Genomic DNA, 54,822 nt, shown 5'->3' with positions numbered 1-54,822 from the left:
GGTGGTGACGCTGGAGAGCGCCGACGCCAAGATTGCCGTTGCGCTGGCAGAGGCGGGCCTCGCCCAGGCGCAGGCGCAGCTCGCCGATTTGCAAGTTGGCAAGCGGCCGGAAGAAATCGCGGTGCTCAAGGCGGAAGTCGACATGGCGCGCGCCCAAGCCACCGACGCCAAGCGCAGATACGACCGCGCCAGCGATCTGTTCAAGCGCGGCACCGGCACGCAGGCCGATTTCGACACGGCGTCCGCCACACTGGAGACGGCCAATGCACAGGTCGGCCAGGCCGAGGCCAATCTCGCCGTCGGCGGCCTGCCGGCACGGCCGGAGACCATCAAGGCCGCCGACAACCAGGTCAAGCAGGCGCAGGCGACGCTGGAGCAGGCGCAATGGCGGCTGTCGAAGCGCGTGCTGGCGGCGCCCTCGCCCGGCCGCGTCAATGATGTCATCCGCAGTGCAGGCGACACTGCCGGCCCGACCGCGCCGGTCATTTCGATACTGCCGGACGGTGCGGTCAAGCTCAGCGTCTACATCCCGGAAAGTGCCTTCTCGTCGGTCAAGGTCGGCACGCTGCTTGGTGTCCATTGCGACGGCTGCGGCCCGCAGGTGAAGGCCCGCGTCAGCTACGTGTCGCCGGACCCGGAATTCACGCCGCCGGTGATTTATTCGCTCGAGAACCGGCAGAAGCTGGTCTACCTGGTCGAGGCGCGACCGGAGGGCGATGCCAGCGCCTTGCAGCCGGGGCAGATCGTCGATGTCGATCTCGCGGATGCAGGAAAATGAACGCCATCGACGTCCATGGCCTGGTCAAGCGTTTTGGCGACAAGACCGTCGTCGACCATGTGACGATGACGGTGGCCGAAGGCGAGATCGTCGGTTTCCTCGGCCCGAACGGCTCCGGCAAGACGACGACCATCCGTATCATGTGCGGCCTGCTGACGCCGGATGAAGGCGAAGGCACGGTGCTCGGCTTCAACATCCGCACCGACAGCCTGCGCATCAAACGCGAAGTCGGCTACATGACGCAGAAATTCTCTTTCTACGAGGATCTGACGATCGGTGAGAATCTCGAATTCGTGGCGCGGCTCTACCAGCTGAAGCCGGTTGCCGAGCATGTCGCCAGGACGCTGGAAGATCTCGGCCTGACCTCGCGAAAAGACCAACTGGCCGGCACGCTGTCCGGCGGCTGGAAGCAGCGGCTGGCGCTGGCTGCCTGCATCATGCACAAGCCGAAATTATTGTTGCTCGACGAGCCGACGGCGGGCGTCGACCCGAAAGCCCGGCGCGAATTCTGGGACGAGATCCATCGCCTCGCCAGTGGCGGGCTGACCGTGCTGGTCTCCACCCACTATATGGACGAGGCCGAGCGCTGCCACCGCATCAGCTACATCTCCTATGGCAAGATGCTGGCCACCGGCACGGTCGACGAGGTGGTGAAGAATGCCGGGCTGACGACCTTCGTCGTGCAAGGCCCGCATCTCGATCAAGTTGCTGCCGCACTCAGTGGCCGCCCCGGCGTCGACCAGGTGGCGCCGTTCGGCGCGACGCTGCATGTCGTCGGCTCCGACAGGAAGAAACTGCAGGCAGCACTCGCCGATGTCGAGAAGCAGCACAAGGGCGTGACGGTGATACCGGGCGAGACCAGCCTGGAAGACGTGTTCATCCAGTTCATGTCCGGCTCCAAGGACAACATGGCATGAACAGCGTGTTTTCCTTCGCCCGGCTGAGCGCGCTGCTGATCAAGGAGTTCATCCAGATGCGGCGCGACCGCATCACCTTCGCCATGATGCTGGGTGTGCCGCTGATGCAGCTGGTGCTGTTCGGCTACGCCATCAACAACGATCCGAAGAGCCTGCCGGCGGCGCTGGTGGCGACGAGCAGCGACCCCTACACGCGGGCCATGGTGTCGGCGCTGCAGACCACCGGCTACTACCGCTTCGACTATGTCGCGCAAAGTGCCGCGCAAGCCGAGTTCCTGATGTCGCGCGGCGACGTCGCCTTCGTCGTCACCATCCCGGCCGATTTCGCCCGCCGTGTCGAGCGCGGCGACAGCCCGCAGATCCTGATCGAGGCGGACGCCACCGATCCGGCGGTGGCCAGCGGCGCCATCTCGACGCTCGGCACCGTCGCCAACCAGGCGCTGCTCAGGGCACGCGGCACGCAGGAGACGGCAGCCGAGGCGGCCAGGGGCCAGCTCGAAGTGGTGGTGCACCGGCGCTATAATCCCGAAGGCATCTCGCAATACAACATCGTGCCCGGCCTGCTCGGCGTCATCCTGCAGATGACGATGGTGATGATGACCTCGATCGCGCTGACGCGCGAGACCGAGCGCGGCACGATGGAGAACCTTCTGGCGATGCCGTCCAGCCCGCTCGAGATCATGATGGGCAAGGTGCTGCCCTATCTGGCGGTCGGCGCGGTGCAGGTGGTGGTGGTGCTGGCGGCGGCCAAGCTGTTGTTTGCCATTCCCTTCACCGGCTCGATGTCGCTGCTGCTCACCGCCGTGCTGATCTTCGTGCTGGCGCTGGTGCTGCTCGGCTACACGATTTCGACCATCGCCCGCACGCAGATGCAGGCGCTGCAGCTGACCTTCTTCTTCTTCCTGCCGTCGATCATGTTGTCCGGCTTCATGTTCCCCTATCGCGGCATGCCGGGCTGGGCGCAACTGTTCGGCGAGATCCTGCCGCTGACGCATTTTTTGCGCATCATCCGCGCGGTCATGCTGAAGGGCGCCGAACTGCCGGCGGTGGCGACGGAGATCGGCTGGCTGCTGGTGTTCGTGGCACTGTTTGCGGGCGTGGCGCTGGTGCGGTTCAGGCGGACGCTGGACTAGGTCCAGGAAAAGCACCGGACGCGTGTCGGAGCTGTGCTCGGCACGGGAATTGGATAGAGTGATGACTTCTAATGCATCGTCAGGCGGGCCGCTTCCATGAGAGTCGTCGATACGGCGGAGGTCATCTTTCTGGTCGACAACGCGACCGACAGTCTCTCGTCGAATCCTGGTTTCGTCGAGACCGAGTTCGCCCGCCTGCGTCGCCGCGGGATGCCATGGTTGACCGGGAAATGCCTGTGCTGCGCCGCGCACGGGCTTTCCTGCTTGATTACCGCCCGCACCGCGTCCGCCAGCCGCACGCTCCTGTTCGACACCGGGCCTGAGGAATGGGTGTTCGAGCGCAACGTGGTCAGGCTCGGCGTCGATCTCGGGGAAGTCGGCGCGGTGATGCTGTCGCATGGTCACTGGGATCATGCGGGTGCAATGCCACGCGCCCTCCAGATGATCGCGATGGGCAATGGCGGGCAGCCCGTCCCGACCTACATGCATCCCGATATGTTCGCCTTGCGGGCGACCAAATCCGCCGATGGGCAGTTTCGCCCGATGGAACTGGTGCCGAGCGTGGAAGTCCTGTCCGGAAATGGCGCCGATGTCGTCGTTACCCGGGACGAGCAACTGCTTTTTGACGAGACATTCTATATCAGCGGCGAAATCCCTCGCGTGACCCGATTCGAACGCGGGTTTCCCGGCCAGTATCGCCAGACCGCTGCAGGCAGCTGGGAACTGGACGAGATTATGCCGGACGAGCGCTATGTGGCGATCCACGTGGCCGGCAAGGGGCAAGTCGTCTTCACCGCCTGCTCGCACGCCGGCCTGATCAACGTTCTGACGCACGCCCGGGCACGGTTTCCGGATATTCCGCTCTATGGAGTGTTTGGCGGCTTCCACCTCTCCGGGATCACCGAGCCGATCATCCAGGAGACGGTCGAGGCGCTGGCGCAGTTTGACCTGCAATTGATATCACCCGGGCACTGCACGGGCTGGCGCGCCGTGAGCGCACTTGCGGCCGCCTATGGCGAGAGGGTCGCTCCATCCGCGGTCGGCAAGACGTTCGCGCTTTGACCGCTCCCGTGGGGCAGAGTGGCCTAACGCCCTCTCATCCTTGCTGGAGTGGAAAGACCCCGAACTGGCGCGCCGTCTAGAGCAATTTCAGGAAAAGTGTGAAGCGGTTTTCTGTCCGAAATTGCGTCAAATCAAAGAGATAGAGCATCTCGCCGTTTCCGTGAAACGGTGAAATGCTCTAGGCGGCCGCCATGATCTCGGCATAGGTGCCGAAATCGACATTGCCGCCCGACAGCACCACGGCAACGCATTTGCCGGCGAGATCGATCTCGCCCGATGACAGCGCCGCCAGCGCGACGCAGCCGCCGGGCTCGACCACCAGCTTGAGATAGGCCATGGCATCGCGCATTGCCTGGGCTGTCGCCTTGTCGGAGACGGCAATCGCGCCGGCCAGATTCCTGCGGTTGATCGCGAAGGTGATTTCGCCCGGTTCGGCGGTGAGGATTGCGTCGCAGATCGAGCTGTGGCCAGGGTCGTTCGAGACCCTTTCGCCCTTGATGAGCGAGCGGCGGGTGTCGTCGAAATGCTCGGGCTCCACCGCCCAGACGGCGGTATGCGGCGAAGCATCCTTGACCGCGACCGAAATGCCGCTGCTCAGGCCGCCGCCGCCGCAAGGGACAAGGACCGCGTCGAGGCTGACGCCGAGCGCCTTGGCTTGAGCCATCAGCTCAAGGCCGATCGTGCCCTGGCCGGCGATGATGGCCGGATCGTCGAAGGGCGGCACCAGCACCATGCCTTTGTCCATGTAAGGCCGCACCACGGTCATGCGGTCATCGCGAAAGCGGTCGAACGGAACCACTTCGGCGCCCATCTTGCGGACATTGCCGATCTTCATCGCCGGTGCGTCGGCGGGCATGGCGATAACCGCCTTGACGCCGAACATGGCGGCGGAAGCGGCGACGCCTTGCGCGTGGTTGCCCGAGGAGAAAGCGACGACGCCGCGGCTGCGCTCCGCCTCGCTCAGTGACGACAATTTGTTGTAGGCGCCGCGGAACTTGAACGAACCGGTGCGCTGCAAAGTCTCGGGCTTGAACAGGATGCGGGCGCCAAGGCGCTTGTTCAGTTCAGCCGATTCGATCAGCGGCGTTTCGACGATCAGGCCGGAGAGTTTTGCTGCGGCGCTACGAATGTCGGCAATGCCGGGAGGGGTGGTCATGGTGAAGTCCTGCGGAAAGACTTGTTGCCTTTCATGATGCCCGCAAAAGGCCGCTGCGCACCATGGAAAAGATGTGACCGTTACAAAATCGGTTGGCGGGGAATGAACGGATGCACCGTCTGCAGCGCCACGCCCGTCACACCCCCCTCTGCCCTGCCGGGCATCTCCCCCTCAAGGGGGAGATTGGCAGCTTCGAGGTGTCGCTCATCTCTGCAAGGTTGGAGATTTGGCGACGCCCGCGGAGCGCCTGATCTCCCCCCTCGAGGGGGAGATGGCCGGCAGGCCAGAGGGGGGCGCTGTCCCGCCGACACTTCGCAAGTTCACCCTAGCAACGCCCTCTGCCTCTTGCTGCCACCCATCTTGCGCCAGTTGTTGAACCGATGCGTGGCGGCGGCGAAGGAGATCTTCATCTGCTGGGCGACGGAATAGCGCGACTTGCCCTCGTCGAACATGCGGTAGCAGCACTCGACGCCCTCCTCTGTCAGCTTGCCGTCCGGCGCCTTGTTGTGCGGATTGGCGGGGTCGAATTTTTCGACCTGCTGTTCGACCAGACCCTTCAGGCGCTGCAAGTCGGCCTCTATGCTGGCGATGAGATCGAGAACGGGTTTCGGGTCAAATGCATGGGCGTGCGGTTTTGCCGTCATCTGCGAATTCCTCTGTCTTGGCTTAGGTTCAGTTATATAGGTGAACCTTCATCAATAATGAAGGGCGCCTGGCGGATTTCCGGTTCAAATAATTTTGACTGCCGGGCGACACGCGCGGTTGACCCCGAGAACACCAAACCCTAGTTTAGAACAATTCTAAACTAGGGTGAATTTGTCATGCTTTCGCGTGTTTTCGGCTTTGGCCGCCGCTCCTTCGAATCGCTCTCGGAACAAGAGATCCTGGCGCTGGCCATTTCGTCCGAAGAGGATGACGGGCGCATCTACCGCGCCTATGCGGACGGGCTGACGGAAAGCTTTCCGCAATCGGCCAAGGTGTTCGAGGCAATGGCGGAGGAAGAGGACGGCCATCGCGACGCGCTGATCGAGCTTTTCCGCAAGCGTTTCGGCGAGCGCATTCCGCTGATTCGCCGCGACCATGTGAAGGGCTATTACGAGCGCAAGCCCGACTGGCTGGTCCGGCCGCTCGGCATCGAGCATGTGCGCAACCAGGCCGAGGCGATGGAGCGGCAGGCCTATCTGTTCTATGTCGAAGCCGCGAAACGCACCACCGATGCCTCGACGCGAAAGCTGCTCGGCGATCTGGCGATAGCCGAGCAAGGCCATGAGACGCTGGCACAGCGGCTCGAGCAAAAGCACGTGCCGGGCGAAGTAAAGGACGAAGAGGCCGCGGCCGAGCAACGCCAGTTCATCCTGACCTATGTGCAGCCGGGATTGGCCGGGCTGATGGATGGTTCGGTGTCAACGCTGGCACCGATCTTCGCCGCTGCCTTCGCCACGCATGACACCTGGCAGACCTTTCTGGTCGGCCTCGCTGCCTCGATCGGCGCCGGCATTTCGATGGGTTTCACCGAAGTCGCATCCGATGACGGCAAGTTGTCGGGCCGCGGCTCGCCGATAAAACGCGGCATCACCACCGGCGTCATGACGTCGGCGGGTGGCCTTGGCCACGCGTTGCCCTATCTCATCCCGAGCTTCTGGACGGCGACCGGGGTGGCCGCGGTGGTGGTGTTCTTCGAACTCTGGGCCATCGCCTTCGTCCAGAACCGCTACATGCAGACCCCGTTCCTGCGCGCCGCCTTCCAGGTGGTGCTGGGCGGGGCGCTGGTGTTTGCGGCGGGCGTGCTGATCGGGAATGCTTAGCCGTTGACCACCCGGCTATCCGCCGGCGCCTCTTCCCTTTCGCTCAAACCATAATCGCGCACGACGTGCGCGATGCGCAGACGATAGCCGGCAAAGATACCGCCACGCCCGGCCTGCTGCGCCTGCCGGTGCTCCTCGGTGTTGCGCCAGGCTTTGACTGCTTCCTCGTCGCGCCAGAACGACAGCGACAGGACCCGGTTCGGGTCGGCCAGGCTCTGGAAGCGCTCGATCGAGAGAAAGCCGTCGATGCCGTCGAGCAGCGGACGCAGCTGCGCGGCGATGCCGAGATAGGCATCGCGCTTGCCTGCCGCCGGCTCGACCTCGAAGATGACCGCGATCATGTTTTCACCAAGGGCGCGTGTGGGCCTGAAGCCAGCTTCAGGAAGATGCGGTCTTCTTTCAAGATGAATTTTTCCCGCCTGGCGAATTCATAGTTGGCCTTGCCGGCCGGATCGGCGGCGAGCCGGGCGCGGTAGGCCTCGTAGGCGGCCAGGCTGTCGATGTTGTACATGGCATAGGCCGTGGTGGCTGACCCCTCATGCGGCGCGTAGTAGCCGATCAAATCGGCACCGCAGCGCGGAATGGCCTGGCCCCAGTTGCGGGCATATTCCTCGAACGCCGCTCTGCCGAACGGGTCGATCTCGTAGCGGATGAAACAGGTGATGGTCATTTTTGTCTCCTTGACGGTTGGATATTTCTTGCGCGGACAGTTTGAGCCGGGTCGAAACGTTCTGCGGATCGATGTGCTAGGCAATTCCCTGTCGGGTCATGCCTGCCAGAAGGATTTTGCGCATTCGCGGCGCACGTCTTCAGCTGTCAGGCCGAGGTCGCGCAACAGATGATCGTCGATCTCGGCGAGGTCGAGACGCTGCCGATGGCGGTCGTACCAGCGGCCCAGAAAACGCAAGCGTAGCCGGCGCAAGGCGAAGAATGGGAACGGCAGGCGGGCGACAGGTGTGGAGGTCGAAGCGGCTGTTGTGGTCATCGTCGTCTCCTTGATCTGATCGGAGAATAGTGGTTATCTGACAAGAATGCTTCGATGAGGAACTAACTATGCGTGAAGGACCCGACATAGCCCGCATCGCCAGCCTGGTCGGCGATCCGGCGCGGGCAAACATGTTGAATGCGCTGATGGGCGGGACCGCGCTAACGGCGAGCGAACTGGCGATGGAGGCCGGTGTGTCACTGCCGACCGCCAGCTCGCATCTGGGCAAACTGCTGGAGGGCGGGCTGCTGACGGTGGCGAGCCAGGGGCGCCATCGCTATTACGGCCTTGCAGGTCCGCAAGTGGCGGGCATGATCGAGGCCATCACCGGCGTTGCCGCCTCAGTCGGGCCGCAGCGTGTGCGGCCAGGACCGCGCGACGCGGCGATGCGCGTGGCGCGGGTCTGCTACGATCACCTTGCCGGCGAACAAGCGGTGGCGATGCTGGACCGACTCGTCGACAAAAACATCCTGCTGCGCGAGGACAAGGAGATCCGGCTCGGGCCGGCGGCCGCTTCGCATTTCGCCGCCATCGGCATCGACGTCTACACCAAGCCGCGGCGGCCGGTGTGCCGCGCCTGCCTCGACTGGAGCGTGCGGCGCTCGCATCTGGCCGGCACGCTGGGCGCCGCCATCCTCGACAAGATCATCTCGGAAAAATGGGCGCGACGCGAGAAGGACAGCCGCGCCGTGGTGTTTTCGCCGGTGGGCAAGCAGGCGTTCGAGAGGGTGTTTTTGGGTTGAGGGTTTGCCGGCGCGAGTGGGAAGGATCGCTGCGTCAGCCCCGCTTCAGCACCTTTCCAAGCTTGAAGAAATCCGCCCACGGATCAGCCTCCTCCAACCGCTTCAGAGTCGTGGCATCGCCGATCGAGAAGGCGTTCGGCGCCAGCCCGGCCTCGATCTCCGCCCAGGTCACCGGCATCGATACGGTGGCGCCCTTCTTGGCGCGCGAGGAATAGGGGGCGACGGTTGTCGAACCCCGGCCGTTGCGCAGATAGTCGACGAAGATCTTTCCGGTGCGCGCCTTCTTCGACAGCGTCGCGGTATAGCGATCCGGGGCCGCCTGTTCCAGGGCGCGGGCGAAATCATGGGAGAAGGTTTTTGCCTCCTCCCAATCCGCCGACGGTATTAACGGCACGACGACATGGTAGCCCTTGCCACCCGATGTCTTGACCAGGTTGGGCAAGGACAAATCATCGAGCCTCGCGCGGATGTCGAGTGCGGCTTCACGCACCGCCTTGGCGTCGACGCCTTCGTCCGGGTCGAGATCGAAAACGATCTGGTCGGGCTTTTCCAGCTCGTCGACGGTGCAGCCCCAGATGTGGATCTCGACGACACCGTTCTGGACCAGAGCGGCAAGGCCGTCGAAGTCGCGGATGAACAAGATCTCCTCGCCATCCGCCGGGTCTTTCATCCTGGCGATCTTCTCATGCATGCCGGCCGATGCGTGTTTCTGGAAGAAGCGCGGGCCGCCAATGCCGCCCGGCGCCCGCACCAGGCTGAGCGGCCGGTTGACGACGAATTGCTGCATGCGCGGCCAGACCAGCGCGTAGTGGTCGAGCAGAGCCTGCTTGGAGATTTTTTCCTCCGGCCACAGCAGCTTGTCTGGGTGGGAGAGCTCTACGGCGGTTTTCGCGGTGACAGACCCGCTTGAGGCGTTCTGTTTTTCCTGCACGACTTCCTCCGCCGCTGCGCAATCCCCGGAACGAGGCTCGACCTACTATAGGGTTCGATGTCCGACTGCGGAACTCTACCCCGCCGCAGCCAGTTTCCCGGTTCCTGACTTTCCGGCGGCGCGCACGGAAATTTCGTGGCGCCGGCGAATATTGAAACAGAAGCGCGCGCAAGCGACATTCAGGCGAAACATATGTGATGCAAAAGTCACATTGGGCGAAATGCCGACGAACTGCACCGAAAGACCCCGAATCAGCCGCATTCCGGCCACGAACCAGGGCCTTTTCGACCAGAGATTAACATCGTGTTCACCGACTATTCACGCCTCGACGCTATGATGCCCGTAATTCGGAAGGGACATCCGAAATCGGGACAGGGACCAAAGAAATGAACTTCTGGCATCACGTCGCCGGCTATGCCGCCGCCATCCGCGAATTCGTCGCGCCGAGCTATCGGCCGGAGCGCTATTACATGCGCGGCCCGGGCCCGGCCTGTGCACGTCGCGGCAACTCGCTTGGCGTCAGCGCGCACTGATCATGACGTTCGAGACCCGTCACAACAGCCGGATCTGCAGACCGGGCGCAAACCACCGCGCAACCGCCTATCGTGTCGAGCGCCCTGCGCTCGCCGACAGACGACGTGCGACAACGCCAAGGCTTTAAAGCCGCCGCCGGCAGGCCTAGTGTCCTGGGACACCAGCCGCCGGGTTGCACGTGACCATCGACCATCCCTCAGAAGCCTTCGATGCCAGCCAGCCGTTGATCGTTTTCGACGGCGTCTGCGTTTTGTGCTCGGGCTTCGTGCGCATGGTGGTGAGGCTCGACCGCAAAAACCGCTTCCGCTTCGCCACGGCGCAGTCGCCACTCGGCGAGGCGCTGTTTCAAAAACACGGGCTGCGCACCGACAGCTACGAGACCAATCTCGTCCTCGTCGAAGGGAAAGCCTTCATGCGGCTCGAGAGTTTGGTTGCCGTGATGGCCGAACTGGGCTGGCCGTGGCGGGCGGCAAGGATTTTACTCCTGCTGCCGCGCCCGCTTCGCAACTGGCTTTACGATCGCATCGCTGGGAATCGCTATGCGCTGTTCGGCAAGAAGGACAGTTGCGACATCCCGTCGGCCGAGCTGAGGGGACGGTTGATTGGCTAGGATGCGAAGCCTGGGTGAGCCGCGATGAAAATTCTTGTCGTCGGCGGCTATGGCATCTTTGGCGGCCGCATCATCGAATTGCTGGAAAACGAGCCGCGCCTGATCCTGATGGTCGCCGGCCGCTCGCTCGCCAAGGCCGACGCCTTTTGCAAGAGCCGAGGCCATGCCGTCGCCCAACTCGCTCCCACCCAGTTCGATCGCAATGGCGACCTCGATGCGCAACTGGCGTCGCTGCGGCCCGACATCGTCGTCGATGCCAGCGGGCCGTTCCAGGCCTATGGCGAGGAGCGCTACCGGCTGATCGAGGCCTGCATCGGTAACGGCGTGAACTATCTCGACCTCGCCGACGGTTCGGATTTCGTCGCCGGCGTTTCCGCCTTCGACGTGGCGGCGAAAATGGCCGGCCGGTTCGTGCTGTCCGGCGTGTCCAGTTTTCCGGTGCTGACGGCAGCGGTGGTGCGCCGCCTGTCGTCAAAGATGACGCGCGTCGACAGCATTCGCGGCGGCATCGCGCCATCGCCCTATGCCGGCGTCGGCGAAAACGTCATCCGCGCCATTGCGGGCTATGCCGGGCAGCCGGTCCAACTCACGCGCGACGGCAGGCCTGCCCAAGGCCATCCGCTGACCGAACAGATGCGCATCACCATCGCGCCGCCGGGCCGTGTGCCGCTCAACAACACGCTGTTCTCGCTGGTCGATGTGCCCGACCTGCGGGCGCTGGCTGAACTGTGGCCTGGGGCAAAGACCATCTGGATGGGCGCCGGACCGGTTCCCGAGCTGCTGCACCGCGCCTTGATCGCGCTGGCATGGCTGGTGCGCATCGGACTGGTCCGCTCGCTGTCGCCGCTTGCCCCGCTGATGCATTTTGCGACGAACCGACTGCGCTGGGGTGAGCATCGCGGCGGCATGTTCGTCGCGGTGGAAGGGACGGACCGGTCGGGTGCCTCGGTCAAACGCTCATGGCATCTTTTGGCCGAAGGCGATGACGGGCCGCTGATCCCGGCGATGGCGGCCGAGGCGCTGGTCCGCAAGGCGCTGGACGGACACAGGCCGGCGCCAGGCGCGCGGGCGGCCGTGCGCGACCTGGAACTCGAAGACTATGAAACGCTGTTTGCAGCCAAAACGATTTACACCGGCTTCAGGGACGATACTGCCGATCGGGACAAGCCGCTTTATGCCGCCTTGCTCGGCGACGCCTGGCAAAATCTGCCCCCGGAGATCCGCGCCATGCACGACCACGCCACGGCGGCGCAAGGTCGCGCCAGCGTCGAGCGTGGGTATACCATCCTTAGCCGGCTAGCGGCCTGGCTGGTCGGCTTTCCCCAGGCGAGCGTCGACATTCCGGTCCGTGTCGATTTCGAAACCGACGAGGGCGGCGAGATCTGGACGCGGACCTTCGGTGAGCACCGTTTTTCGAGCCGACAATTCGAGGGACGGGGCCGATCGGAGCGGCTGCTGTGCGAACGCTTCGGCCCGCTGAGCTTCGCCATGGCGCTGGTGGCCGGGGACGGGCGGCTGTCGCTGGCTTTGCGCCGCTGGAGCCTTTTCGGCCTGCCGCTGCCGATGTTTCTGTGCCCGCGCTCGACATCGTATGAGGCCGTGGAAGACGGCCGATTTCGTTTCCACGTCGAGATTTCACACCCGCTCACCGGCATGATCGTGCGCTACCGCGGCTGGCTGGAGCCTACCGGCTCGCAAGGCTCCAGCCAGCCCCAGGAGGCTGTAGCGCTGGGCAATTAGCGCCAATGGCGAGCTTGTGTGTTGCGCAACGCGCCGCCAGGGACGAAGATTTTTCCAGCGCCTGTCGAAATCGGGCGAGGCCGCGCGACATACGTTCGGCCCGCACCGATGCGGCCCTGTAACCACGGGAGATGACCATGCAGTATCTGCTTCTTATCTATTCCAACGAAGCCGCAATGGCAGCCGCACCCAAGGAGGCGGCCGTCCAGATGAGCGCCGCCTATGGCGCCTATACCGAAGCGATGAAGAAGGCCGGCGTGTTCCTGGCCGGGGAGCGGTTGAAACCGAAGAAGATCGCAACCACCGTGCGGGTGGCCGGCGGCAAGACCAATGTGATTGACGGCCCCTATGCCGACACCAAGGAGCAGCTCGGCGGCTACTATTTGATCGAGGCGGCTGACATGGACGCGGCGATCTCGTGGGCGGCGCGCTGCCCGGGTGCCGGCACCGGCACGATGGAAGTGCGGCCGATCTGGCCGATGGCAGAATACATGCCAGCATACACTGCGTGACAGCCGGCAGACCAGACACTGCACGGGCGGCCGCGGAAGCTGCTGCCCGGCAGAGCTACGGCAAGCTGGTTGCCTATCTTGCCGCGCGCACGCGCGACGTGGCCGGCGCCGAAGACGCGCTGGCCGATGCCTTTGCCGCGGCGCTTGAGCGCTGGCCGCAAACCGGCGTGCCCGAAAAGCCTGAAGCCTGGCTGCTGGTGGTGGCGCGGCGGCGCAGCGTCGACGCCGTCAGACGTCGGCTGACCAGCGAGGCGAGCCGCGACCATCTCAAGCTGATCGCCGAGGAAATGGAGGCGCGCATGACCGACGAAGACCTGCCTGATGAGCGGCTGCGGCTGATGTTTGCCTGCGCCCATCCAGCGATCGAGGCCGGCGTGCGGGCGCCGCTGATCCTGCAGACCGTTCTGGGCTTCGACGCGGCAACGATCGCTTCCGCCTTCCTGGTATCGCCGGCGACGATGAGCCAGCGCCTGGTGCGGGCCAAGTCACGCATCCGCGAAGCCGGCATTCCGTTTCGCGTGCCGGAGCGGGCCGAGCTCGGCGAGCGGCTGGACACGGTGCTGGAGGCGATCTACGCCGCCTTTGCCGAAGGCTGGTCCGACCCGGCCGGCACCGAGACCCAGCGGCGCAATCTCGCCACCGAAGGCATATGGCTCGGCCGGCTGGTCGCCTCGCTGATGCCCGACGAACCGGAGGCACTGGGGCTGCTGGCGCTGATGCTGTTTGCCGAAGCGCGGCGCGCGGCGCGGCGCAACGCCGAGGGAGACTATGTGCCGCTCGCCGAGCAGGATCTTGCGCTGTGGGACGACGCCTTGATCGACGAAGCGGAGGCTTTGCTCAGGCACGCCGCCTGCAAAGGCGTCATCGGCCGCTACCAGCTCGAGGCGGCCGTGCAATCCGCTCACACGACACGGCGGCTGACCGGCCGGACCGACTGGGTGGCGATCCGGGAGCTCTATGATGCCTTGTCGGTGATTGCCGGCTCGCCCGTGGTGGCGATCAACCGCGCGGTGGCAATTGCCGAGGCCGAGGGTGCTGCGGCGGGATTGGCGGCGCTTTACGTGCTGGGCGATGATAAGCGGCTTGACGACTACCAGCCCTATTGGGCGGCCCGCGCCGGTCTGCTGGCCAGGCTCGGCAACATACCGCAGGCCAGCGAGGCCTATGACCGGGCGATCGGCCTCGAACGCGACCCGGCGGTGCGCCGGTTCCTGCAGACAAAGCGCGCGGCGCTGAAGAATTGAGGCGGCAAGTAGCGCCTCGCTGCCGGCAATTTGTTCAGGCCGAGTGCGGCCGCCGCAACGAGCCGCCGCCGCCTGGACGCGTATGAACGCCATTTTGCCTGGGTCTGGTCTTGCAACTGGTGCCAGTTTGCGCAAACCTCGGCCTCAACAGAACGGTCATCCGGTGGACGCCTGATTGCCTGAACCTGGGGGGCGAAGTGTTCGGCGAGCCCATTACCGTTCTCATGGTCAATGAGTATCCTGACTACATTGATGCACAAGTATGGGCTGCTGGGCTGAAAGCCCGCGTGCCACAGCTGGAGTTCAGGCTTTGGCCAGACGCCGGGAACAAAAGTGACATAGATATTGTGCTGATCGACAAGGGCGCCAGTCCTGGCTTTTTTGACGCCATGACGGGGCTAAGCGCCGTCGTCTATTTGGGGGCCGGGGTCGAGGGTATTGATCTTCAGAGCTTCCCCAAGGGTGTTCCGCTCATCAGGCTCGCAACGCGTGAGCAGGCTTCGGAAGTGGTGCAGTACATCGTCCTTCGCGTTCTCTGCCAGCAACGGCATGTTGCAGACTACATGCGTCTGCAAGCCGGCAAGTTTTGGAATCCGCTCGCGCCGCGGAAGATCTCCGAGACAAGAATTGTTGTGCTGGGTGCAGGCCGGATCGGTGGCTGGGCCGCAAAGCTGTTTGCGGACCTGGGCTACGACACGGCAGTCTGGTCTCGCCATCAAAAGACGCTTCCTGGCATACATAGTTACTTTGGTGGTGCCCAGCTTGCGGACGCGCTCACAAGTCGGGACTACGTTATCTGTTCACTTCCCCTGACTGGTGACACTCGTGGGATACTCAACTCCAGTGCCTTTGGAAAAATGAAGCGAGGTGCCTACCTTGTGAATGTCGGCAGGGGCGCGCATGTCAACGAAGCCGACCTGATCCGCGCTCTCGACGAAGGTCAGCTTTCTGGTGCTTGTCTTGACGTGTTTGAGCGTGAACCCCTGGAGGCTTCATCGCCGTTGTGGACTCATCCCAGGGTGACCATCACCCCTCATGTCGCGAGCTTCTGGGTGGATTCTGGAATCGACCAGGCCGCCGATCTGTGCGGTCAAGTCGCAAGAGGAGAGCCTCTGTCCAACAAGATCGACCTCGAACGGGGTTATTGAATCGAAGCCGTGGCTTCGTCGCTCCGCTCAATCCTGCAACGCTGGCGATTGGCGAAAGCCCGGATGACAGCCGATCTCCCCACTTGTGGGGGAGATGCCCGGCAGGGCAGGAGGGGGGGCGCGAAGGATCGCGACGAACCCAGCCCTGCCTCTCCCGCTGTCGAAAACCTACGACCCCAGCCCCTCAAACAAAATCGTCGACAGATAGCGTTCGGCGAAGGACGGGATGACCACCACCAGGTTCTTGCCCTTGTTCTCCGGCCGCGAGCCGACCACGATCGCCGCCTGCAGGGCGGCGCCCGACGAGATGCCGACCGGCACGCCTTCGAGGCGGGCGACGAGGCGGGCATTGGCGACCGAATCCTCGTTCGAGACCCTGACGATCTCGTCATAGATCGTGGTGTCGAGGATCTTTGGCGCGAAGCCGGCGCCGATGCCCTGGATCTTGTGCGGGCCGGGCTGGCCGCCCGACAGCACCGGCGACGCTTCCGGCTCGACGGCGACGACATGGACCGACGGCTTGCGCTTCTTCAGCACCTGGCCGACGCCGGTGATGGTGCCGCCGGTGCCGATACCGGCGACGAAGATGTCGACTTCGCCATGGGTGTCGTTCCAGATTTCCTCGGCCGTCGTGGTGCGATGGATCTCCGGATTGGCGGGATTTTCGAATTGCTGCGGAATGACGGCGTCGGGCAGCGTCGCGGCCAATTCGTCGGCCTTGGCGATGGCGCCCTTCATCCCTTTCGGGCCTTCGGTCAGCACCAGCTCGGCGCCGAGCAGCGCCAGCATCTTGCGGCGCTCGACCGACATGGTCTCGGGCATGGTCAGGATCAGTTTGTAGCCCTTGGCTGCGGCGGCAAACGCGAGCGCGATGCCGGTGTTGCCGGAGGTTGGCTCGACCAGCGTGGTCTTGCCGGGCGTGATCCTGCCGGATGCCTCGAGCGCTTCGATCATCGCCACGCCGATGCGGTCCTTGACCGAGGCGATGGGGTTGAAGAATTCGAGCTTGGCCAGAAGATTGGCGACGACGCCCTTTTCCCTGGCGAACTTGTCGAGCCGCACCAGCGGTGTGTCGCCAATCGTCTCGGTGATCGAATTGTAGATGCGGCCGCGGCCGGGCACGCGCGCTGAGGTGACGGGCTTGTTCATTGGTTTCGCTCCCAGGATTTCAGGCAAATGGACTTCAGGCGTCAGGGTATGGCCGGCAAGATAAGCTGTCGACCAGAAATATCCGAGTGGGGTGCATGCTGAAGATGCCGTTGCACCGGAAAGGCATTTCGCGAAAGGCCATACAACAGGAATGGTTTGGCTGAAACCAGAGCATGATGAGATCAGGACTGATCGCACACCAAGGTGTGTTGAGATTCAGGTCAGGCCGAGCCGAAAATGGTGGCTACCGAGAACCGGAGCGGAGCGTACTTTTCGTACGTGAGCACCGGAAGCGCAGGAAGCTGCCATTTGCAGGCCGGCATCACCTGAATATCAATACACCCTATTGGCGGGCGGCAATCGCTGCCGCTGCCCCAACCATGAAGCCGGCGGCGGTGCGGTTCAGCGCTTTCAGCGCGCGCGGCGACTTCAGGAACCAGCGCGCCTTGGCGGCCAGCGCGAGATAGGGCACCAGCACCACCAGCAACACGACGACGGTGAGCGCGACCAGAATGCCGTAGTCGACGAGCGTGATGGTCTTCAGGTCGACGATGGTCGGCGTGATGGCGAGGTAGAAGATCATCGTCTTCGGATTGCCGAGCGTGACGGTGAGGCCGGCGATGAAGCTGGACAGCAGTCCGCCCTTGCCCTTTTTCGCCTCGACCGTTTCGGGCGTGATGCCGCTGGTCCAGAAGCGCCAGCCGAGGAAGGCGAGATAGGCGACGCCGAGCCATTTGATGGCCAGGAAGACCATGCCAAAAGTCTGGGCGACGAAGGCGAGGCCGAGCACCACGGCGGTCAGATAGGTGAGGTCGCCGAGCATCAGCCCGAACGACATGGCCAGCGACGAGCGGAAGCCGGAGCCGAGCGCCCGCGCCACCAGTGCTGTGACGCCGGGGCCGGGAATGGCGGCGGCGATGCCGAGAGCGGCACTGTAGGCGAGGAAGCCGGTAAGGGTCATGCCTCAGCTTTAGCGCAAAGCCGGGTGAGGGTGAATTCCCTCAACGTGGGATTCGATTGCACCAGTGGGTCAGGACCCGCCATAGGTGATGCGCCATATGGTGCCGCTGCCGTCTTCGGTGACGATCAGCGCGCCGTCCTTGGCCACCGCCAGGCCGACCGGGCGGCCCCAGACCTCGTCATCGGAGATGACGAAGCCGGTGATGAAATCCTCATATTCGCCCGTTGGCTTGCCGTCCTTGAACCGCAACCTGACCACCTTGTAGCCGGTGCGGATGCCGCGATTCCACGAGCCGTGCAAGGCGACGAAGGCGTCGCCCTGATAGTCGGCCGGAAAATTCCCGCTGGTATAGAAGGCGATGTTGAGCGGCGCCGAATGCGCCTGGATCAGCACATCGGGGATGGTCGCCTTGCCGGCCAGGTCGGGGCGCTCGCCCTTGTGGCGCGGATCCTCATTGTTGCCGATGTAATACCAGGGCCAGCCGTAGAAGGCGCCGTCCTTCACCGTCGTTGCATATTCGAACGGCACGTTGTCGCCGAGCGCGTCGCGCTCGTTGACGACGCACCACAGCGCGCCATTGGCCGGCTGCACGGTCATGCCCGAACAATTGCGCAGGCCGGTGGCGACGATGCGGCCATTCTTGCCGTCGGGGTCGAAGGCCAGCACATCGGCGCGGCCGTCCTCGGCGCCCCAGGCAGCACCCAGCGGCATTGACTTCGCCCAGGCGTCCAGGCCGCCCTTCGGCCGCTTGCCCATACCCTCGGCGACATTCGAACCGGAACCGACCGAGAGATAGAGCGTCTTGCCATCCGGCGAGAAGGCAATGTCGCGGGTCCAGTGGTGGCTCGAAGGAATGTTGGCGACGACGGTTTCCGGCTGGCCGGAAGCCTTGAGGTCGCCGTCGCGATAGGCAAAGCGAACGACGCTGTTGCTGTTGGCGACATAGATCCATTGCGGATTGTCTCCCTGGGGATAGAAGGCGATACCATAGGGCTGGGTGAGGCCGTTGGCGAAGATCGCTTCCTCGGCGGGTTTGGCGCTGCCATGCGTAAGACGGTAGACGCGAATCTGGCTGGCCCTGCTGTCGGCGACGAACAGATCGCCATTGGGCGCGACGCGCACGACGCGCGGGCTGGCGATGCCCGAGGCGATCATCTCGGCCGAAAAGCCCGGCGCCATGATCGGATTGGCGTCTTCCGGCCGGTCCGCCAGGCCGGCGCCGTTGGATGCGGATTCGGTAGAGAAGGGCGCCTGCAGATCCTCAGGCCGGATCAAGCGCCGCACGCCCGGCCTGTCGTCCCTCCAGTCGCCAAAGGCGGCTTCGCCTTTCAGCAGCGGCTGATCCGCCTCGGCAAATGCCGCCATGGCGAAAAACAAGGCGGCGGAAATGGCCGTCAGACCGGCAAATCGGATCATATTGACCTCAAGGTGGCGTCGAAACGGTTGAACGAACCGGCCCGACAATCGTTCCGCCTCAACGTTTAGCGCGCGGTATCGGCAGCTCAGGTCCCGGCGGCGTAGAAATCATCATCGAGGCGCTTTTCCAGCTGAACCAGATCGGCCGGCAGCGGCAGGCCCATCGCCCGCATTTCCCTCAGCTTCTCGCGCAGCTGTTCCTGCACTTCATGCTGATCCTCCGGCTGGTTGACCATCTCTTCGAGCAACAGGCTGATCTGCGCCTTGATCTCTTCGAAAGCCATTCTTTTTCTCCTTGCGCAGCCTGTTCTTCGATTTGGCACGAGGTGTGTCGAGATTCAGGTCAGGCCGAGCCGAAAACGGTGGCTTCCGAGAACCGGAGCGGAGCGTACTTTTCGTACGTGAGCACCGGAAGCGCAGGAACCCGCCGTTTGCAGGTCGGCATCACAGGAATACCAACACACCTAGCGCAGCATGCGGGAAATAAGCTGCGCCGTATAGTCGACCATCGGCACGATGCGGGCGTAATTCAGCCGGGTCGGACCGATGACGCCGAGAGCGCCGATGACGCGGGCGTCCTTGTCGCGATAGGGCGCGACGACCAGCGACGAGCCCGACAGCGAAAACAGCTTGTTTTCCGAGCCGATGAAGATGCGCACGCCGGAGCCCTCCTCGGCCAGGTCGAGCAGCTGGATCAGCCCGTCCTGCGTCTCCATGTCCTCGAACAGATGCCTGAGCAGCTCGATATCGGCGTGGGCGGTGACGTTTTCGAGCAGATTGGCGCGGCCGCGCACGATGAGACGCGCCGGCAGGCCGCTGTCGGCGCCGGCCCACACAGCCAGGCCCTTTTCGACCAGGTCCTGCGACAGCGTGTCGAGTGCTGCCTTGGTCTCTTCCTTGATGCGGGCGATCTCGACCCGCGCCTCGGCCAGCGTGCGGCCGCGGATGTGGGCGTTGAGGAAGTTGGAGGCTTCATGCAATTGCGAGACGGTGACGCCGGCTGGCAGGTCGATGACACGGTTTTCGACATCGCCGTTCTGCGACACCAGCACAGCCAACGCCTTGGTCGGCTCCAGCTGGATAAATTCGATGTGCTTGAGCGCCACCTCGTTCTTGGCGGTCAGCACCAGGCCAGCGCCGCGCGACATGCCGGACAGCATCTGGCTGGCTTCGGTCAGCATGTGTTCCAGCGTCGCGCCCGAGCCGGAGGCGCGCACCTGCGCCTCGATGATGCGGCGCTCCTCGTCGGAGAGATCGCCCAGTTCCATGAAGGCATCGACGAAAAACCGCAGCCCGGCTTGGGTTGGCAAGCGGCCGGCGGAAATGTGCGGGGCGTAGATCAGGCCGAGATGCTCGAGGTCGCTCATCACATTGCGGATGGTCGCCGGCGACAGCGACGATGGCAGGATGCGCGACAGGCTGCGCGATCCCACAGGTTCGCCGTCCTTCAGGTAGGAATCGACGATGCGCCGAAAGATATCGCGCGAACGCATGTCGAGCGACTGCAGCGCGGGCGACAGCAAACTGGGTTCGGCGACTGCCTTGGTCATTCGAGCCAAAAACCTCCGGCTAAAGGATATAGACTTCACCAGCACCCGCGCAACCCGGTGTCTGTGTCCGGCCATTTTCCTTTGCGCCATGGGCCCCATGCGGTTACAAGCCGGCCACGATTCCGAAAAACATAGGAAAACAGCCTGAATGCGCCCTTCCAAACGCCAATTCGACGAAATGCGCGCCATCTCCTTCGAGCGCGGCGTCTCCAAGCACGCCGAAGGCTCGTGCCTGGTGAAATTCGGCGACACGCATGTGCTGTGCACGGCGAGCCTCGAGGAAAAGGTGCCGGGCTGGATGCGCAATTCCGGCAAGGGCTGGGTGACGGCGGAATATGGCATGCTGCCGCGCTCGACCGGTGAGCGCATGCGCCGCGAGGCCTCCGCCGGCAAGCAAGGCGGCCGCACGCTGGAAATCCAGCGGCTGATCGGCCGCTCGCTGCGCGCCGTTGTCGACCTGCAGGCGCTGGGCGAGCAGCAGATCACCGTCGACTGCGATGTCATCCAGGCCGATGGCGGCACCCGTACCGCTTCGATCACCGGCGGTTGGGTGGCGCTCTACGACTGCCTGCGCTGGATGGAAGCAAGGCAGATGGCCAGCGTCGCCAAGGTGCTGAAAGACCATGTCGCGGCGATCTCCTGCGGCATCCATGACGGCCAGCCGGTCATCGATCTCGACTATGTCGAGGATTCCTCGGCCGGCACCGACGCCAATTTCGTCATGACCGGCAAGGGCGGCATCGTCGAGATCCAGGGCACCGCCGAGGGCGAGCCTTTCTCCGAGGACCAGTTTGCGGCACTGATGGGCCTGGCCAAGAAAGGCATTCAGCGGCTGGTCAGCCTGCAGCAGATGGCGGTCGCATAGGCTTTCCATGAAACCTTCCGCCATCCTCGAATCGGCCCTCTACGTCACCGATCTGGCTGCCGCGGAAGCATTTTACGCCGACGTGCTCGGGCTTGAACCGCTCGGCAAGGTCGACGGCAGGCACATCTTCTTCCGCTGCGGTTCCGGTGTGCTGCTCATCTTCAACGCCGAGGCGACCAAAATCCCGCCGGCGCCCGATGCACGGCTGAAGGTGCCGCCGCACGGCACGGTTGGCGATGGCCATCTCTGCTTTGCGGCGAGTGCCGACGAGATGGTGCGCTGGAGGGCGCATCTCGGGGCGAAAAAGATCGCCATAGAAAGCGAGTTCGAATGGCCGCAAGGCGGCCGCTCGATCTATATTCGCGACCCCTCGGGCAATTCGATCGAATTCGCCGAGCCAAGAATCTGGGGCCTTTGATGCATTCTCTCGATGGCAAGAAGATCGTCGTTGCCAGCCATAATGAAGGCAAATTGCGCGAATTCGCCGATCTGATGGGGCCGTTCGGTTTTGAGGCGAAGTCGGCCAAGGCATATGGCCTGCCGGAGCCGGACGAGACCGGCACCACGTTTGAGGAAAACGCCTACATCAAGGCGCTGGCCGCGGCCAAGGCGACCGGCCTGCCGGCGCTGTCGGACGATTCCGGCCTGTGCGTCGATGCGCTCGACGGGGCGCCCGGCGTCTACACCGCCAATTGGGCCGAGACGCCGGACGGTTCGCGCGATTTCGGCATGGCCATGCAGCGCACCGAAGTGGCGCTGCAGGAAGTCGGCGCTGCTCTGCCGCAACAGCGCAAGGGCCGCTTCGTCGCCGTCATTTGCCTGGCCTTTCCCGACGGTGATGCCGAATATTATCGCGGTGAGGCCGAAGGCACACTGGTGTGGCCGCCGCGCGGCGAGCTCGGCTTCGGCTACGACCCGGTGTTTTTGCCCAATGGTTTCGACAAGACTTTTGGCGAGATGAGTGCCGAGGAAAAACACGGCTGGAAGCCCGGCCAGGCGACCGCATTGTCGCACCGCGCCCGCGCCTTCCAGAAATTCGCCCAAGCGCGACTCGGTTCGGAATGATTGGGCCCGGCATGACTATGCCCCTCGACCGCAGCCCCGGCTTCGGCGTCTACATCCATTGGCCGTTCTGCGCGGCCAAGTGCCCGTATTGCGACTTCAACAGCCATGTCCGCCACCAGCCGGTCGACCAGGAGCGTTTTGCCCGCGCCTTCGAGACCGAGCTGGCGACCATGCGCGAACGCACTGGACCGCGCGACGTCACCAGCATCTTTCTCGGCGGCGGCACGCCGTCGCTGATGAAGCCGGAGACGGTGGCGGCGGTGCTGGACGCGGTGGCCAAGAACTGGACGGTGCCCGCCGGCATCGAGGTGACGCTGGAAGCCAATCCGTCCTCGGTCGAGGCCGAGCGCTTTCGCGGCTATCGCGCGGCCGGCGTCAACCGGGTGTCGCTCGGCGTGCAGGCGCTGAACGACAAGGATTTGCGTTTTCTCGGCCGCCTGCACAATGTCGACGAAGCGTTGCATGCGATCGGGCTCGCGCGGCAAATATTCCCAAGGCTGTCCTTCGACCTGATCTATGCCCGGCCCGGCCAGACGCCGGAGGCGTGGCAGACCGAGCTCGAACAGGCGATCGGCCATGCCGCCGACCATCTGTCGCTCTACCAGTTGACCATCGAGGAAGGCACGCCGTTCCATGCGCTGCATGCGGCGAAGAAGTTTGCCATTCCAGACAATGACCACGCCGCCGACCTCTATGCGCTGACGCAGGAGGTCACCGCGGCGCACGGGCTGCCGGCTTACGAGATCTCCAATCACGCCAGGCCGGGCGCGGAAAGCCGGCACAATTTGACCTACTGGCGCTATGGCGAATATGTCGGCGTCGGTCCCGGCGCGCATGGCCGCTTCATCGAAAACGGCCGCCGCACAGTCACGATCGCCGAGAGAATGCCGGAGACCTGGGCCAATCTGGTCGAGGCCAAGGGGCATGGCGTCACCGGCGGCGAGATCCTGACGCGCGCCGAAGAGGCCGACGAGTTCCTGCTGATGGGCTTGAGGCTCGCCGAAGGCATCGACCTCTCCCGCTACGAAGCGTTTTCCGGCCGCAGCCTGTCGAGCGCGCGGCTGACGGTGCTGCAGGAAGAAGGGCTGGTGGCACCGATCGGCAACGCCCGGTTGCGCGCCACGGCAGCCGGCATGATCGTGCTTGATGCCGTCGTAGCGGATTTGGCGAGATAACCCCTTTGAAGAACGTCCTCTTCGTCTGCAGCCAGAACCGCTTGCGCAGCCCGACTGCCGAGCAGGTGTTTTCCAAGCGCCAGGATATCGAGGTGGCGTCGGCCGGGACCAACCACGATGCCGACAACCCGCTGACGCATGAGCTGGTGGCGTGGGCCGACATCATCTTCGTCATGGAAAAGACGCACCGCACCAAACTGCAGAAGAGATTCAAAACCAGCCTGAGCAAGGCTCGGGTGATCTGCCTCGATATCCCCGACGACTACGAATTCATGGACCTGGAGCTGATTGAGCTTCTGAAGGCGCGGGTATCGCGGTATCTCGGCTGACTATGTCGTCCGGTGCGCAACACCTACGCGTTCGTCATCCTCGGGCGAGGATCCATGCCGCGACGTTTGCTCAGGAATGAGGCGGCAGGATTCTGAACCGTTGCAACGCTTTGAAGTCACGGAATGGATCCTCGGGTCTGCGCCGCGTCGCTGCGCTCCTTGCTCCGCCCGTGGATGACGAAGGGAGGACTGTCGCTGTCTATCGAGAAAGTTGCGGCAATCAGGCGTCGTGCTTGAATTGGCGCTTGGCGCGGCCCTTCTCGGCATGCGTCTGTCCGGTTCGGGCCGGCTTGGCATCGGCCTTGTCGCGGCGGACGCTGTGCTGGTCGTTCATCGGATGCGGCGGCACGCCATCCCGTGCGCTTTTCGTTTCAAGACGGGTGATGAAAATATCGAAGCGATTGGGCATCGTCCGGTCAGTGCTCCGTCGTGCTGTCTGGTTTGTTGTCGGAAAGCCGGACGTTCGTCGGCAAGGCGATCGCGACCCGCTCTCTGGTGAGGCTGTTCTCGGTCTTGGCAAACAAGCGTTTGTCCCTGGGCGCGGCAACACGGTTGCGGCCGGCATAGTAGGGCTCGAAAACGTCCTGGATCTTCAGGCTGTCCATCCTGTCCTCCTCCTCAGAGACTCAGGCATAAATTCGCCGGGCTTGGTTTCGTTCCCCACTGTGGCAAAGGCATGGCGGCCACATTACATCGCCGTCACGTTTTGCAACCGGACCGGCGCCGTGCCAAACAGGGTAAACGCATTCGAAATGTTGGAGCGTCCCTTGCGCATCCGATGGACGCGCGGCGCTCTAACGGAGACGTATCGGTGACCGGCGACAAACGCAGCTATGTGATCGGGCAGACCGAGATTTCAGTGCGGCCGCTGGAGCCGGCGCTCTATCTGGTGGCAACGCCGATCGGCAATCTCTCCGACATCACGCTGCGGGCGCTGGAAACGCTGGCCGCCGCCGACATGGTCGCTTGCGAGGACACGCGGGTTTCTCGCGTGTTGCTCGACCGCTACGGCATCCGCCGGCGCACCACGGCCTATCACGAGCACAATGCCGGTGAGGCCGGACCGAAACTGATCGCGGCCTTGCAGGCCGGGCAGAGCGTGGCGCTGATCTCGGATGCCGGCACGCCGCTGATCTCCGATCCGGGCTACCGGTTGGTCGGCGAGGCCATCGACCACGGCATTCGCGTCGTGCCGATCCCCGGCCCGTCGGCACCGCTGGCGGCGTTGACGGCATCCGGCCTGCCGTCGGACGCCTTCCTGTTCGCCGGGTTTTTGCCGGTCAAAACCGGGCAACGGTTGACCAAGCTGGAGACATTCAGGGCGGTGCCGGCGACGCTGATCTTTTTCGAATCGCCGCGGCGGCTGGCCGAGACGCTTGTCGCCATGGTGGAAGTGCTGGGCGGAGAGCGGAAAGCTGCGATCGGCAGGGAATTGACCAAGACCTTTGAGGAGATGCGGACCGGGACGTTGCAGGTGCTGGCCGACCACTACGCGGCGGCCGATACGCCGAAGGGCGAAATCGTCATCTGCGTCGGTCCCGCCGAGGCCAAGGCCGACCAACCGGCCGATATCGACCGGCTGCTGCTGTCGCTCGCCGCCGAGATGCCGGCCTCCAAGGCAGCGGCGGAGGCGGCCAAGATGACCGGGGGCCAGAAACAGGCGCTCTACCGGCGGCTGCTCGAACTCAAGGACGGCGGCGGAGAAAGCAGCGGTGGCTGAGCGCCCCGCCGCCAGCCGCCAAAAAGCCTATCGGCGCGGCCATCGCGGCGAATGGCTGGCGGCGGCAGCGCTGATGCTGAAAGGCTACCGTATCCTGGCCCGCCGCTACCGCACGAAACTCGGCGAGATCGACCTGATCGCGCGGCGCGGCAATCTGGTGCTGTTCGTCGAGGTGAAGGCACGGCGCACGCTGATCGAGGCGATGGAGGCCATCGCTCATGAATCGGAGCGCCGCATCGAAGGCGCCGCCGATCTGTGGCTGATGCGGCAGCGCGACTACGGCAAACTGTCGATGCGGTTTGACATGGTGGCGGTGCTGCCCTGGCGCTGGCCGGTGCATGTCGAGAATGTGTTTTATGGGCGGGATTAGCAGAGGTCAGCGCCCTTCCTTCGTCATCCTAGGGCGAAGCAGTCGCGAAGCGACGTCGCGGAGACCCTAGGATCCATGCCGCGACCTACCGGCGCTTCTGCGGTGCAGAATCTGGAGGACTAAGCAGGGTGCCTGGCGGGCTATTCGCGATCGCTGTACTCTCCGATCGACGTCATGGATCCTCGGGTCTGCGCTGCGTCGCTACGCTCCTTGCTCCGCCCGTGGATGACGAAGTCGCGGAGGTTGCGGACCACTCACCCCCAAACGAACAACGCCGCCAGCCCGACAATACCCACCACCAGCCGCCACCAGCCGAACAGTGAGTAGCCGTTGCGCGAGACGTAATCGAGCAGGAAGCGGACGACGATCAGGGCGGTGATGAAGGCGGCGACGAAGCCGATGGCGATGATCGGCAGGTCGGCGCTCGACAGCACGTTGCGGTTCTTGAACAGGTCGAAGGCGAAGGCTCCGACCATGGTCGGGATGGCGAGGAAGAAAGAAAATTCCGCCGCTGCCCGCTTGTCGACGCCCAGAAGTAGCGCGCCGACGATGGTCGAGCCGGAACGCGACGTGCCGGGGATCAGCGACAGGCACTGGAACAGGCCGATCTGCAGATAGAGCCGGGTCGGGAAGCGCTCGACGTCGCGGTAGACCGGCTTGAGGTTCATGCGATCGACCAGGAGCAGGATGACGCCGCCGATGATCAGCATGATGCAGATCAGCCTTGGCGATTCGAACAGCACCGTCTTGATGAAATCATGCGCCAAAGCGCCGATGATGGCGGCCGGCAGGAAGGCGATGAGGATGCCGATGACGAAATGCCGCGTCAGCCGATCATGCGGCAGGTCGAGCAGCATCTGCCACAGGCGGCGGAAATAGACGCTGAGGATGGCCAGGATGGCGCCGAGCTGGATCAGGATCTCGAAAGCCTTGCCGGTCGAGTGGAAGCCGAGAAAATGGCCGGCGAGCAGGATATGGCCGGTGGAAGAGACCGGAATGAACTCGGTCAGCCCCTCCAGCAGGCCGAGCAACAGGGCTTCGACGATGGTCTGGCTTTCCATGGCAACCTCGGCATTGGGTGAGCGCTTGAGAAAACGGCTTGCGAAAGGGCTTGCTTGTCACGGCGCGGAAGTCCCCCTATAGGTCGCAACACCCTGACGGCCCGGAATCCGGGCGGCCAAGACTTACCGGCGCCGCCGGCGATTCGCCAGTGCGCCTTATTATCGCGGGACCATGCTGACGCTTTTCCACCACCCCATGTTCGCCACCTGCCGGTTCGTGCGCCTCGCCTTTGGCGAGTATGGCGAGGAACTGGCACTGATCGAGGAAAAGCCGTGGACGCGGCGCAAGGAGTTTCTGGCGCTGAATCCGGCCGGAACCTTGCCGATCCTGCTGGCCGAAGGCGACGTGCCGATCGTCGGCGCCATGGTGATTGCCGAATATCTCGACGAAACGCGCGGGGTGCTGAAGCGCGACAAGCGGCTGTTCGCCGAAGACCCGATGGAGCGCGCCGAAATCCGCCGTCTCACCGACTGGTATCTCACCAAAGCCGAAGGCGAAGTGACAAGGCATCTGGTGCGCGAACGCGTGCTGAAGCCGGTCATGCCGGAAACGGCGGGCGGCGGCTCACCCGATTCGGCAGCGATCCGCGCGGCGCGCGCCAACATCCGCCAACACATGAAATACACCAATTGGCTGGCCGGCACCCGCCACTGGCTGGCCGGCTCAAGGGTCACCTATGCCGACCTCGCGGCCGCGGCAACGCTGTCGGTGCTGGATTATCTCGGCGAGATCGACTGGCGCGAACACACTGCCGCGCGCGAATGGTACACGCGGGTCAAATCGCGGCCGTCGTTCCGGCCGCTTTTGTCCGACCGGGTGCGCGGCCTGTCACCGGTGTCGCATTATGCGGACCTCGACTTCTAAGAGCGAAACCCTGCGGGCGCTGATCGACCGTGAAGCGCGGCGCGCCGGTTTCGATGCGGTCGCCGTCACCACGCCCGGCGCGACCCCGCTGGCGCCGGCGCGGCTGGCCGAATTCGTCGCCGACGGCTTTCACGGCTCGATGGACTGGATCGCCGAGACGCTCGCGCGCCGAAGCGAACCCTCGACGCTGTGGCCGGAGGTGCGTTCGATCATCGTGCTGGCGATGAATTATGGTCCCGACCACGATCCACGCACGCTGCAGGCCAGCCGCGACCGGGGCGCCATCTCGGTCTATGCGCAAAACCGCGACTATCACGACGTCATGAAAGGCCGGCTGAAGGATATCGCCGGCAAGATCGTGGCGCGCGCTGGCGGCGATGTGAAAGTGTTCGTCGACACAGCGCCGGTAATGGAAAAGCCGCTGGCCGAAGCCGCCGGGCTCGGCTGGCAAGGCAAGCACACCAATCTGGTCAGCCGCGAACACGGCTCCTGGCTGTTTCTCGGCACCATTTTCACCACGGCCGAACTCGAACCCGATACCGCCGAGATCGACCATTGCGGCTCCTGCCGCGCCTGTCTCGACGCCTGCCCGACCGATGCTTTCCCGGCGCCCTATAGGCTCGATGCGCGACGCTGTATTTCCTACCTCACCATCGAGAACAAGGGGCCGATCCCGCATGAATTCCGGGAAAAGATCGGCAACCGCATCTATGGCTGCGACGATTGTCTCGCCGCGTGTCCGTGGAACAAGTTTGCGAAAACTGCATCCGAGGCCAAGCTCGTCGCCCGCGCGGATTTGCGCGAGCCGCCACTGGCCGAGCTGCTCAGCCTCGACGACGCGGCGTTCCGGTCCTTCTTCTCGGGCTCACCGATAAAACGCATCGGCCGCGACCGCTTTGTCCGCAACGTGCTGATCGCCGCCGGCAATTCCGGTGATTTTTCGCTCCTCGATTCGGTACGCACGCTGCTCGATGATGCCTCGCCGCTGGTGCGCGGTGCGGCCGTATGGGCGCTGGCGCGGCTGGTGCCTGAGGCCGAATTCGCCGACCGTGCCGCCACGGCGGTCAAAACAGAAAGCGAAGAAGCCGTGCGAAACGAATGGCTTCTGGCGTTGCCCACTCCAATCGAGACGCATGCATGAGCCAAAAACAGATCCTCATTTTCGGCGCCGGCTATTCGGGCAAGGCTTTTGCCCGAGGCAACACCGATCCCACGACCAGGGTTTTCGGCACGACACGCTCACCGGAAAAATTCGAAGCGCTGCGGCAGGCCGGCGTCGAGCCGCTGCTTTTCGATGGCGCGCTGACACCGGAGATCGGCGATGTGCTGGAAACGACGACGCATCTGATCGTCTCGGTGGCGCCGGAAGAGGCCGGCGACCCGGTGCTGAATGCCGCGCGCGCAAAGATCGTCGCTGACATGCCGGCCCTCGCATGGATCGGTTATTTGTCCACCGTCGGCGTCTATGGCGATCATGGCGGCGGCTGGGTGGATGAAAGCGCGGAATGCCGGCCGGGGTCGAAACGGTCGGTGATGCGGGTGGCCGCCGAGCAGGACTGGTTGAAACTCGGCCAGGACATCCGCCGGCCCGTGGCGGCCCTGCGCCTGTCCGGCATTTACGGGCCGGGCCGCAACGCGCTGGTCAATCTGGACAACGGCTCAGCTAGACGGCTGGTCAAGCCGGACCAGGTGTTCAACCGCATCCATTGCGACGACATTGCCGGTGCGCTCTGGCATCTGGCGGAAAGCAATCGCGGCGGCATCTTCAACGTCACCGATGACGAGCCGGCGCCGCCGCAGGATGTCGTCACCTATGCCGCTGCGCTGATGGGGGTCGAGCCGCCGCCGGAAATTCCGTTCGAAACCGCCCAACTTTCGCCCATGGCGCGGTCCTTCTATGGCGAGAACAAGCGTGTCGCCAACACGGCGATCAAGGCGGCGGGCTATCGCTTTCGCTTTCCGGACTACCGCGCCGCCTTTGACCATATGTGGGCCAGCGGCGACTGGCGCGACGGCGAGGCGCGCAGCCCGATGAAGCGCTGATCGAAGCGTCGTGCGTTGCGTGTTATGATTCGAGCTTGCGGTGGGGATCCGGTTTCATGAAGACAGCGATGCGATCATTGCCCGGCAGGATGCCGCTTGTAGCGGCATTGGCGGCGCTGGTCCTGTCCGCCGCGCAGCCGGCGGCGGCCGAGGAACGGGCAAAAGATCTGTTCGGCGCCAAGAAACTGCCGGCGGCGGTGGCGGCGCAATCGATCGGCTTCTATTCCAAGGGCTGCTTTGCCGGCGGCGTCGCCATTCCCATGGACGGTCCGAACTGGGAGGTGATGCGGCCGTCGCGCAACCGCCGCTGGGGTCACCCTGTGATGATCGCGCTGATCGAGAAACTGTCGCGCGATGCCGCGGCCGACGGCTGGCCGGGCCTGTTGATCGGCGACATCTCGCAGCCGCGCGGCGGCCCGATGATGACCGGCCATGCCTCGCACCAGATCGGGCTCGACGCCGACATCTGGCTGACGCCGATGCCGGCGCAAAAGCTTTCGGCCGACAAACGCGAATCGATGAGCGCCACCTTGCTGGTCGACGAAAAGACGCATCTGGTGAAGGATGCGCTGTGGACGCCGGCGCATATGCGGCTTCTCAAGCGCGCGGCGAGCTATCCGGAAGTCGAGCGCATCCTGGTCAATCCCGGCATCAAGAAGAAGCTCTGCGACACCGTCACCGGCGACCGCAGCTGGCTGCAGAAGATCCGGCCGTTCTGGGGCCACGACTATCATTTCCATATGCGCATCGGCTGCCAACCGGGGTCGCCCAACTGCAAAGCACAGGAGGCGACGACGCCGGGCGACGGCTGCGACAAGTCGCTGGCCTGGTGGTTCACCGAGGAACCGTGGCGCCCCAACAAGAACCCGGATGCGCCCAAGGCGCGCGACATCATGACGATGGCGACCCTGCCCAAGCAGTGCCAGGCCGTGCTCGACGCGCCGGCGCCGGCCTCGGCGGAAGCCGCCACCTATCATGGCGGCGACGTGCCGATCGCGGCTGCGCCTGCTCTTGCCGATGCAGAGCCGGCCCCGACAGCCGAAAGCCCAGGAACGGTTCTGCCGGCTGCGGCCAATGCCTTCGCGGCGACCCCCGAGGTCCACATTCCGCTGCCGCGCCCGCGGCCGGGAAACTGAGGCCAGAGGATCGCTCCCGTTTCAATGCTGGAGACGTCCTGGTCGCCGATGTCGGCTCTGGATGGGTAAAGGCCAACTGACGCGGAAGCGGCTTTCCCTTTCCGAAGTCATGCGCTAGTCACGATAAACAGCGGCGAACTGCCGGAATGGGGACGACCAAGAGCCATGCAAGGTGACGACGACACGGTGCTGCGGTTTCCGATCCTGATCGGCGATATCGGCGGCACCAATGCGCGCTTTTCGATCGTGCTCGACGCGAATTCCGAACCGAGCGAGCCGCAGATCGTGCAGACGGCCAATTTCACCACCATCGACGAGGCGATCCAGGCGGCGGTGCTCGACCGCTCGTCGGTGCGGCCGAATTCGGCGGTGCTGGCGGTGGCCGGGCCGGTCGACGGCGACGAGATCCAGCTCACCAACTGCCCATGGATCGTCAAGCCAAAGCAGATGTTTGCCAATCTCGGCCTGAGCGACATCGTCGTGCTCAACGACTTCGAGGCGCAGGCGCTGGCCGTCGTCGCGCTCGGCGAAGAGCATATGGAAAAGATCGGTGGCGGCATGCCGGAACCCAACGCCGGGCGGGTGGTGCTCGGCCCGGGAACCGGGCTCGGCGTCGCCGGGCTGATCCACGCCCTCAATCACTGGATACCGGTGCCCGGCGAGGGCGGCCATATGGACATCGGCCCGCGCTCGGCCCGCGATTTCGAAGTGTTTGCGCATATCGAGAAGCTCGAGGGCCGCATTTCCGGCGAACAGATCCTGTGCGGACGCGGCCTCGTCAACGTCTACCGGGCGGTGGCCAAGGCTGACGGCAAGCCGGCACCTTTCACCACACCGGCCGAGATCACCGCGGCAGCACTGGCCAAAACCGACCGGATCGCCGAGGAAGCGCTGTCGATGTTCGTCACTTGCCTCGGGCGCACCGCTGGCGACCTGGCGCTGGTGTTCATGAGCCGCGGCGGCGTCTTCCTCACTGGCGGCATCGCGCAAAAGATCGTGCCGGCGCTGAAAGCCGGCAATTTCCGCGCCGCTTTCGAGGACAAGGCGCCGCACAGCGAGCTGATGCGCTCGATGCCGGTCTACGTCATCACCCACCCGCTGGCAGCGCTTCTCGGGCTTGCCGCCTATGCCAGAAACCCGTCGCTGTTCGGTGTGCAGACGGCGGGACGGCGCTGGCGGGCTTAGGCCACAGATACGTCCGCGACGAAGTTTCGCCACCCCCGGCCATAGGCAAGCCGCCGTCATGGCGTTAAGAGGGGTGCCAAATTGCGCCCTTGCGGCGCCCATGAACCGAAATCACGGAATGCCCCCGACTTGACACTTCAGCCGCAAAACCGGAAGGCGCGACCCGACGAGATCATCGCGGTCATTCGCCGTATCCTTGAAGAGAACAGCCGCGAGTATCGCGGCACCTATGTTTTCGCGATCGTCTGCCTGATCCTGGTGTCGCTGACGTCCGCCTTCACCGCCGCGGTGATGAAATACGTTGTCGACGACATCTTCTACAAGCAGCGCGGCGATCTCATCGTTCCCATCTGCCTGGGTGTGCTCGGCGCTTTCGTGCTGCGCGGGTTCGCCACCTATGGCCAGGCTGTGAGCTTGGCCAAGATCGGCAACAATCTGGTGGCGCGCTACCAGAAGCGCATCTTCGACCATCTGATGAAGCTTGGCGTCGATTTCTTTAGCGAAACTCGCTCCGGCCGGCTTGCCGCGCAGATCAACGAGAACGTCAACAGCATCCGCGATCTCCTCAGCCTTACGCTGACCTCGCTGGCACGCGACGCCGTCTCCTTGATCGCGCTGGTCGGCGTCATGGTCTACTACGATCCGCTGCTGTCGGTCATGTCGCTGCTGATCGGTCCGCCGCTTATCTACACGGTGGTGTATCTGATGCGTCGGGTGCGAAAGATCACGCGCGAATCCGTTCAGATCAATTCGCGGCTGATCGGCAGCATGCAGGAGGCGACGCAAGGCATCGCCATCGTCAAGGCTTTTACGATGGAAGACCAGCTGTCGCAGCGGGTCAGCAAACTGGCTGACGACGCGGAACAGCGGTCAAACAAGATTGCCCGCGTTTCCGAACGGTTGAGCCCGGTGACCGAACTTCTCGGCGGCTTCGCCTTTGCCGGCGTCATCGCCTATTCCGGCTATCGGGCGGTCGCGCTGGGAGAGCCGCCCGGCTCGGTTTTTGCCTTTATCACGGCGTTGGGCCTTGCCTTCGATCCGGCTCGCCGTCTGGCCCGGGTGCAGGTCGGCATGGAGCGCGCGCTGGTCAATGCGCGCATGATCTACGAGCTTCTCGATATCGAACCGAAGCAGGGCGACGTACCAAATGCGGTCCAGGCCACTGTGACCACGGGCGAGGTGCGCTTCAACAATGTGTCCTTCCGCTATGTCGAGGAGGCACCGGTCCTGCAAGATTTGAGTTTCGTCGCTGCAGCCGGCAAGATGACCGCTATCGTCGGTGCGTCCGGCGCCGGCAAGTCGACGCTGGTGGCGCTGCTGCAGCGCTTCTACGATGTCGACAAGGGCAGCATCACGGTCGACGGCCAGGACATTTCGCAGGTGACCAAGCAGTCGCTGCGCGGCTCGATCGCCTATGTCTCGCAGGCGCCGTATCTGTTCGAGGGCACCATTCGCGACAACATCCGCTACGGGCGGCCCGACGCCAGCGACGCCGAGATCGAGTTGGCCGCGCAACAGGCGGCGGCCGACGATTTCATCCGCCAGCAGCCGGAAGGCTATGACACGCCTGTCGGCGAAAACGGCGTCACATTGTCGGGCGGCCAGCGCCAGCGCGTCTCGATCGCTCGCGCCATCGTGCGCAATGCGCCGATCCTGCTGCTCGACGAGGCGACCTCGGCGCTCGACAACGAGGCGGAAGCGCGCGTCCAGCAGGCGCTAACCCATGTCATGGAAGGGCGCACCACCATCGTCATCGCCCACCGGCTGTCGACGGTGGTCAATGCCGACCACATCATCGTGTTGGAATCGGGCCATCTGGTCGAGCAGGGCACGCATGCCTCGCTGATGGCCGACCCGCACAGCGTCTATGCCCGCTTCCACCGGGTGCAGGGCAAAAAGGGGCTGGGGCTTGTCGATGACAGCAAGCCAATCCAAACTCCGCTGCCGCGCACGCGTGGAAAGAAGGTGAACGTATGAGCGAAACGGGCGACATGGGCCTGGTGGTGGTGGGTGCGGCCGGCCGTATGGGCCAGGCGCTGATCCGCGCCATCCACACGATCCCGGGCGCACGCGTCGCCGGCGCGGTCGAGCGGGCCGGATCGCCCTATCTCGGACAGGATGCCGGCGAGTTGGCCGGCATCGGCATCATCAATGTGCCGATCGGCGACGACCCTCTGCCGGTCTTCGCCAAGGCTGATGGGGTGCTCGATTTCACCGCCCCGGCCGCAACCGTCGAGTTCGCCGGCTTTGCCGCGCAGGCGCGCATTGCCCACATCATCGGCACCACCGGCTGTTCGGCGCAAGACAATGAAAAGATCGCGGCGGCGGCGCGCCACGCGACGATCGTCAAATCAGGCAATATGAGCCTCGGCGTCAATCTGCTGGCGGTGCTGGTCGAGCAGGCGGCGCGGGCGCTCGACGCCGACGATTTCGACATCGAGATCCTGGAAATGCACCACCGCCATAAGGTCGATGCACCATCGGGGACAGCGCTGCTGCTCGGCGAAGCCGCCGCCGCTGGACGCGGCATTCCGCTTGCCGGCAACGATGTCAGGGTGCGCGACGGCCACACCGGAGTGCGCAAAACCGGCTCGATCGGCTTTGCCACTTTGCGCGGCGGCTCGGTGGTCGGCGACCATTCCGTCATTCTGGCCGGCACCGGCGAGCGCATCACGCTGTCGCACCATGCCGAGGACCGGGCGATCTTTGCCCGCGGCGCGGTCAAGGCCGCGCTCTGGGCGCGCGGCAAGAAGCCTGGACTCTACTCAATGCGGGACGTGCTCGGGCTCGCCTGAGGCGTCCATATCCCTGATTTTTGAAGGAGCAAACATGTCGGGAACTCTCGTGCTCGTGCGCCATGGCCAGAGCGATTGGAACCTGAAGAACCTGTTCACCGGCTGGCGCGACGTCGACCTGACCGAGCAGGGCCATGCCGAGGCCAAGGCGGCCGGCCAGAAGCTGAAGGCGCGCGGCCTGAAATTCGACATCGCCTTCACCTCGGCGCTGATCCGGGCTCAGAAGACCTGCCAGCACATTCTCGACGCGGTCGGCCAGAGCGATCTGAAAACCATCCGCGACCAGGCGCTCAACGAGCGCGACTATGGTGACCTCTCCGGCCTCAACAAGGATGACGCGCGCAAGAAGTGGGGCGAGGAGCAGGTGCACATCTGGCGCCGCTCCTACGACGTCTCGCCGCCCGGCGGCGAAAGCCTGAAGGACACCGGCGCCCGCGTCTGGCCCTACTATCTGCACGATCTGCAGCCGCACGTGCTGCGCGGCGAGACCGTGCTGGTCGCCGCGCACGGCAATTCGCTCAGGGCGCTGATCATGGCGCTGGACGGCAAGAGCGGCGAGGAGATCGTCAAGCTCGAGCTCGGCACCGGCGTGCCGGTGATCTACAAGCTCAACGCCGATTCCACCGTGGCATCGAAGGAAGTGCTGGAGGGCTAAGCCGGCAAGCCGCTGGCGGGTTCGAAAAAAGCGCGTTGACACCCGTCGCTTGCCCGCTTACATGAGCCCGCACCAGCCCAGATGGCGGAATTGGTAGACGCGCACGGTTCAGGTCCGTGTTCCGCAAGGAGTGGAGGTTCGAGTCCTCTTCTGGGCACCAAATTCCCGTTTCGGACCGCCGATATGGTTCAGACGCACTAACAAAAAGCCCGGTTCGCCGGGCTTTTTTGTTGCCTGCGATTCGGTGACGTCAGCGCCCGGACGAAGGCCGAACCGCCGCCCCGGAGAATTGAACCCGTTGACCCTCTTGCCTATAAGCGCATGCTTGCGACCGACTATGACATCGTCATCTTCATGGCGGTGTGGCAGCACATTTACGAAAGGCATGGTGAAGCCGTCGCCGATCGGGCAGCGGTCGATCTCGCCGGACGGTGAGCGAACGCTCATAGCCCGGACGGCGCCCCTGGCGCTCGCCGATGCGTTCTCCCGTATCATGCGACGGGAGGGCTTCGAGCTGGCCCGGGAATGGCGGGGCACTCCGGCGAAAAGCGGTGAACGTGTTCTGGCGATCTACAGCCGGGTTCATCCGCCGGTTTAAGATGGCGCCACGCAATATCGTTAATCGACCATCGGTACTTGTATTCTCGACTATTCGCCTTGCCCTGGGTCGGCGTCAATAGATTAAGTGGCCGATGACTTCCGCATGCCAATGAGATCAGAGTCATCGCGCCGGCACGCACTTGGCCGGATCGTCACCAGCGCGTCGACAGTGATGATTGTGCGAATCGGCATTGGTACGAAGTCTTAAGATGTCTCACCTAGGGTTCGTCTTTGACTTCGAGAGCGCTGCCTTCAACAGAAATACCTCTGCATAATTTACATTCGCAAGTCAGACAGCGCTCCGCACTGGAATGGATGTCTCAGAATGCGCGACGTCACTGCTTCTCGACCGCACCCGAGAACTTTGGGATGGATTGGCACGACGGCGCTCGCCATGGGTGGCAGCAATCAAAGCCTGTTTCTGATCACCGCTCTTTTTGTCGGCCAGGGGAACATTCCGGGGCAAGGAAGCGCTGCGGTACCGTTGCTCGTCATTGGTCTGCTGCTTGGCTGGGCCGCCGCGCCGGCATGGACCGAACTGGTTCTCATGTGGCCAAACCGCGTCGGCGGTATCTCTGCGGCGTGCGCGGAGGCTTTCCGACCCTACAGTCCGGTTCTCTCGGCCCTGACGGGCACTTGCTATTGGTGGGGCTGGGTCCCGACCTGCGGACTGACAGCGGTTCTTTCAGCGTCTGCAATCCAGCAGTGGTACCTGCCGGACCTCCCAGTGGAGGCGGTCGCCTGCGGGCTCGTCGCATTCTTTGCGGCAGTCAATTTGTGCGGAATCAAGTGGGTGGTCCGACTGGCGATACCGGTGGCCACGGCCTCGGCAATGCTGGCGTTTCTCTCGTCCCTTGTCCCGGTCATCAGTGGCGAAGTCGACTGGCGGAAGGCGACGGATTTTACGCTGACCAGCCCGTTTGCCGGCCTGTTCGGTGATATCACGTCAGTGATGGCGGGACTGTACCTGATCGGATTCGCCGCGCCGGCATTCGAGGCTGCAGCCTGCCACGTTGGCGAGACCGTCGATCCCAACCGCAACATTCCCCGGGCGATGTGGGCCAGCGCGGCAATGGCCGGCATCTATTTCCTTGTCCTGCCGGTCGTCTGGCTGGGTGTGCTTGGACCTGAGCCGCTCGGCACGGACCTCGCCATGGCTCTCGGGCCTACATTTGCGCCCCTGTTGGGCAGTTTCGGCAAGGCGGCCGCCATCTGGTTCATCATGTTCAACATGTTCCATGGCACGTTGCAGCCATTGGCAGGCGCCGCGCGGACCCTCGCGCAGCTGAGCGAAGACGGCCTGCTGCCGAGATTCCTGGCCAGCCGCATCTCAACAACGGATTGCCCATGGGCGGCAACGCTGCTCACAGCCGCCGCGGCAATCGGTTTCATGCTGTGCGGATACCCGCTCTGGATGATCGCCGCAGCCAATTTCACCTACCTGATCAGCATCTGCATGCCGAACATCGCAGTCTGGCTCTTGCGCCGTGACAGTCCCGAGGCCGAGCGGCCCTTCCGGGCTCCCAGAGGAACGATCATCCTTGGCGTGGGCGCGGCGGCAATCTGGCTGTTGACCGCCGTGCTGGGCTTCCAGCAGTTTGGCCTTCCCACCGTCCTGTTCGGACTGGCGTTGGCCTATTCGGGTGCCGCGCTTTACGCCTGGCGCGCAATGGAGGATCGCCTCGCACTGGGCCTGCCCTTGCTGCCGCATACGCTTCACCTGAAGCTTACGGGAGCCATGCTTTTTGTGCTGGTGCTTGACGGTGCCGGCTATTTCCTGGCGATCGGCAGCGTTCCCAACGCCGATGCTTCCCTGATCGCCGCGTTGGAGGACATTTTTGTCGTTGTCGCGTTGATGACCATCAGCGTCGGCCTGGTCATGCCGGGAATGATCACCCATTCGGCAACCGAGGTGAGCGACGCAGCGAAACGTTTGACATCCGGAACGCTGAAGGACTTCTCTCTCGCCATGGCCGCTCTGGGGCGTGGAGACCTCGCTGCAGCGCATGCCTCCGTGAACATCATGCCGGTGAGGGTAAACTCTCGCGACGAACTCGGAGAGATGGCCGAAAGCTTCAACCTGCTCCAGGACAAGGTGAGGGAGGCCGCCCACGGCCTGGACGAAGCGCGCGAGAACATGAACGTAGCGCGCACCGAACTCATGGCACGGCACGAGGAAATCGCGCATCTTGCGCACCACGATCCGCTTACCGGTCTGGCGAACCGAACTGCGCTAGCAGCGCACCTGACCACGACGCTCGAGCGGGCGAGAGCAAAGCATGCCAGCTTTGCGGTGTTCAGCATCGACCTGGATCATTTCAAAGAGACCAACGACGTTTTTGGGCACGCGGCCGGCGACGATCTCCTGTGCGCCATCTCCCAGCGCCTTCAAGCCGCGGCGCCAGAGGCCTTTATCGCCCGCATGGGCGGCGACGAATTCACTCTTGTGCTCGCCCTCGATGAACGACCCGCCGGAGCCAGGGAAGTCGCCGATCGTCTGTTCGAATCGGCGGCAGGCGAATTCGAAATCCGGGGCCAGCATATTTCAATCGGGCTGAGCATCGGCGCGGCGATCTATCCGAGGGACGGAGACACCGCCGCATCGCTCATGGCAAATGCCGACGCCGCGCTCTACCGAGCCAAGGCGGATGGCCGCCGAATGCTGCAATTCTTCGACCCGGAAATGGATCGGCGACTAAGAGAACGCTACGCCTTGCAGCAGGATCTGCGATCGGCGGTCGCACGCGGCGAACTTGTGCTCCACTATCAGCCGCAAGCCCGCATAGACGGCGAAATCTTTGGTTTTGAGGCACTTGCCCGTTGGCACCATCCAAAACACGGTCTCGTCTCGCCGACCGCGTTTGTCTCTCTTGCCGAGCAGGACGGCACGATCGTTGAAATAGGGGAATGGACGCTCCGGCAGGCCTGCAAGGACGCCGCCTCCTGGGCCTCCCCCCTGCAGATCGCCGTCAATCTTTCCCCGGTGCAATTCCGTTTCGGGGACCTGGTGGGTCTCGTTCATTCGATCCTCTACGAGACCGGCCTTGCGCCGGGACGCCTGGAACTGGAAATCACGGAAGGGGTTCTGATCCGCGATCGGGCAACCGCATTGTCGGTTTTGCGGCGATTGAAGGCGTTGGGCGTCAGGGTCTCCATGGATGATTTTGGAACCGGGTATGCCTCGCTTTCCTCGCTGCAGTCGTTTCCATTCGACAAGATCAAGATCGATCGCAGTTTCGTTTCGGGCGTCAGTTCGAATGTCCAGTCGGCCGCCATCGTACGCACGATACTCAGCCTGGGGAATGCACTGACCTTGCCTGTCATCGCAGAAGGCGTTGAAACGGAAGACGAGCGTATCTTTCTGATGAAGGAAGGATGCCGCGAGATTCAGGGTTATCTGGTGGGGCACCCGCATCCAATTGCGCTCTACAAGGATGTGACGAATGGCCTGCCTGGCTCTGCCTTGGGGGCGCCCGAGGATTCCGCCCCGGCGGCAACCCAGGCGTTTGGCGTGACGCGATAGTATTGTTGATTTGCGCGGGAGATCAGACGGCCAGCTTGCGCGCGGCCTCGATCGAAGCCTCCGCTATAACGTCGAGCGCGGCGAACTGCTCGTAGAAATTGAGCCCAAACTGCTCTTGCATCTCGCGACCGGTCGCTCCGCACAGCATCCAGCTGTTTCCGGATGGATTGATTTCGATCACATGCAGCTTGCCGGTCGCCTCGTCGCGCAGGATGTCCACGCCGAGCGAGGGAATGGTCGGCAGGACGGCGTGTGCCTGGACAGCCAGGTCGAGCACGTCCTGGTCCGCGGCAAGTGCGACAGTGCAGCCCTTGGCCGAGGCTATGATCGACTCCCCCTGGCCATGCCGGAACCCGTCTGGTCGCTCCAGCGGGCTGAAATCCTTCCTGCCCTCATACTGGAGGGCCATCAGCGGCCTGCCGAGATAAGTGAGGACGCGGTAGGCCCTTGGCCAGCGCCCGGTATGGACATAGTGCTGGGCAAGCATCGGCGAGTGCCGTCCCGCATGCTCCTCGGGATAATCCGCCGGGGCGGTGTAGCGGACGCGGCCGGTCTTGGTGATGCGCACGAAGGCGCCCCGCGCGCCGTGCGACGGCTTGACCACCACATAGGGCCCCCAAACCGCCGGATCGAGTTTTGTCCCGGGCACGATCTCCACCCATTTGGGAACCGGCAGTCCCGCGGCCTCGAGAACGGCGAGCTCCCTGATCTTGCCCATGTGCTGATGAACGAGCCGCGTTCCGCGCAGCGGCCGCAGCCATTTCAGCCTGTCCATCTCGATGGACAGGGTTGGCCGCATGGCCAGTGCCGCAGTGGGCAACGGCGTCAGCACGGAAGCGGTCGACAGGACACTGACCCTGATCTCCGGCGCGCGCGCCGAGATCAGGGCGCCGACCTTGCGGAAATCGTCGATCGCTTCCTTCTTGGGATAGCAGTAGAAAGCCAAATTGACCTGGACCATGCTGGATTTCGCCCGGAAAAATCGTAGGTTAGATGACGCATCGTGCCTGCTTGAGGTACCAAGGAATAGCTCCGCAGCGCCAACGCAATCTCTGCCAGCCCTGAAATAGCACGACAATCCGTCTTCGAGGGTCGGAAGGAAAAGCTTTCGCATGATCGTCTATGTCGTCACCGCCCGGTTCAGCACGACAATTCAGCGCCTGATCCACGGCCTCGGCGCGGACGCAAGCGGGCTGTTGTCCTACATCACCTATGAGGAGCTGTTCTTCGAACGGGCGGCACCGCTGGCGCACACCATCTTCACCGACTTCGACCGGCTCTCGCGCTATGAGCTGGACTGCGCGGCGGCGGTGGCCTTGAGGCTGCAGGCGCAAGCACCGGAGATCCGCATTCTGAATCACCCGCTGCACGCCCTCGAGCGGGTGGCACTGCTTCACAAGCTCAACGCGCAAGGCGTCAACGACTTTGCCGTCCAACGCCTCGATACCGGGGCGCGACCGACAAGATACCCGGCTTTCCTGCGCGCCGAAGACGGATATGGCGGACCCGAGACCGCCATCCTGCGATCCGATGCGGAGTTCGACGAGGCGATCGCGCAGCTGCGGCGGAACGGCAGACCGTTGAAGGGACGGATTGCCGTCGGCTATGTCGGCGAGGCCGACGAGAAAGGCTTTTACCGCAAATACGGCGCCTTCAATATCGGCGGGACAATCGTGCCGCAGCACCTGATGTGCAGTGAGCAGTGGGTGGTCAAGAAGAACTCCGCTGCGATCGGACCGGCAGAGGTTGCAGAAGAACTGGATTTCGTTCGTCGCAACCCGCATGCCGAACCGCTTGCCGAGGCGTTCCGCATTGGCGGTCTCGACTTTGGGCGCGTCGACTATGGATTTTATCAAGGGCGGCTGCAGATCTACGAGATCAACACCAACCCGAGCTTCCCCAAATTCGCTAAGAGCGATGCCCGCAGCGAACGCCGGCAGCTGATCCGCAACCAGTTCGTGACAGCCCTGCGGGCGATCAACACGCCGCATCCGCGCGGACGGATCGGCTTTCCCGAGATCCGGCCGCGTGCTCACGATCTTCGCCTGCCGCGCGCGCGGCTGCCGGTTAGCCTCGGTCGGCGGCTGCTGGACCGCGTCACCGGACGGGCGAAGTCCGCACCTCAGGACGAGCTATGATGGCAAGCGGCAACGCGCTCTCCGATCCCGCCACCTATGGCGAGGATCTGCCCGGAAATCTCCGCCGCGTGCTGGAGATTGCGCCGCGCCATTGCGTCGGTTGCGCGGATTACCACATACGCAGCTGCGCCCATCGCGCGACGGGCGAACGGTTCGGTATCGATACCGACCGCGACGCTCTGGTGGCGGTGCTCGAGGAGCTTTTCGGGCGCGGCCTGTCGCGCCAACCGCGTCTCGACATCGTCATCGCCGGCTCGGCCGACACCGGTGTGTTTGCGACGGTCGCGCATGCGGTGGCCCGTCTTGGAGACGAAGCGCTGCGGCGCTGCCATTTCACGGTGCTGGATCTGTGCCCGACGCCGCTTCTCTTGTGCCAGCATTTCGCCGAGGAACACGGTCTCGATTTCAGCTATGCGGCGGTCGATCTTACCGCCCCGGGCCGGAAATTTCCGGCCGACATCATCGTCATGCACAGCGTCTTCCGCTTCATCGACAGAAGCGTGCAGCCAGCGGTGCTGGCGGAGTTGGGATCGTGGTTGAAGCCGGGCGGCTCGGTGGTTTTTTCGAACCGCATCAAGTCGGCGTCGCGCGAGGAGTCGGAAGCCGACCTTGCCAGTCGCGGCGCCCGCAACGAGCGTTTCGCCGCCATGACGGCGCAAGGCGAGCTCGATGTAGCCGATGGCCGTGAAGAGATCATGGTGCGGCTCGATCGCTCGCTGCACGACCACGAAAGCCGCGCCGGCGAATTCAGGACCGTCGGTGACCTGAAAACACTGCTCGAAACCGCATCGCTGGCGCTCGCCCGGTTCGACGAGGTCGAGTGGGCGGTCGGAGGCAACGGGCGCCCCTACTACATGCGAAAACGCGTGATCGCGGTTCTCACATCTCCCTCGTGAAGGCCGGTCAGTGAAACAGGCCGGCGCTGAGCAGGCCGAACCGCAACGGCCTGCCCATCAGCCCTTCGATCATCAGGGCTTGCAGGACCGCCACCACAATCAGGATCGCAGGCATCCATGCCCAGCGACCGGCAAAGGTCTTTCGCGCCGACGCAAGAAAGCCGAGCGACGCCGGCACGATGCCGACCACGGGAACGGCCGCAAGCAAAAGCGACAAGGCAAGACCCATGCGCAGCGAGATCGACGGCGACGGCGCCGGGGGTTCGCGCTGGATGCGCCATAAAGTGAAGAGCGACGCGCCGGTCAGGATCGCGGCGGACAGGATGGGCGCGATCCTGGACGTTCCGGTAAAGCCGGTAGCGGTGATGATGGCCCAAAGGCCGAGCGCGGCCATGCCGGCAAGGGCGCCGAAGGCCACTGGGCGAGAGCGCCTGGTCATGCTTTGCGGACCCTCCTGCGGTCGCCTGAGCCGCCACAGCACGGCCAGCAGCGCGCAGCCGAGCAGCAAGACGCCTGGCCGAAGCAGGGCCGTGGGTCCGAAAATCTGCAACGTCTTGCCCAGTGACTTCTCGACCATCGGGCCGATGACGAAGCCGAGCAGAAAAGGCGCGCGCGGAAGTCCGGCCAGAAAGAGTGCGACGCCGAGCAAGCCGCCGGCCGCGAACTGAACCAGTCCGAGCGAATTGGTCGCCGAGCCCAGAGCCGCGGTGACGACGGCGACCAGCGCGAAGACCGCGATGGCCTTCGGCCGCAGGCCGGTGAAACGAACCAGCCAGGGAACGACGAGCAGGAACAGCGGGATGGTCAAGAGGTTGGCCAGAATGACCGTCCAGGCGAAGGTCATCGCCGTCGGCAAATGCGTCGTCAGCATGGTCGGCCCGACTTCGAGGCCGAGCATGGCAAAACCGCCGAGCAGAATGGCCATGCTCGAACTGCCGGGAATGCCGAAAAACACCGTGGGAATGAGCGCGCCGCCCTCCTTGGCGTTGTTGGCGGCTTCCGGCGCAACCACGCCGGCGATGGCGCCTTCGCCGAGCGGCACGTCACCGCTGTGGCGGGCGGACGCGTCGGCATAGGCGATCCACACCGCAACGCTCGATCCGGCGCCGGGCATCATGCCGACGACGATGCCGATGACCGTCGAGCGCAGCATGATCATCTTGTAGCGGAAAGCCTCGGCCATTCCCGAAATCATCCTGGGAAGCTCGGCGGTCGTCGCCGGCAGCGGCTTGTTGTCCGGGCTGCCCGCGAGCGCCAGCATCTCGGGAATGACGAACAGGCCGCCGATCACCGAGATGGTCTCGAGGCCGTCCCACAGTTCGAGCCTGCCGAAGGTGAAACGGGTTTGGGCGGTCAGCGCGTCCATTCCAACTGTCGAGGCGAGAACACCGAGTGCGGCGACCGCCAGCCCGGCGCTCGGCTGCCGGTCGGAAAGCGACGAGACCAGCGCCAGCCCCAGCAAAGCGAGAACCAGGAACTCCGGCGCGCCCAGATTGCTGACGATCGGCCGCACAACAGGTGCGGCGAGCATGAACACGATGGCGCCCAGCACGCCGCCCACCGCCGAGGCGGACAGGCTGGCGCCGAGCGCCTCGGCGCCCCGACCCTTGCGCTGCAGCTGAAAACCATCGAGCGCGGTTGCGGCCTCGGAAGCGGATGTCGGCAGGCCATAGGCGATGGGGGTGATCGACCCCGAGGTATGGACCACGGCGTGCAACGAAATCAAAAACACCGCGCCCCCCAGCGGCCCGAACAGAAGCGCAAGCGGCAGGGCAAGCAACAGCCCGATGCGGCCGCCAATGCCCGGCACAATTCCTGCGATGAAGCCAAGCGCTACGCCGAGAAGCAGCCCGGGCAGAAGACCGGGATCGAACAGGGCCCGCAAAGCATCTAGAATCAAGCGATCACTCTGGTCCTGGCCTTTAAGAGGGGAAAATGATCGCTGCCTCGATCAGCAAGACCGGTCACCGTCGGCGCGGCGGCGGCCGCACTTCAGCGCGGCGACCATGCCGCCACGCAGCTCGAGCTTGCGGGCAAGCAAGGCGGTGACCTTCTCCTGAACCTCGGCCCCGCCCGCCGGATCGATCTGCAGCCTCTGGGCCTTGGCGTCGGCTAGGAAAGCGGGATCGGCAACGACCTTGTCGAAAGCCCCGCGCAGCACCGCCAGATCGCCCCCGTCAATGGAGGGTGGCGCTGCTATCCAGCGGCCCAGATTGTTGATCAGTTCGATCATGTCGATGAGCGATGCGAAACCGGCCGGCGCGATATCGCGCAGCAGCGGCACCGATGTCGGGACCGAGGGATGCGGCACCTCGTTCAGGCGAAGCAGCGCGACGGCTTCGTTGTTGTCGAGCATCTTCGCCTGGCTCGGATAGGAGCCGACGATCACCTGACCCTCGCCGCTCAGGAAGGCCAAAGCGCGCTGGCCGCCATCGTAGCCCGGTACCGGCTTTATCGGCAGGCCCAGCATGGCATTGAGCAGAAAACATTCCGAAGCACTGCGCGAAACGATGCTGCTTGCCGGAAAGATCGCCGGTTCGACCCGCTGCGACAAGTCCTCGACCGACTTTATGCCACTTCGCGTGCTGGCGATGACGATCCGCTCATCGACCGCCATCTTGCCGATCCACTTGAAGGCGGCAAGGCTTTTGGTCGCGGGGTCGTCCTTCTCGATCTCCGAAGTGAGCAACGCACCCTCGAACAAGCCGATCGTCAACTCACCTGGCGCGGCCTCGGCGATGTGCTTTGCCGCAAGCCTGCCGTCGGCAGCCGGAACAACCTCGACCGTGAGCCGCGCATTGGGCAGAGCCAGAGCGAGATGTTTTGCGAAAAGCCGGGCATAGAGTTCATAGCCGCCGGCTCCCTCGTTGCCGATCAGGAACGAAATCCTGCGGCCATCGAGCGCTTGCGTGCGGCCTATGGCAGGCGCCACCAGCAGCCCCGCGCCAACCGCCATAAAGGCACGGCGAGACAGCCGGCTAAATTCTCTTTTCTCAGACAAAGATTTCCTCCAAACCACATACCCGGCGGCAGCTTACCCCATGTCTGGTGGATTTGTCGCACGACAAAGGGCGTCGCCTCCCGACATCGGGAAAAGGGCGTCGCTCGTTCGAGGATTGCAATCTGTCGGTCGGCTCAGTTGCCTCTTATTCCGCAGCTGCAAGCTGTCGGCCTTGGCTGTATTCATCCCAAGCCTGCCTCAAGATTTGAACGGACGAAGTCAGGAAAATTCCCGCCATCAGCGCGGCCACAATAAGATCCGGCCAAGCGGTGGATGTGCCCCACACTCCCAGCGCGGCAGCCATCACGACAACATTGCCGATGGCGTCATTGCGCGAGCAAAGCCAAACCGACCGGACGTTCGCGTCCCCATCCCTGTAGGGGCGCAGCAACAGCACGGAGCCGAGGTTTGCAGCCAGCGCCATAAAGCCGATGACGCCCATGACCTCCGCGCTTGGAAGGCCCAGGATCAAGGTTTGGTAGACTGTCGAACCGAACACCCACAGCGCCATGACCAACAGCGAAAGCCCCTTGAACAAGGCCGCTGTCGCCCGTGTTTGCAAGGTCGCACCGATCACGGCCAGGCTCAGGCCGTAGGTGACGGTATCCGCCAGGAAGTCCAGGGCATCCGCCTTGAGGGCTTGCGATCCAGCGAGCTGGCCGGCGACCATCTCGGTGAGGAACATCGCCCCGTTAATCCCGATGACGGCCCAAAGCACCCGTTTGTAGCTGGTATCCATACCATCAAAAACAGGCACTCCGCCCGAGCAGCATGAGGCATTCGCCGCGTCACAACTTGCCGCCTCTGCCTTGGTGACCTTGGCTGGTAGCACCAAGGGAGGCGGGCCTGCGCAGCCAGCTGTTTCATGAGCGCAGCAATCGTCGACCATTGAAAATCTCCACGTTTGCAGCCACCTTAGTCCCTCTAGCCACTAGAGGTTCAAGAGGTTTTTTATGGATTTCTCGATCGGTGAACTCTCAAGGCGAACGGCGGTGAAGGTCCCCACCATCCGCTACTATGAGCAGATCGGCCTGCTGCCGGCGCCGCCACGCACCGAAGGACAGCAAAGGCGGTACGAGAGGGACGCTGTTTCGAGACTGGCTTTCATCAAACATTCCCGCGAACTGGGCTTCGAGGTCGAGGCCATTCGCGCGCTCCTGTCGCTTCAGGACCACCCGGACCAATCCTGTGCGACAGCTGATGCGATCGCCAAGGCCCGCCTGGCAGAAGTCGAGACCAGAATCATGAGCCTCAACGCCCTGCGACTGGAATTGACACGCATGGTCGATGAGTGCGCATGCGGAAGAGTGGCGGAATGCAGGGTTATCGAAACTCTGGCGGATATGAGCCATGGACACGGCCACCTGGCCTTGCCCTGAAGGCGGGCCATGCCCATCCGCAAGGGTAGCGGCTGTCAACCAACCTCGCCTCGCGGCTAGGCGCCGAACAAACCACTTCAAACTCGACAACCGCTTCGGTACGGTCGAACCATGGCTCAACCCACCAACCCGACCGTCACCCGCCGCGACCAGATGTTTCCCATCCTCGCCGATGTGGACATCGAGCGCATGCGCCGTTTTGGGCAAGCCAGCGCCTATGCCGCCGGCGCGCCCATCGTCAAAGCCGGCGATGTGGCGCCCGGCTTGATCGTCATCCTGTCGGGCAAGGCGGATATTACCCAGGGCGGCGAGTTCGGCCGGCGCGAGACGATCGTCACCCACGGCCCGGGCAATTTCCTCGGCGAGCTGGCGCAGCTTTCGGACCGCCCCTCGCTGGTCAATGCCGAGGCGGTCGAACCGGTCGAGGCGTTCGTCATCGCGCCGCAGCGGCTGCGCGACCTGATGGTGCAGGAGGCCAATCTCGGCGAGCGCATCATGCGGGCGCTGATCCTGCGCCGCGTCGGGCTGCTGGAAAGCGGCAGCAGCGGGCCGATCATCATCGGCCCCGCCGGCAATGGCGACACGCTGCGGCTGCAAGGCTTTCTGGCGCGCAGCGGCCAGCCGCACCGGGCGCTTGATTCTGACGCCGATCCGTGCGCGACGACACTGATCGAACGCTTCCAGGTCGACCCGCACCATCTGCCGATCGTGCTGTGTCCGAACGGCAAGCTGCTGCACAATCCCGGCGAGAACGAACTCGCCCGCTGCATCGGCCTGCTGCGGCCGATCGACAGCGCAAAACTCTACGACGTGGCCATTGTCGGCGCCGGACCGGCGGGGCTGGCGGCGGCGGTCTATGCGGCGTCCGAAGGGCTGTCGACGATCGTGCTCGATTGCCGCGCCTTCGGCGGACAGGCGGGCGCCTCCTCGCGCATCGAAAACTATCTCGGCTTTCCCACGGGGATCTCGGGAATGGCGCTGATGGCGCGCGCCTACAACCAGGCGCAGAAATTCGGCGTCGAGATGGTGATCCCCGACGAAGCCAAGCTGCTGAGTGCTGCAAACGACCTGACCGGCGCCCGCTACAGGCTCGATGTCGGCGACGGCGAGAGCGTGCTGGCGCGCACGGTGGTGATCGCCAGCGGCGCGCGCTACCGCCGCCTCGCGATCGCCAATCTGGCGCAATTCGAGGGGACGTGCGTGCACTATTGGGCGTCGCCGATCGAAGCGCGGCTGTGCGGCGGCCAGGAAGTGGCGCTGGTCGGCGCCGGCAATTCGGCGGGCCAGGCGGCGGTCTTTCTGGCCAGCCATGTCCGCAAGGTGGCGCTCTTGGCGCGCGGCGGCAGTCTCGATGCGACGATGTCGCACTATCTGGTCGAGCGCATCAGGGCACAGCCCAACATAGAGGTGCTGACCGAAACCGAGATCGAGGCGCTGGACGGCGACGCGGGCAATCTGAGCAGCATCCGCTGGCGCAACCGCGCCAGCGGCGAGGAAACGACGCGGCCGATCCGCCACCTCTTCCTGTTCATCGGCGCCGACCCGAATACGGACTGGCTGGCGCAGTGCAACGTGGCGCTGGACGCCAAGGGTTTCGTGCGCACCGGAACGGACATAGGATCGGGTGTGATGGAGACCAGCCGCAGCGGCGTGTTCGCCATCGGCGACGTCCGCTCCGGCTCGGTCAAACGGGTCGCTGCCGCCGTCGGCGAAGGCGCCCAGGTGGTGGCGGCATTGCACGCATATTTGGCGCAAGGCGACGCCGTCGCGCCACAAACGGCCAGGAGAAACTGATGGCGGATGAATGCAGACATGCGCATGGCATCAAGGATGTGACGCCGACCGCACTCGGCTGCGAGGAGTGCCTGAAAAGCGGTTCGTGGTGGGTGCATCTGCGGCTCTGCCGCACTTGCGGCCATGTCGGCTGCTGCGACGACTCGCCCAACCGTCACGCGACAAAACATTTTCACGCCACAAGCCATCCGGTCATCGAAGGCTACGACCCGCCGGAAGGCTGGGGCTGGTGCTACATCGACGAGGTGTTTCTCGACCTCGGCGAGCGGGTCACGCCGCAGAACGGTCCGATCCCAAGATTTTATTGAGGCGGCAGTCCAGCCCGTCGTCTATCGCACTGAGCCGGTGACGGTCCGGTCAACGGCGTCGGGATTGCGCTCGTTGCCGGCAAGGGCGGCAATGAGCAGCAGGCTGGCGACCACCGGCACAAACAGGATGGCAACGCGGGCTTGCACATAAAAAATGGCGCGCCATTCGCTGCGCTTTTCGGGGCTGTCGTCCATCATACTCACTCTGTCAGGCCCCCCGGGGCGTGACATAGAGGCGAACGGTTAAACAAAGACTTCCGAGTTTGTTAACTCTCGGACTTTGAACCCTGGAAATCGCACGGCGATCAGCCGCCCGGCAATCCAGATAGATCGAACTATAATGACAACGTCATTACGAACTGCTATTCTCATAGGATGAAACACGAACCTCCAAGTGAAGCTTCCAAGAGAAGCACGCTGAATATCCGTATCAAGCCCGAAGAGCGCGGCTTGATCGACGAGGCCGCGCGCGTGCTCGGAAAGACGCGGACGGATTTCATCCTCGATGCCGCCCGGCGCATGGCCGAGGATACACTGCTCGACCGGACGCTGATCAAAGTCTCTCCGGAAGCCCATGCGGAATTCCTCGCTTTGCTCGATGCACCGCCCAAGCCCAACGAGCGGTTGTCCAGGCTCATGAACGCTCGCTTGCCGTGGGAGACAAAGTGACGCTGCAGGCGCCGATGCCCCTGGAGCGCATCCATGACCTGTCGTCGTTTTCCTCCGGCGTGCCGGCCCTCGATGACTGGCTCAAGCGTCGGGCGCTCGCCAATCAGGATAGCGGCGCGACGCGCACTTTTGTCACCTGCCGAGACGGCAACAAGGTCATTGCCTACTATGCGCTCGCCTCGGGCGGTGTTGCCGCCAGCCATGCGCCGGGCCGGTTCCGACGCAACATGCCGGATCCGATCCCGGTTGCCATTCTTGCTCGCCTTGCCATCGACACCTCGCATCAGCGTCAAGGGCTGGGCGTGGCGCTCGTCCAGGATGCGGCACGCCGGGTGATGAACGCAGCCGGGACACTTGGCATTCGCGGCATCCTGGTACACGCGATTTCCGAGGAGGCGCGGGCTTTTTACATGGCGCTCGGCTTCAATCCCTCGCCGCTCGATCCAATGACGTTGGTGATCTCGCTGGCCGATCTGCGGCACGCCGAGAACGGCGCTTGACAGCTCTTCGATGGCGGCTGGGAGATCCAGCTGGCGCTTCGCAAAAAGTTCAGTTGCTTTTCAATCCGAACAGCCTCCCACCGGCGGCCACCACATCATCCACCCCCGCCAGCCGCAGGCAGTGCCAGGCCATGGCGTGGTTGCTGGAGGTGACGGGAATGCCGATGCGCTTTTCCAGCCCGGCCACCGCTTCGGCGACGCGCAGGCTGGTGCAGGAGATGAAGATCGCATCGACGCCCGGCGTCGCCGCCATCCGCTCGGCGGCGGCTTCGATCGAGGCGACCGAGATGCGGGCGGCTTCGCGGTCGTCTTGCCGGTCGAAGGTGGCGACGGCGGCTATGTCGAGGCCGCGGCCGGTGAAATAGGCAACGAGGCCTTCATTGATGCGGGGCGAGTAGGGCGTCAGCAGGCCGATGCCCTTGACGCCGAGCGCCCGGAACGCGGCAAGGGCCGCGGTGACCGGTGTGGTGCAGGCGATGCCGGGCCGCGCCTTCCTGATCTCGGCGAACACCGCCTCCTCGCCGAGCGTCATCGTCGCCGAGGTGCAGCCGAAGCCGACGACGTCGAGCGGGATGCCGGGCAGGATGAGGTCGACGCATGGCGCGATCCTCGGGCCGATGGCGCGCAAAGTGTCTGGGGTGATGTCGTGGTCGTTGAAGACGCGGGCCTCGTAGAAGGCGACCCCGGGGATGCGAACGAGAGCGCGGAATTCATGCTCCAGCGTCTGGTCGGTGGCCAGTACTGCAAGGCCGATCGCGGCGCGCGACGCCAGGCCGCCGTCGAGGTCTGACGGCAACACGCCGAGGTCGACCGGTCCTGAGGCGGTTGGGCGGGTAGCAGCGTTGAGAGGCATAGTATTCCCCTTCTAGTTTGAGCATGACCTTGTCCAAAAACCGGTTCCCGTTTTTGGGATCATGCTCTCAGTTCAAAAGACCATCCATGGAAATGGCCGGAGTCTTGCCGGCGATCAGGTCGGCGGTGATGCGGGCCGAGCCGTGCGACATGGTCCAGCCGATATGGCCGTGCCCGGTGTTGAGGTAGAGGTTGCGGAAGCCCCGGCGACCGAAGGCGGGGAGATTGTTCGGGGTCATTGGCCGCAACCCCGCCCACATTTCAGCACGGTCGTAGTCGGCGCCTTCGGGGTAGAGCTCCTGCGTCACGCCCTTCATGAAGGCAAAATCGGCAGGCTTGTGGCTGGTGTCGTAGCCGGCGAACTCCGCCGTGGCGGTGACGCGGATGCGGTCGCCGAAGCGCGAGATGGCGACCAGATTGTGCTCGTCGACGGAAGCGATGGTCGGCGGTGCCGGGCGATTGCCGACCGGAATGGTCAGCGAATAGCCCTTGATCGGATAGATCGGCAGGTTGATGCCGATCTTGCCGGCAAGCTTTGGGCTGTGACTGCCGAGCGCCAGCACATAGGCGTCGCCCTTGAAGGCGCCCTTGTCGGTCAGCACCTGCGTGACGCCATCGCCCGCTGTCTCGATGCCGGTGATGGTCGTTTCCGTGTGGAGGACGCCGCCGCGCTCGACGACCTTGGCGGCCAGCGCCCGCGTGAATTTTGCGGGGTCGCCGGTCTCGTCGGTCGGGCAATAGATGCCGCCGGCGATTTTTTCCCGGGCCGAGGCCAGCGGCGGGTCGAGCGCGACGACGCCGTCGCGGTCGAGCACCTTGATCTCCTGTCCGTCGGATTCGAGCAGCTTCATGTGCTCGACACCCTTGTCGAGCGCCTGCTGGCTGCGGTGGAAATAGACGATGCCGCGATCGTTGCGGTCGTAGTCGATGTCCTCGTCGGCAATGACATCGCGCAGGACGGTCTGCGAATAGGCGGCGAGGCGGTGCTTCAGCAGCGTGTTGTGGCGCGCCTTGGCGGCCGTGCACTCCATGAGGAACAGCCAAGACCACGAGTAGAGCCGCGGGTCGCTCGAGAATTTGAAGCGCAGCGCTTGGTCCTTCAGCAGCAGCGATTTCAACAGGATCATCGGCGCCCTGGGCGACGACCATACGAAGGAATGGCCCGGCGCGATCATGCCGGCATTACCCCAGCTGGTCTCGGCGGCGACTTGCGGCTGGCGCTCGATGAGCACGACCTCGTGGCCGTCCTTTTGCAGCTGATAGGCCGTGGTGACGCCAACGACACCGCCACCCAGCACCACTATGCGCATGACGCCTCCGGCAAATCGCAAAGTGAGTACACTTTAGGGTGTACGTCTCTGTCTGCAAGTGCAGACGCCAGCGGGACAGCGCCCCCCTCTGCCCTGCCGGGCATCTCCCCCACATGGGGGGAGATCGGACGTCACGCCGACTTTCGCCAATCGCCAACGTTGCAGAAATGAGCGAGGCGCTGGAACCGCCAATCTCCCCCCCTCGTGGGGGAGATGTCCGGCAGGACAGAGGGGGGCGCGAAGGATCACCACGATGGAAGCGACCCCGATGGCGCTCAGCTCTTCAGCGCCTGCTCCAGATCCGCGATCAGATCATCGCCATCCTCGATGCCGGCGGACAGCCGGACCAGCGAATCGGAAATGCCGATGGCCGCGCGCTTTTCTGCAGGGATCGAGCCGTGCGTCATGATGGCGGGATGCTCGATCAGGCTTTCGACGCCGCCGAGGCTCTCGGCCAGCGTGAACAATTGCGTGCGTTCGAGGAATCGCTTTGTCGCGGCGAGGTCGCGGTCGAGCTCGACTGATATCATGCCGCCGAAGGCATGCATCTGCTGGACGGCGATGACGTGCTGCGGATGGCTGGCGAGACCGGGATAGATGACCCGGCGCACGTCCTTGCGCGCCTCCAGCCATTGCGCGATCTTTAGACCGTTGGCGGAATGGCGCTCCATCCTGAGCGCCAGGGTCTTGATGCCGCGCAGCGCCAGAAAGCTGTCGAAGGGGCCAGAAATGGCGCCGATGGCGTTCTGCAAAAACTTCAACTGGGTGGCGAGGTCCTTGTTGTCGCCGACGATCGCCACGCCACCGACCATGTCGGAATGGCCGTTGAGGTATTTGGTCGTCGAATGGACGACAATGTCGATGCCGAGCTCCAGCGGCCGCTGAATGTAGGGGCTGCAGAAGGTGTTGTCGGCAACGGTGAGAACCCCCTTGCGTTTGGCCAGCGCGGCGACGCCTTCGAGGTCGACGATGCGCAGCAGCGGGTTGGTCGGCGTCTCGACCCAAAGCAGTTTCGTCTCAGGGCGGATCGCCGCCTCGACGGCGGCAAGGTCGGTGAAGTCGACGAAGGAGACCTGTAGATTGGCCGAGCGCTTGCGCACCCGCTCCATCAGCCGGAACGAGCCGCCATAGATGTCGTCGGTGGCAACGATGTGGGCGCCGGAATCAAGCAACTCCAGTACCGTGGCGATCGACGCCAGCCCGGAGGCGAAAGCGAAGGCCGCCGAGCCGCTTTCGAGATCGGCCACGGCGCGCTCGAAGGCAAAGCGGGTCGGATTCTGGCTGCGGGCATATTCAAAGCCTTTGTGCACGCCGGGCGACTGCTGGCCGTAGGTAGAGGTGGCATAGATCGGCACCATCACCGCGCCGGTCAGCGGGTCGTGGCTCTGGCCGCCATGGATGGTGCGCGTCGAAAAGGCCAGTCGGTTCTTGCCCGACGGCGGTGTGCTGGTGGTCATCGTGCGCGCCTCAAATGGTTGATCAGGTCGATGCGGGTTATCAGGCCGACGAAATCGTCGCCATCGAAGATGATCGCGACTTCGTTGCGGTCGAACACCGGCAGCAGAGCGTCCAGCGTCTGGCTGGCCTGCAGCGTGTGCAGATTGGAAGTCATCGCTGTGCGCACCGGGCCGTTGAAGCGTTCCCAGCGGCCGTCATGCGGACCGTCGACCTTGGCCAGGATGTCGCTTTCGTCGACGATGCCGACAAGCTTGCCATTGTCGAGCACCGGCAGCTGCGAAACATCCGAGCGGCGCATGCGGCCATAGGCGTTGAGCAGGCTTTCGTCCGGACCGACGGAGACGGTGTCGCCGGTGCGATGCGAGCGCATCACCAGGTCGCGCAGATCGCCATGCTGTTCCTGCTCGGCAAGGCCTTGCTCGGCCAGCCAGAAATCGTCGAAGACTTTCGACAAATATTTGTTGCCGCTGTCGCAGACGAAGGTGACGACACGCTTCGGCACCGTCTGCTCGCGGCAATAGCGCAAGGCGGTCGACAGCAGCGTGCCCGAGGACGAGCCGGCCAGAATGCCTTCCTTCGACAAGAGATCGCGCACCGCCAGCATGCTCTGCTTGTCGGGGATGGCGTAGGCCTTCTTGACCAGCGACAGATCGGCATTGGGCGGCACGAAATCCTCGCCGATGCCTTCGACGGTCCAGCTGCCGGCCTCTTCCAGCTTGCCGGTCTTGATCAGCGGCGCCAGCACCGATCCCACCG

General features: G+C 64.0%; 57 protein-coding genes, 1 tRNA gene and 1 pseudogene (2 of these 59 cut by a window edge). 36 read left to right on the top strand and 23 right to left on the bottom strand.

Annotated features, from left to right (window positions below):
- The 4 genes from AC1DX6_RS01165 to AC1DX6_RS01150 all read left to right on the top strand — a co-directional run.
- Window positions 1-778 carry the 3' portion of an HlyD family secretion protein gene (locus AC1DX6_RS01165; RefSeq protein ID WP_477310408.1) on the top strand. It extends 176 nt beyond the left edge of the window, so 778 of the gene's 954 nt are visible here — the last part of the coding sequence; its start codon lies beyond the left edge, outside the window; its stop codon occupies window positions 776-778.
- Entirely contained in the window at window positions 775-1,695 is a 921-nt protein-coding gene (locus tag AC1DX6_RS01160) for an ABC transporter ATP-binding protein (RefSeq protein WP_477310406.1), read from the top strand. The genes AC1DX6_RS01165 and AC1DX6_RS01160 overlap by 4 nt, the downstream gene beginning before the upstream one ends.
- On the top strand, window positions 1,692-2,828 hold the full coding sequence (locus tag AC1DX6_RS01155; RefSeq protein ID WP_477310404.1) for an ABC transporter permease: 1,137 nt from the start codon (window positions 1,692-1,694) through the stop codon (window positions 2,826-2,828). The genes AC1DX6_RS01160 and AC1DX6_RS01155 overlap by 4 nt, the downstream gene beginning before the upstream one ends.
- A gap of 96 nt (window positions 2,829-2,924) precedes the next feature.
- Window positions 2,925-3,890: an MBL fold metallo-hydrolase gene (locus AC1DX6_RS01150; RefSeq protein WP_477310402.1), complete on the top strand. Its 966-nt coding sequence runs from the start codon at window positions 2,925-2,927 to the stop codon at window positions 3,888-3,890.
- Between the two features lie 178 nt (window positions 3,891-4,068).
- Here the strand turns inward: AC1DX6_RS01150 and AC1DX6_RS01145 are convergent, their stop codons facing one another.
- Together AC1DX6_RS01145 and AC1DX6_RS01140 are read right to left on the bottom strand one after the other, a co-directional pair.
- Complete coding sequence (locus AC1DX6_RS01145; protein ID WP_477310400.1) at window positions 4,069-5,046, bottom strand: threonine/serine dehydratase; 978 nt, start codon at window positions 5,044-5,046, stop codon at window positions 4,069-4,071.
- Between the two features lie 320 nt (window positions 5,047-5,366).
- Complete coding sequence (locus AC1DX6_RS01140) at window positions 5,367-5,690, bottom strand: hypothetical protein (protein ID WP_477310398.1); 324 nt, start codon at window positions 5,688-5,690, stop codon at window positions 5,367-5,369.
- Between the two features lie 177 nt (window positions 5,691-5,867).
- Here AC1DX6_RS01140 and mbfA point away from each other — a divergent pair, with 177 nt between their 5' ends.
- Entirely contained in the window at window positions 5,868-6,851 is a 984-nt protein-coding gene (mbfA, locus tag AC1DX6_RS01135; protein ID WP_477310396.1) for an iron exporter MbfA, read from the top strand.
- On the opposite strand, the gene AC1DX6_RS01130 is transcribed toward mbfA, so the two are convergent.
- From AC1DX6_RS01130 to AC1DX6_RS01120, 3 genes are all read right to left on the bottom strand, one after another.
- On the bottom strand, window positions 6,848-7,192 hold the full coding sequence (locus AC1DX6_RS01130) for an antibiotic biosynthesis monooxygenase family protein (protein WP_477310394.1): 345 nt from the start codon (window positions 7,190-7,192) through the stop codon (window positions 6,848-6,850). The genes mbfA and AC1DX6_RS01130 overlap by 4 nt on opposite strands.
- The gene (locus AC1DX6_RS01125; RefSeq protein WP_477310392.1) at window positions 7,189-7,521 is read right to left on the bottom strand and encodes an NIPSNAP family protein; all 333 of its coding nucleotides are present in this window, start codon (window positions 7,519-7,521) and stop codon (window positions 7,189-7,191) included. The genes AC1DX6_RS01130 and AC1DX6_RS01125 overlap by 4 nt, the downstream gene beginning before the upstream one ends.
- Window positions 7,522-7,617: 96 nt before the next feature.
- Window positions 7,618-7,836: a DUF1127 domain-containing protein gene (locus AC1DX6_RS01120; protein WP_477310390.1), complete on the bottom strand. Its 219-nt coding sequence runs from the start codon at window positions 7,834-7,836 to the stop codon at window positions 7,618-7,620.
- 68 nt (window positions 7,837-7,904) lie between these two features.
- Between AC1DX6_RS01120 and AC1DX6_RS01115 the strand changes: the two genes are divergently transcribed.
- The gene (locus AC1DX6_RS01115; protein WP_477310388.1) at window positions 7,905-8,579 is read left to right on the top strand and encodes an ArsR/SmtB family transcription factor; all 675 of its coding nucleotides are present in this window, start codon (window positions 7,905-7,907) and stop codon (window positions 8,577-8,579) included.
- A gap of 34 nt (window positions 8,580-8,613) precedes the next feature.
- Here AC1DX6_RS01115 and ligD read toward each other — a convergent pair.
- Window positions 8,614-9,595 (bottom strand): annotated as a pseudogene (gene ligD, locus AC1DX6_RS01110) (DNA ligase D); the annotation flags it as partial.
- A gap of 301 nt (window positions 9,596-9,896) precedes the next feature.
- Between ligD and AC1DX6_RS01105 the strand changes: the two are divergent.
- The 6 genes from AC1DX6_RS01105 (at window position 9,897) to AC1DX6_RS01080 (ending at window position 15,298) form a co-directional block, all read left to right on the top strand.
- Window positions 9,897-10,043: a hypothetical protein gene (locus tag AC1DX6_RS01105; RefSeq protein WP_477310386.1), complete on the top strand. Its 147-nt coding sequence runs from the start codon at window positions 9,897-9,899 to the stop codon at window positions 10,041-10,043.
- A gap of 179 nt (window positions 10,044-10,222) precedes the next feature.
- Window positions 10,223-10,654 (top strand): thiol-disulfide oxidoreductase DCC family protein, encoded by a 432-nt coding sequence (locus AC1DX6_RS01100; protein WP_477310384.1) that lies wholly within the window; start codon window positions 10,223-10,225, stop codon window positions 10,652-10,654.
- A gap of 24 nt (window positions 10,655-10,678) precedes the next feature.
- Complete coding sequence (locus tag AC1DX6_RS01095) at window positions 10,679-12,394, top strand: DUF4166 domain-containing protein (protein ID WP_477310382.1); 1,716 nt, start codon at window positions 10,679-10,681, stop codon at window positions 12,392-12,394.
- Window positions 12,395-12,531: 137 nt separating this feature from the next.
- A complete protein-coding gene (locus tag AC1DX6_RS01090) occupies window positions 12,532-12,906 on the top strand; it encodes a YciI family protein (RefSeq protein WP_477310380.1) in 375 nt (124 codons plus the stop codon).
- Window positions 12,903-14,150, top strand: coding sequence for an RNA polymerase sigma factor (locus AC1DX6_RS01085; protein WP_477310378.1), 1,248 nt, complete (start codon window positions 12,903-12,905; stop codon window positions 14,148-14,150). Before AC1DX6_RS01090 ends, AC1DX6_RS01085 begins: the two co-directional genes overlap by 4 nt.
- A 119-nt stretch (window positions 14,151-14,269) precedes the next feature.
- Complete coding sequence (locus AC1DX6_RS01080) at window positions 14,270-15,298, top strand: 2-hydroxyacid dehydrogenase (RefSeq protein ID WP_477311872.1); 1,029 nt, start codon at window positions 14,270-14,272, stop codon at window positions 15,296-15,298.
- 168 nt (window positions 15,299-15,466) lie between these two features.
- Here AC1DX6_RS01080 and cysK read toward each other — a convergent pair whose 3' ends face one another.
- The 5 genes from cysK to hrcA all read right to left on the bottom strand — a co-directional run bounded on the left by cysK (window position 15,467) and on the right by hrcA (window position 20,374).
- The gene (gene cysK, locus AC1DX6_RS01075; protein ID WP_477310376.1) at window positions 15,467-16,447 is read right to left on the bottom strand and encodes a cysteine synthase A; all 981 of its coding nucleotides are present in this window, start codon (window positions 16,445-16,447) and stop codon (window positions 15,467-15,469) included.
- Window positions 16,448-16,790: 343 nt separating this feature from the next.
- Window positions 16,791-17,408 (bottom strand): LysE family translocator, encoded by a 618-nt coding sequence (locus tag AC1DX6_RS01070; RefSeq protein WP_477240258.1) that lies wholly within the window; start codon window positions 17,406-17,408, stop codon window positions 16,791-16,793.
- A 69-nt stretch (window positions 17,409-17,477) separates the two neighbouring features.
- Complete coding sequence (locus AC1DX6_RS01065; protein ID WP_477310374.1) at window positions 17,478-18,824, bottom strand: PQQ-dependent sugar dehydrogenase; 1,347 nt, start codon at window positions 18,822-18,824, stop codon at window positions 17,478-17,480.
- A gap of 86 nt (window positions 18,825-18,910) precedes the next feature.
- Complete coding sequence (locus AC1DX6_RS01060) at window positions 18,911-19,108, bottom strand: hypothetical protein (RefSeq protein ID WP_477310372.1); 198 nt, start codon at window positions 19,106-19,108, stop codon at window positions 18,911-18,913.
- 180 nt (window positions 19,109-19,288) lie between these two features.
- Window positions 19,289-20,374 (bottom strand): heat-inducible transcriptional repressor HrcA, encoded by a 1,086-nt coding sequence (hrcA, locus tag AC1DX6_RS01055; RefSeq protein ID WP_477310370.1) that lies wholly within the window; start codon window positions 20,372-20,374, stop codon window positions 19,289-19,291.
- A 148-nt stretch (window positions 20,375-20,522) separates the two neighbouring features.
- On the opposite strand from hrcA, the gene rph reads away from it, so the two are divergent.
- Genes rph through AC1DX6_RS01030 form a run of 5 tightly spaced genes read left to right on the top strand, consistent with a single transcriptional unit; the run spans window position 20,523 to window position 23,808 of the window.
- Window positions 20,523-21,239, top strand: a complete 717-nt coding sequence (rph, locus tag AC1DX6_RS01050) for a ribonuclease PH (protein ID WP_477240250.1) — start codon at window positions 20,523-20,525, stop codon at window positions 21,237-21,239.
- Window positions 21,240-21,246: 7 nt separating this feature from the next.
- The gene (locus AC1DX6_RS01045; protein WP_477310368.1) at window positions 21,247-21,657 is read left to right on the top strand and encodes a VOC family protein; all 411 of its coding nucleotides are present in this window, start codon (window positions 21,247-21,249) and stop codon (window positions 21,655-21,657) included.
- Window positions 21,657-22,304: an RdgB/HAM1 family non-canonical purine NTP pyrophosphatase gene (rdgB, locus tag AC1DX6_RS01040; RefSeq protein WP_477310366.1), complete on the top strand. Its 648-nt coding sequence runs from the start codon at window positions 21,657-21,659 to the stop codon at window positions 22,302-22,304. Before AC1DX6_RS01045 ends, rdgB begins: the two co-directional genes overlap by 1 nt.
- 11 nt (window positions 22,305-22,315) lie before the next feature.
- Window positions 22,316-23,479, top strand: a complete 1,164-nt coding sequence (gene hemW / locus AC1DX6_RS01035) for a radical SAM family heme chaperone HemW (RefSeq protein ID WP_477310364.1) — start codon at window positions 22,316-22,318, stop codon at window positions 23,477-23,479.
- A 5-nt stretch (window positions 23,480-23,484) separates the two neighbouring features.
- Entirely contained in the window at window positions 23,485-23,808 is a 324-nt protein-coding gene (locus AC1DX6_RS01030; protein ID WP_477310362.1) for a low molecular weight protein tyrosine phosphatase family protein, read from the top strand.
- 220 nt (window positions 23,809-24,028) lie between these two features.
- On the opposite strand, the gene AC1DX6_RS01025 is transcribed toward AC1DX6_RS01030, so the two are convergent.
- Window positions 24,029-24,217 carry a hypothetical protein gene (locus AC1DX6_RS01025; RefSeq protein ID WP_477310360.1) on the bottom strand — a complete coding sequence of 63 codons (189 nt, stop codon included), beginning with the start codon at window positions 24,215-24,217 and terminating at the stop codon, window positions 24,029-24,031.
- A gap of 7 nt (window positions 24,218-24,224) precedes the next feature.
- On the bottom strand, window positions 24,225-24,413 hold the full coding sequence (locus AC1DX6_RS01020; protein ID WP_477310358.1) for a hypothetical protein: 189 nt from the start codon (window positions 24,411-24,413) through the stop codon (window positions 24,225-24,227).
- A 206-nt stretch (window positions 24,414-24,619) separates the two neighbouring features.
- Between AC1DX6_RS01020 and rsmI the strand changes: the two genes are divergently transcribed.
- Together rsmI and AC1DX6_RS01010 are read left to right on the top strand one after the other, a co-directional pair.
- Window positions 24,620-25,528 (top strand): 16S rRNA (cytidine(1402)-2'-O)-methyltransferase, encoded by a 909-nt coding sequence (gene rsmI, locus AC1DX6_RS01015; protein ID WP_477310356.1) that lies wholly within the window; start codon window positions 24,620-24,622, stop codon window positions 25,526-25,528.
- Window positions 25,521-25,898 carry a YraN family protein gene (locus AC1DX6_RS01010; RefSeq protein WP_477310354.1) on the top strand — a complete coding sequence of 126 codons (378 nt, stop codon included), beginning with the start codon at window positions 25,521-25,523 and terminating at the stop codon, window positions 25,896-25,898. Before rsmI ends, AC1DX6_RS01010 begins: the two co-directional genes overlap by 8 nt.
- Window positions 25,899-26,152: 254 nt before the next feature.
- Here the strand turns inward: AC1DX6_RS01010 and AC1DX6_RS01005 are convergent, their stop codons facing one another.
- Complete coding sequence (locus AC1DX6_RS01005; RefSeq protein ID WP_477310352.1) at window positions 26,153-26,959, bottom strand: undecaprenyl-diphosphate phosphatase; 807 nt, start codon at window positions 26,957-26,959, stop codon at window positions 26,153-26,155.
- A gap of 172 nt (window positions 26,960-27,131) precedes the next feature.
- Here AC1DX6_RS01005 and AC1DX6_RS01000 point away from each other — a divergent pair, with 172 nt between their 5' ends.
- The 10 genes from AC1DX6_RS01000 to AC1DX6_RS00955 all read left to right on the top strand — a co-directional run bounded on the left by AC1DX6_RS01000 (window position 27,132) and on the right by AC1DX6_RS00955 (window position 39,761).
- The gene (locus AC1DX6_RS01000) at window positions 27,132-27,824 is read left to right on the top strand and encodes a glutathione S-transferase family protein (RefSeq protein WP_477240230.1); all 693 of its coding nucleotides are present in this window, start codon (window positions 27,132-27,134) and stop codon (window positions 27,822-27,824) included.
- A complete protein-coding gene (gene queG, locus AC1DX6_RS00995) occupies window positions 27,805-28,965 on the top strand; it encodes a tRNA epoxyqueuosine(34) reductase QueG (protein ID WP_477310350.1) in 1,161 nt (386 codons plus the stop codon). The genes AC1DX6_RS01000 and queG overlap by 20 nt, the downstream gene beginning before the upstream one ends.
- On the top strand, window positions 28,962-29,867 hold the full coding sequence (locus AC1DX6_RS00990) for an SDR family oxidoreductase (protein WP_477310348.1): 906 nt from the start codon (window positions 28,962-28,964) through the stop codon (window positions 29,865-29,867). The genes queG and AC1DX6_RS00990 overlap by 4 nt, the downstream gene beginning before the upstream one ends.
- A 56-nt stretch (window positions 29,868-29,923) precedes the next feature.
- Window positions 29,924-31,003, top strand: coding sequence for a penicillin-insensitive murein endopeptidase (gene mepA / locus AC1DX6_RS00985; RefSeq protein WP_477310346.1), 1,080 nt, complete (start codon window positions 29,924-29,926; stop codon window positions 31,001-31,003).
- A gap of 165 nt (window positions 31,004-31,168) precedes the next feature.
- The gene (locus tag AC1DX6_RS00980) at window positions 31,169-32,188 is read left to right on the top strand and encodes a glucokinase (protein ID WP_477310344.1); all 1,020 of its coding nucleotides are present in this window, start codon (window positions 31,169-31,171) and stop codon (window positions 32,186-32,188) included.
- A gap of 129 nt (window positions 32,189-32,317) precedes the next feature.
- The gene (locus AC1DX6_RS00975; RefSeq protein WP_477310342.1) at window positions 32,318-34,165 is read left to right on the top strand and encodes an ABC transporter ATP-binding protein; all 1,848 of its coding nucleotides are present in this window, start codon (window positions 32,318-32,320) and stop codon (window positions 34,163-34,165) included.
- Window positions 34,162-34,983: a 4-hydroxy-tetrahydrodipicolinate reductase gene (dapB, locus tag AC1DX6_RS00970; RefSeq protein ID WP_477310340.1), complete on the top strand. Its 822-nt coding sequence runs from the start codon at window positions 34,162-34,164 to the stop codon at window positions 34,981-34,983. Before AC1DX6_RS00975 ends, dapB begins: the two co-directional genes overlap by 4 nt.
- 34 nt (window positions 34,984-35,017) lie before the next feature.
- On the top strand, window positions 35,018-35,638 hold the full coding sequence (locus AC1DX6_RS00965) for a 2,3-bisphosphoglycerate-dependent phosphoglycerate mutase (protein WP_477310338.1): 621 nt from the start codon (window positions 35,018-35,020) through the stop codon (window positions 35,636-35,638).
- 75 nt (window positions 35,639-35,713) lie between these two features.
- Window positions 35,714-35,798 (top strand) — tRNA-Leu (locus AC1DX6_RS00960).
- Window positions 35,799-36,563: 765 nt separating this feature from the next.
- Complete coding sequence (locus AC1DX6_RS00955) at window positions 36,564-39,761, top strand: amino acid permease (protein WP_477310336.1); 3,198 nt, start codon at window positions 36,564-36,566, stop codon at window positions 39,759-39,761.
- A 22-nt stretch (window positions 39,762-39,783) separates the two neighbouring features.
- Here AC1DX6_RS00955 and AC1DX6_RS00950 read toward each other — a convergent pair whose 3' ends face one another.
- The gene (locus AC1DX6_RS00950) at window positions 39,784-40,722 is read right to left on the bottom strand and encodes an ATP-grasp domain-containing protein (protein WP_477310334.1); all 939 of its coding nucleotides are present in this window, start codon (window positions 40,720-40,722) and stop codon (window positions 39,784-39,786) included.
- A 151-nt stretch (window positions 40,723-40,873) separates the two neighbouring features.
- On the opposite strand from AC1DX6_RS00950, the gene AC1DX6_RS00945 reads away from it, so the two are divergent.
- Together AC1DX6_RS00945 and AC1DX6_RS00940 are read left to right on the top strand one after the other, a co-directional pair.
- On the top strand, window positions 40,874-41,899 hold the full coding sequence (locus tag AC1DX6_RS00945) for an ATP-grasp domain-containing protein (RefSeq protein WP_477310332.1): 1,026 nt from the start codon (window positions 40,874-40,876) through the stop codon (window positions 41,897-41,899).
- Complete coding sequence (locus tag AC1DX6_RS00940) at window positions 41,899-42,795, top strand: class I SAM-dependent methyltransferase (protein WP_477310330.1); 897 nt, start codon at window positions 41,899-41,901, stop codon at window positions 42,793-42,795. The genes AC1DX6_RS00945 and AC1DX6_RS00940 overlap by 1 nt, the downstream gene beginning before the upstream one ends.
- Before the next feature lie 7 nt (window positions 42,796-42,802).
- Here AC1DX6_RS00940 and AC1DX6_RS00935 read toward each other — a convergent pair whose 3' ends face one another.
- The 3 genes from AC1DX6_RS00935 to AC1DX6_RS00925 all read right to left on the bottom strand — a co-directional run bounded on the left by AC1DX6_RS00935 (window position 42,803) and on the right by AC1DX6_RS00925 (window position 46,685).
- The gene (locus AC1DX6_RS00935; protein ID WP_477310328.1) at window positions 42,803-44,695 is read right to left on the bottom strand and encodes a tripartite tricarboxylate transporter permease; all 1,893 of its coding nucleotides are present in this window, start codon (window positions 44,693-44,695) and stop codon (window positions 42,803-42,805) included.
- Window positions 44,696-44,746: 51 nt separating this feature from the next.
- The gene (locus AC1DX6_RS00930) at window positions 44,747-45,796 is read right to left on the bottom strand and encodes a hypothetical protein (RefSeq protein WP_477310326.1); all 1,050 of its coding nucleotides are present in this window, start codon (window positions 45,794-45,796) and stop codon (window positions 44,747-44,749) included.
- 145 nt (window positions 45,797-45,941) lie between these two features.
- Window positions 45,942-46,685: a cation efflux transmembrane domain-containing protein gene (locus AC1DX6_RS00925; protein ID WP_477310324.1), complete on the bottom strand. Its 744-nt coding sequence runs from the start codon at window positions 46,683-46,685 to the stop codon at window positions 45,942-45,944.
- 64 nt (window positions 46,686-46,749) lie between these two features.
- Here AC1DX6_RS00925 and AC1DX6_RS00920 point away from each other — a divergent pair, with 64 nt between their 5' ends.
- The 3 genes from AC1DX6_RS00920 to AC1DX6_RS00910 all read left to right on the top strand — a co-directional run bounded on the left by AC1DX6_RS00920 (window position 46,750) and on the right by AC1DX6_RS00910 (window position 49,277).
- Complete coding sequence (locus tag AC1DX6_RS00920; protein WP_477310322.1) at window positions 46,750-47,175, top strand: MerR family transcriptional regulator; 426 nt, start codon at window positions 46,750-46,752, stop codon at window positions 47,173-47,175.
- Window positions 47,176-47,286: 111 nt separating this feature from the next.
- Window positions 47,287-48,969, top strand: a complete 1,683-nt coding sequence (locus AC1DX6_RS00915; RefSeq protein WP_477310320.1) for an FAD-dependent oxidoreductase — start codon at window positions 47,287-47,289, stop codon at window positions 48,967-48,969.
- Window positions 48,969-49,277, top strand: a complete 309-nt coding sequence (locus tag AC1DX6_RS00910; protein ID WP_477310318.1) for a UBP-type zinc finger domain-containing protein — start codon at window positions 48,969-48,971, stop codon at window positions 49,275-49,277. Before AC1DX6_RS00915 ends, AC1DX6_RS00910 begins: the two co-directional genes overlap by 1 nt.
- 21 nt (window positions 49,278-49,298) lie before the next feature.
- On the opposite strand, the gene AC1DX6_RS00905 is transcribed toward AC1DX6_RS00910, so the two are convergent.
- Window positions 49,299-49,475 (bottom strand): hypothetical protein, encoded by a 177-nt coding sequence (locus AC1DX6_RS00905; protein ID WP_477311915.1) that lies wholly within the window; start codon window positions 49,473-49,475, stop codon window positions 49,299-49,301.
- Between the two features lie 177 nt (window positions 49,476-49,652).
- On the opposite strand from AC1DX6_RS00905, the gene AC1DX6_RS00900 reads away from it, so the two are divergent.
- Window positions 49,653-49,946 carry a type II toxin-antitoxin system TacA family antitoxin gene (locus AC1DX6_RS00900; protein WP_477310316.1) on the top strand — a complete coding sequence of 98 codons (294 nt, stop codon included), beginning with the start codon at window positions 49,653-49,655 and terminating at the stop codon, window positions 49,944-49,946.
- On the top strand, window positions 49,943-50,446 hold the full coding sequence (locus AC1DX6_RS00895; protein ID WP_477310314.1) for a GNAT family N-acetyltransferase: 504 nt from the start codon (window positions 49,943-49,945) through the stop codon (window positions 50,444-50,446). Before AC1DX6_RS00900 ends, AC1DX6_RS00895 begins: the two co-directional genes overlap by 4 nt.
- Window positions 50,447-50,495: 49 nt before the next feature.
- Here the strand turns inward: AC1DX6_RS00895 and AC1DX6_RS00890 are convergent, their stop codons facing one another.
- The 4 genes from AC1DX6_RS00890 to AC1DX6_RS00875 all read right to left on the bottom strand — a co-directional run.
- Entirely contained in the window at window positions 50,496-51,299 is an 804-nt protein-coding gene (locus AC1DX6_RS00890) for a maleate cis-trans isomerase family protein (protein ID WP_477310312.1), read from the bottom strand.
- 67 nt (window positions 51,300-51,366) lie between these two features.
- Window positions 51,367-52,608, bottom strand: a complete 1,242-nt coding sequence (locus tag AC1DX6_RS00885) for a D-amino acid dehydrogenase (RefSeq protein WP_477310310.1) — start codon at window positions 52,606-52,608, stop codon at window positions 51,367-51,369.
- Between the two features lie 275 nt (window positions 52,609-52,883).
- Complete coding sequence (locus AC1DX6_RS00880) at window positions 52,884-54,065, bottom strand: trans-sulfuration enzyme family protein (RefSeq protein ID WP_477310308.1); 1,182 nt, start codon at window positions 54,063-54,065, stop codon at window positions 52,884-52,886.
- Window positions 54,062-54,822: the 3' portion of a pyridoxal-phosphate dependent enzyme gene (locus tag AC1DX6_RS00875; protein WP_477310306.1), read on the bottom strand. 664 nt of this gene lie beyond the right edge of the window; the window shows 761 of its 1,425 coding nt (coding positions 665-1,425); its start codon lies beyond the right edge, outside the window — the gene reads right to left on this strand; the stop codon is at window positions 54,062-54,064. The genes AC1DX6_RS00880 and AC1DX6_RS00875 overlap by 4 nt, the downstream gene beginning before the upstream one ends.

The organism is Mesorhizobium sp. P2_C4 (assembly GCF_056404575.1).
This window is presented reverse-complemented; position numbering and strand designations above follow the sequence as displayed.

Coding starts and splice junctions, on each gene's coding strand:
- AC1DX6_RS01160 (WP_477310406.1), top strand. CDS start 775: ATGAACGCCATCGACGTCCATGGCCTGGTCAAGCGTTTTGGCGACAAG.
- AC1DX6_RS01155 (WP_477310404.1), top strand. CDS start 1,692: ATGAACAGCGTGTTTTCCTTCGCCCGGCTGAGCGCGCTGCTGATCAAG.
- AC1DX6_RS01150 (WP_477310402.1), top strand. CDS start 2,925: ATGAGAGTCGTCGATACGGCGGAGGTCATCTTTCTGGTCGACAACGCG.
- AC1DX6_RS01145 (WP_477310400.1), bottom strand. CDS start 5,046: ATGACCACCCCTCCCGGCATTGCCGACATTCGTAGCGCCGCAGCAAAA.
- AC1DX6_RS01140 (WP_477310398.1), bottom strand. CDS start 5,690: ATGACGGCAAAACCGCACGCCCATGCATTTGACCCGAAACCCGTTCTC.
- mbfA (WP_477310396.1), top strand. CDS start 5,868: ATGCTTTCGCGTGTTTTCGGCTTTGGCCGCCGCTCCTTCGAATCGCTC.
- AC1DX6_RS01130 (WP_477310394.1), bottom strand. CDS start 7,192: ATGATCGCGGTCATCTTCGAGGTCGAGCCGGCGGCAGGCAAGCGCGAT.
- AC1DX6_RS01125 (WP_477310392.1), bottom strand. CDS start 7,521: ATGACCATCACCTGTTTCATCCGCTACGAGATCGACCCGTTCGGCAGA.
- AC1DX6_RS01120 (WP_477310390.1), bottom strand. CDS start 7,836: ATGACCACAACAGCCGCTTCGACCTCCACACCTGTCGCCCGCCTGCCG.
- AC1DX6_RS01115 (WP_477310388.1), top strand. CDS start 7,905: ATGCGTGAAGGACCCGACATAGCCCGCATCGCCAGCCTGGTCGGCGAT.
- AC1DX6_RS01105 (WP_477310386.1), top strand. CDS start 9,897: ATGAACTTCTGGCATCACGTCGCCGGCTATGCCGCCGCCATCCGCGAA.
- AC1DX6_RS01095 (WP_477310382.1), top strand. CDS start 10,679: ATGAAAATTCTTGTCGTCGGCGGCTATGGCATCTTTGGCGGCCGCATC.
- AC1DX6_RS01090 (WP_477310380.1), top strand. CDS start 12,532: ATGCAGTATCTGCTTCTTATCTATTCCAACGAAGCCGCAATGGCAGCC.
- cysK (WP_477310376.1), bottom strand. CDS start 16,447: ATGAACAAGCCCGTCACCTCAGCGCGCGTGCCCGGCCGCGGCCGCATC.
- AC1DX6_RS01070 (WP_477240258.1), bottom strand. CDS start 17,408: ATGACCCTTACCGGCTTCCTCGCCTACAGTGCCGCTCTCGGCATCGCC.
- AC1DX6_RS01065 (WP_477310374.1), bottom strand. CDS start 18,824: ATGATCCGATTTGCCGGTCTGACGGCCATTTCCGCCGCCTTGTTTTTC.
- AC1DX6_RS01060 (WP_477310372.1), bottom strand. CDS start 19,108: ATGGCTTTCGAAGAGATCAAGGCGCAGATCAGCCTGTTGCTCGAAGAG.
- hrcA (WP_477310370.1), bottom strand. CDS start 20,374: ATGACCAAGGCAGTCGCCGAACCCAGTTTGCTGTCGCCCGCGCTGCAG.
- rph (WP_477240250.1), top strand. CDS start 20,523: ATGCGCCCTTCCAAACGCCAATTCGACGAAATGCGCGCCATCTCCTTC.
- AC1DX6_RS01045 (WP_477310368.1), top strand. CDS start 21,247: ATGAAACCTTCCGCCATCCTCGAATCGGCCCTCTACGTCACCGATCTG.
- rdgB (WP_477310366.1), top strand. CDS start 21,657: ATGCATTCTCTCGATGGCAAGAAGATCGTCGTTGCCAGCCATAATGAA.
- hemW (WP_477310364.1), top strand. CDS start 22,316: ATGACTATGCCCCTCGACCGCAGCCCCGGCTTCGGCGTCTACATCCAT.
- AC1DX6_RS01025 (WP_477310360.1), bottom strand. CDS start 24,217: ATGCCCAATCGCTTCGATATTTTCATCACCCGTCTTGAAACGAAAAGC.
- AC1DX6_RS01020 (WP_477310358.1), bottom strand. CDS start 24,413: ATGGACAGCCTGAAGATCCAGGACGTTTTCGAGCCCTACTATGCCGGC.
- AC1DX6_RS01005 (WP_477310352.1), bottom strand. CDS start 26,959: ATGGAAAGCCAGACCATCGTCGAAGCCCTGTTGCTCGGCCTGCTGGAG.
- AC1DX6_RS01000 (WP_477240230.1), top strand. CDS start 27,132: ATGCTGACGCTTTTCCACCACCCCATGTTCGCCACCTGCCGGTTCGTG.
- queG (WP_477310350.1), top strand. CDS start 27,805: ATGCGGACCTCGACTTCTAAGAGCGAAACCCTGCGGGCGCTGATCGAC.
- AC1DX6_RS00990 (WP_477310348.1), top strand. CDS start 28,962: ATGAGCCAAAAACAGATCCTCATTTTCGGCGCCGGCTATTCGGGCAAG.
- mepA (WP_477310346.1), top strand. CDS start 29,924: ATGAAGACAGCGATGCGATCATTGCCCGGCAGGATGCCGCTTGTAGCG.
- AC1DX6_RS00980 (WP_477310344.1), top strand. CDS start 31,169: ATGCAAGGTGACGACGACACGGTGCTGCGGTTTCCGATCCTGATCGGC.
- dapB (WP_477310340.1), top strand. CDS start 34,162: ATGAGCGAAACGGGCGACATGGGCCTGGTGGTGGTGGGTGCGGCCGGC.
- AC1DX6_RS00965 (WP_477310338.1), top strand. CDS start 35,018: ATGTCGGGAACTCTCGTGCTCGTGCGCCATGGCCAGAGCGATTGGAAC.
- AC1DX6_RS00955 (WP_477310336.1), top strand. CDS start 36,564: ATGCGCGACGTCACTGCTTCTCGACCGCACCCGAGAACTTTGGGATGG.
- AC1DX6_RS00950 (WP_477310334.1), bottom strand. CDS start 40,722: ATGGTCCAGGTCAATTTGGCTTTCTACTGCTATCCCAAGAAGGAAGCG.
- AC1DX6_RS00945 (WP_477310332.1), top strand. CDS start 40,874: ATGATCGTCTATGTCGTCACCGCCCGGTTCAGCACGACAATTCAGCGC.
- AC1DX6_RS00940 (WP_477310330.1), top strand. CDS start 41,899: ATGGCAAGCGGCAACGCGCTCTCCGATCCCGCCACCTATGGCGAGGAT.
- AC1DX6_RS00925 (WP_477310324.1), bottom strand. CDS start 46,685: ATGGTCGACGATTGCTGCGCTCATGAAACAGCTGGCTGCGCAGGCCCG.
- AC1DX6_RS00920 (WP_477310322.1), top strand. CDS start 46,750: ATGGATTTCTCGATCGGTGAACTCTCAAGGCGAACGGCGGTGAAGGTC.
- AC1DX6_RS00915 (WP_477310320.1), top strand. CDS start 47,287: ATGGCTCAACCCACCAACCCGACCGTCACCCGCCGCGACCAGATGTTT.
- AC1DX6_RS00910 (WP_477310318.1), top strand. CDS start 48,969: ATGGCGGATGAATGCAGACATGCGCATGGCATCAAGGATGTGACGCCG.
- AC1DX6_RS00905 (WP_477311915.1), bottom strand. CDS start 49,475: ATGATGGACGACAGCCCCGAAAAGCGCAGCGAATGGCGCGCCATTTTT.
- AC1DX6_RS00900 (WP_477310316.1), top strand. CDS start 49,653: ATGAAACACGAACCTCCAAGTGAAGCTTCCAAGAGAAGCACGCTGAAT.
- AC1DX6_RS00890 (WP_477310312.1), bottom strand. CDS start 51,299: ATGCCTCTCAACGCTGCTACCCGCCCAACCGCCTCAGGACCGGTCGAC.
- AC1DX6_RS00885 (WP_477310310.1), bottom strand. CDS start 52,608: ATGCGCATAGTGGTGCTGGGTGGCGGTGTCGTTGGCGTCACCACGGCC.
- AC1DX6_RS00880 (WP_477310308.1), bottom strand. CDS start 54,065: ATGACCACCAGCACACCGCCGTCGGGCAAGAACCGACTGGCCTTTTCG.